Source organism: Bradyrhizobium japonicum USDA 6, assembly GCF_000284375.1.
Taxonomy (GTDB): domain Bacteria; phylum Pseudomonadota; class Alphaproteobacteria; order Rhizobiales; family Xanthobacteraceae; genus Bradyrhizobium; species Bradyrhizobium japonicum.
Genome location: NC_017249.1, coordinates 8,314,290 through 8,371,960 on the forward strand (window position 1 = coordinate 8,314,290; position 57,671 = coordinate 8,371,960).

Annotated in this window: 53 protein-coding genes and 5 pseudogenes; 9 read left to right on the forward strand and 49 right to left on the reverse strand. The window is 58.1% G+C overall.

Features of this window, described 5'->3' with window-relative positions:
- Positions 1-334: 334 nt before the first annotated feature.
- The 4 genes from modC to ahpD all read left to right on the forward strand — a co-directional run bounded on the left by modC (position 335) and on the right by ahpD (position 4,907).
- Positions 335-1,444 (forward strand): molybdenum ABC transporter ATP-binding protein, encoded by a 1,110-nt coding sequence (modC, locus tag BJ6T_RS38495; RefSeq protein ID WP_014497956.1) that lies wholly within the window; start codon positions 335-337, stop codon positions 1,442-1,444.
- 56 nt (positions 1,445-1,500) lie between these two features.
- Entirely contained in the window at positions 1,501-2,769 is a 1,269-nt protein-coding gene (locus tag BJ6T_RS38500) for an IS256 family transposase (protein ID WP_014497957.1), read from the forward strand.
- Between the two features lie 1,028 nt (positions 2,770-3,797).
- The gene (locus tag BJ6T_RS38505; RefSeq protein ID WP_011084586.1) at positions 3,798-4,352 is read left to right on the forward strand and encodes a peroxiredoxin; all 555 of its coding nucleotides are present in this window, start codon (positions 3,798-3,800) and stop codon (positions 4,350-4,352) included.
- Between the two features lie 6 nt (positions 4,353-4,358).
- Positions 4,359-4,907, forward strand: coding sequence for an alkylhydroperoxidase, AhpD family (gene ahpD, locus BJ6T_RS38510; protein WP_011084585.1), 549 nt, complete (start codon positions 4,359-4,361; stop codon positions 4,905-4,907).
- Between the two features lie 211 nt (positions 4,908-5,118).
- On the opposite strand, the gene BJ6T_RS38515 is transcribed toward ahpD, so the two are convergent.
- The 7 genes from BJ6T_RS38515 to BJ6T_RS46570 form a co-directional block, all read right to left on the reverse strand.
- Complete coding sequence (locus BJ6T_RS38515; protein ID WP_011084584.1) at positions 5,119-5,415, reverse strand: ferredoxin family protein; 297 nt, start codon at positions 5,413-5,415, stop codon at positions 5,119-5,121.
- Positions 5,416-5,453: 38 nt separating this feature from the next.
- A complete protein-coding gene (locus BJ6T_RS38520) occupies positions 5,454-6,761 on the reverse strand; it encodes an FAD-dependent monooxygenase (protein ID WP_011084583.1) in 1,308 nt (435 codons plus the stop codon).
- Between the two features lie 11 nt (positions 6,762-6,772).
- Positions 6,773-7,882, reverse strand: a complete 1,110-nt coding sequence (locus tag BJ6T_RS38525; RefSeq protein ID WP_014497958.1) for an electron transfer flavoprotein subunit alpha/FixB family protein — start codon at positions 7,880-7,882, stop codon at positions 6,773-6,775.
- Between the two features lie 950 nt (positions 7,883-8,832).
- Positions 8,833-9,174 (reverse strand): nitrogenase stabilizing/protective protein NifW, encoded by a 342-nt coding sequence (gene nifW, locus BJ6T_RS38530; RefSeq protein WP_011084580.1) that lies wholly within the window; start codon positions 9,172-9,174, stop codon positions 8,833-8,835.
- 654 nt (positions 9,175-9,828) lie between these two features.
- Positions 9,829-10,647 (reverse strand): nitrogen fixation protein NifQ, encoded by an 819-nt coding sequence (locus tag BJ6T_RS38535; RefSeq protein WP_011084579.1) that lies wholly within the window; start codon positions 10,645-10,647, stop codon positions 9,829-9,831.
- Between the two features lie 104 nt (positions 10,648-10,751).
- Positions 10,752-11,636 carry a nitrogenase iron protein gene (gene nifH / locus BJ6T_RS38540; protein ID WP_011084578.1) on the reverse strand — a complete coding sequence of 295 codons (885 nt, stop codon included), beginning with the start codon at positions 11,634-11,636 and terminating at the stop codon, positions 10,752-10,754.
- 181 nt (positions 11,637-11,817) lie between these two features.
- Positions 11,818-12,129, reverse strand: a complete 312-nt coding sequence (locus BJ6T_RS46570) for a hypothetical protein (protein ID WP_161170736.1) — start codon at positions 12,127-12,129, stop codon at positions 11,818-11,820.
- Between the two features lie 74 nt (positions 12,130-12,203).
- On the opposite strand from BJ6T_RS46570, the gene BJ6T_RS38545 reads away from it, so the two are divergent.
- Positions 12,204-12,629, forward strand: a complete 426-nt coding sequence (locus BJ6T_RS38545; protein ID WP_011084576.1) for an ArsC/Spx/MgsR family protein — start codon at positions 12,204-12,206, stop codon at positions 12,627-12,629.
- A 209-nt stretch (positions 12,630-12,838) separates the two neighbouring features.
- Positions 12,839-13,582 (forward strand): OmpW/AlkL family protein, encoded by a 744-nt coding sequence (locus BJ6T_RS38550; protein ID WP_018647470.1) that lies wholly within the window; start codon positions 12,839-12,841, stop codon positions 13,580-13,582.
- A 405-nt stretch (positions 13,583-13,987) separates the two neighbouring features.
- Here the strand turns inward: BJ6T_RS38550 and BJ6T_RS44670 are convergent, their stop codons facing one another.
- From BJ6T_RS44670 to BJ6T_RS38595, 11 genes are all read right to left on the reverse strand, one after another.
- Positions 13,988-14,335, reverse strand: a complete 348-nt coding sequence (locus BJ6T_RS44670; RefSeq protein ID WP_011084574.1) for a (2Fe-2S) ferredoxin domain-containing protein — start codon at positions 14,333-14,335, stop codon at positions 13,988-13,990.
- Positions 14,336-15,054: 719 nt separating this feature from the next.
- Positions 15,055-15,399 (reverse strand): hypothetical protein, encoded by a 345-nt coding sequence (locus BJ6T_RS38565; protein WP_011084572.1) that lies wholly within the window; start codon positions 15,397-15,399, stop codon positions 15,055-15,057.
- A gap of 33 nt (positions 15,400-15,432) precedes the next feature.
- On the reverse strand, positions 15,433-15,792 hold the full coding sequence (locus tag BJ6T_RS38570) for a DUF3024 domain-containing protein (RefSeq protein ID WP_014497964.1): 360 nt from the start codon (positions 15,790-15,792) through the stop codon (positions 15,433-15,435).
- A complete protein-coding gene (locus BJ6T_RS47785) occupies positions 15,731-16,048 on the reverse strand; it encodes a hypothetical protein (RefSeq protein WP_014497965.1) in 318 nt (105 codons plus the stop codon). The genes BJ6T_RS38570 and BJ6T_RS47785 overlap by 62 nt, the downstream gene beginning before the upstream one ends.
- Positions 16,045-16,359, reverse strand: a complete 315-nt coding sequence (locus BJ6T_RS47790) for a nitrogen fixation protein NifZ (RefSeq protein ID WP_014497966.1) — start codon at positions 16,357-16,359, stop codon at positions 16,045-16,047. Before BJ6T_RS47790 ends, BJ6T_RS47785 begins: the two co-directional genes overlap by 4 nt.
- Before the next feature lie 250 nt (positions 16,360-16,609).
- A complete protein-coding gene (locus BJ6T_RS44680; RefSeq protein ID WP_011084569.1) occupies positions 16,610-16,834 on the reverse strand; it encodes a 4Fe-4S binding protein in 225 nt (74 codons plus the stop codon).
- A gap of 10 nt (positions 16,835-16,844) precedes the next feature.
- Positions 16,845-18,344, reverse strand: coding sequence for a nitrogenase cofactor biosynthesis protein NifB (gene nifB, locus BJ6T_RS38580; protein ID WP_011084568.1), 1,500 nt, complete (start codon positions 18,342-18,344; stop codon positions 16,845-16,847).
- Between the two features lie 747 nt (positions 18,345-19,091).
- On the reverse strand, positions 19,092-19,316 hold the full coding sequence (gene nifT / locus BJ6T_RS38585) for a putative nitrogen fixation protein NifT (RefSeq protein WP_011084566.1): 225 nt from the start codon (positions 19,314-19,316) through the stop codon (positions 19,092-19,094).
- Complete coding sequence (gene nifS / locus BJ6T_RS38590; protein ID WP_011084565.1) at positions 19,313-20,494, reverse strand: cysteine desulfurase NifS; 1,182 nt, start codon at positions 20,492-20,494, stop codon at positions 19,313-19,315. The genes nifT and nifS overlap by 4 nt, the downstream gene beginning before the upstream one ends.
- The gene (locus BJ6T_RS46580; protein WP_131234256.1) at positions 20,491-20,784 is read right to left on the reverse strand and encodes a hypothetical protein; all 294 of its coding nucleotides are present in this window, start codon (positions 20,782-20,784) and stop codon (positions 20,491-20,493) included. Before BJ6T_RS46580 ends, nifS begins: the two co-directional genes overlap by 4 nt.
- A gap of 33 nt (positions 20,785-20,817) precedes the next feature.
- Positions 20,818-21,138 carry an iron-sulfur cluster assembly accessory protein gene (locus BJ6T_RS38595; protein ID WP_011084564.1) on the reverse strand — a complete coding sequence of 107 codons (321 nt, stop codon included), beginning with the start codon at positions 21,136-21,138 and terminating at the stop codon, positions 20,818-20,820.
- Positions 21,139-21,397: 259 nt separating this feature from the next.
- Between BJ6T_RS38595 and BJ6T_RS38600 the strand changes: the two genes are divergently transcribed.
- The gene (locus BJ6T_RS38600; protein ID WP_014497969.1) at positions 21,398-21,988 is read left to right on the forward strand and encodes a hypothetical protein; all 591 of its coding nucleotides are present in this window, start codon (positions 21,398-21,400) and stop codon (positions 21,986-21,988) included.
- A gap of 21 nt (positions 21,989-22,009) precedes the next feature.
- On the opposite strand, the gene BJ6T_RS38605 is transcribed toward BJ6T_RS38600, so the two are convergent.
- The 10 genes from BJ6T_RS38605 to nifD all read right to left on the reverse strand — a co-directional run bounded on the left by BJ6T_RS38605 (position 22,010) and on the right by nifD (position 32,378).
- Positions 22,010-22,393, reverse strand: coding sequence for a Rieske (2Fe-2S) protein (locus tag BJ6T_RS38605; RefSeq protein ID WP_011084562.1), 384 nt, complete (start codon positions 22,391-22,393; stop codon positions 22,010-22,012).
- 598 nt (positions 22,394-22,991) lie between these two features.
- Positions 22,992-23,825 (reverse strand): host specificity protein, encoded by an 834-nt coding sequence (locus tag BJ6T_RS38610; RefSeq protein WP_225895108.1) that lies wholly within the window; start codon positions 23,823-23,825, stop codon positions 22,992-22,994.
- Between the two features lie 892 nt (positions 23,826-24,717).
- On the reverse strand, positions 24,718-25,011 hold the full coding sequence (fdxB, locus tag BJ6T_RS38615; RefSeq protein ID WP_011084559.1) for a ferredoxin III, nif-specific: 294 nt from the start codon (positions 25,009-25,011) through the stop codon (positions 24,718-24,720).
- 10 nt (positions 25,012-25,021) lie between these two features.
- Complete coding sequence (locus BJ6T_RS38620) at positions 25,022-25,216, reverse strand: CCE_0567 family metalloprotein (RefSeq protein ID WP_026312876.1); 195 nt, start codon at positions 25,214-25,216, stop codon at positions 25,022-25,024.
- A gap of 19 nt (positions 25,217-25,235) precedes the next feature.
- The gene (locus tag BJ6T_RS38625) at positions 25,236-25,700 is read right to left on the reverse strand and encodes a NifX-associated nitrogen fixation protein (protein WP_011084557.1); all 465 of its coding nucleotides are present in this window, start codon (positions 25,698-25,700) and stop codon (positions 25,236-25,238) included.
- Positions 25,701-25,706: 6 nt separating this feature from the next.
- Positions 25,707-26,102, reverse strand: coding sequence for a nitrogen fixation protein NifX (gene nifX / locus BJ6T_RS38630; protein WP_011084556.1), 396 nt, complete (start codon positions 26,100-26,102; stop codon positions 25,707-25,709).
- Positions 26,099-27,508 carry a nitrogenase iron-molybdenum cofactor biosynthesis protein NifN gene (nifN, locus tag BJ6T_RS38635; RefSeq protein ID WP_011084555.1) on the reverse strand — a complete coding sequence of 470 codons (1,410 nt, stop codon included), beginning with the start codon at positions 27,506-27,508 and terminating at the stop codon, positions 26,099-26,101. The genes nifX and nifN overlap by 4 nt, the downstream gene beginning before the upstream one ends.
- Positions 27,509-27,517: 9 nt before the next feature.
- The gene (gene nifE / locus BJ6T_RS38640; protein ID WP_011084554.1) at positions 27,518-29,161 is read right to left on the reverse strand and encodes a nitrogenase iron-molybdenum cofactor biosynthesis protein NifE; all 1,644 of its coding nucleotides are present in this window, start codon (positions 29,159-29,161) and stop codon (positions 27,518-27,520) included.
- Between the two features lie 92 nt (positions 29,162-29,253).
- Positions 29,254-30,810, reverse strand: coding sequence for a nitrogenase molybdenum-iron protein subunit beta (gene nifK / locus BJ6T_RS38645; protein WP_011084553.1), 1,557 nt, complete (start codon positions 30,808-30,810; stop codon positions 29,254-29,256).
- Positions 30,811-30,875: 65 nt separating this feature from the next.
- Positions 30,876-32,378: a nitrogenase molybdenum-iron protein alpha chain gene (nifD, locus tag BJ6T_RS38650; protein WP_011084552.1), complete on the reverse strand. Its 1,503-nt coding sequence runs from the start codon at positions 32,376-32,378 to the stop codon at positions 30,876-30,878.
- A 598-nt stretch (positions 32,379-32,976) separates the two neighbouring features.
- Between nifD and BJ6T_RS44690 the strand changes: the two are divergent.
- A pseudogene (locus BJ6T_RS44690) lies at positions 32,977-34,003 on the forward strand (IS3 family transposase); the annotation flags it as partial.
- 186 nt (positions 34,004-34,189) lie between these two features.
- Here the strand turns inward: BJ6T_RS44690 and BJ6T_RS38670 are convergent.
- From BJ6T_RS38670 to BJ6T_RS38755, 19 genes and pseudogenes are all read right to left on the reverse strand, one after another.
- Entirely contained in the window at positions 34,190-35,254 is a 1,065-nt protein-coding gene (locus tag BJ6T_RS38670) for an IS630-like element ISRj1 family transposase (RefSeq protein WP_039228620.1), read from the reverse strand.
- A 143-nt stretch (positions 35,255-35,397) separates the two neighbouring features.
- A complete protein-coding gene (locus BJ6T_RS44695) occupies positions 35,398-35,592 on the reverse strand; it encodes a 4Fe-4S binding protein (protein ID WP_011084548.1) in 195 nt (64 codons plus the stop codon).
- Positions 35,593-36,129: 537 nt separating this feature from the next.
- Positions 36,130-37,242, reverse strand: a complete 1,113-nt coding sequence (ald, locus tag BJ6T_RS38675) for an alanine dehydrogenase (protein ID WP_011084547.1) — start codon at positions 37,240-37,242, stop codon at positions 36,130-36,132.
- A gap of 384 nt (positions 37,243-37,626) precedes the next feature.
- A pseudogene (gene hypE, locus BJ6T_RS38680) lies at positions 37,627-38,672 on the reverse strand (hydrogenase expression/formation protein HypE).
- Complete coding sequence (gene hypD, locus BJ6T_RS38685) at positions 38,669-39,811, reverse strand: hydrogenase formation protein HypD (protein WP_028154318.1); 1,143 nt, start codon at positions 39,809-39,811, stop codon at positions 38,669-38,671. The pseudogene hypE and the gene hypD overlap by 4 nt, the downstream one beginning before the upstream one ends.
- The gene (locus BJ6T_RS49865; protein WP_080588819.1) at positions 39,808-40,041 is read right to left on the reverse strand and encodes a HypC/HybG/HupF family hydrogenase formation chaperone; all 234 of its coding nucleotides are present in this window, start codon (positions 40,039-40,041) and stop codon (positions 39,808-39,810) included. Before BJ6T_RS49865 ends, hypD begins: the two co-directional genes overlap by 4 nt.
- 18 nt (positions 40,042-40,059) lie before the next feature.
- Positions 40,060-41,574 (reverse strand): annotated as a pseudogene (locus BJ6T_RS38690) (Kae1-like domain-containing protein); the annotation flags it as partial.
- Positions 41,575-41,836: 262 nt separating this feature from the next.
- A protein-coding gene (locus BJ6T_RS38695) for an IS3-like element ISRj2 family transposase (protein ID WP_085967575.1) occupies positions 41,837-42,966 on the reverse strand; the annotation gives its coding sequence in 2 pieces (ribosomal slippage) (positions 41,837-42,714 and positions 42,714-42,966; 1,131 coding nt in all).
- Positions 42,967-43,003: 37 nt separating this feature from the next.
- Entirely contained in the window at positions 43,004-43,357 is a 354-nt protein-coding gene (hypB, locus tag BJ6T_RS48875; RefSeq protein ID WP_011084543.1) for a hydrogenase nickel incorporation protein HypB, read from the reverse strand.
- Complete coding sequence (locus tag BJ6T_RS48880) at positions 43,303-43,605, reverse strand: P-loop NTPase family protein (protein ID WP_014497976.1); 303 nt, start codon at positions 43,603-43,605, stop codon at positions 43,303-43,305. The genes hypB and BJ6T_RS48880 overlap by 55 nt, the downstream gene beginning before the upstream one ends.
- 209 nt (positions 43,606-43,814) lie before the next feature.
- Complete coding sequence (hypA, locus tag BJ6T_RS38710) at positions 43,815-44,156, reverse strand: hydrogenase maturation nickel metallochaperone HypA (RefSeq protein ID WP_011084541.1); 342 nt, start codon at positions 44,154-44,156, stop codon at positions 43,815-43,817.
- A complete protein-coding gene (locus tag BJ6T_RS48885; RefSeq protein WP_014497978.1) occupies positions 44,149-44,502 on the reverse strand; it encodes a nickel-dependent hydrogenase large subunit in 354 nt (117 codons plus the stop codon). Before BJ6T_RS48885 ends, hypA begins: the two co-directional genes overlap by 8 nt.
- A gap of 835 nt (positions 44,503-45,337) precedes the next feature.
- Positions 45,338-46,194: pseudogene (locus tag BJ6T_RS49770) on the reverse strand (hydrogenase expression/formation protein).
- Positions 46,195-46,766: 572 nt separating this feature from the next.
- Positions 46,767-47,057: a HypC/HybG/HupF family hydrogenase formation chaperone gene (locus BJ6T_RS38725; protein WP_011084536.1), complete on the reverse strand. Its 291-nt coding sequence runs from the start codon at positions 47,055-47,057 to the stop codon at positions 46,767-46,769.
- Between the two features lie 2 nt (positions 47,058-47,059).
- A pseudogene (locus tag BJ6T_RS38730) lies at positions 47,060-47,658 on the reverse strand (HyaD/HybD family hydrogenase maturation endopeptidase).
- Positions 47,659-47,692: 34 nt separating this feature from the next.
- Entirely contained in the window at positions 47,693-48,385 is a 693-nt protein-coding gene (cybH, locus tag BJ6T_RS38740; RefSeq protein ID WP_014497983.1) for a Ni/Fe-hydrogenase, b-type cytochrome subunit, read from the reverse strand.
- A gap of 4 nt (positions 48,386-48,389) precedes the next feature.
- On the reverse strand, positions 48,390-50,180 hold the full coding sequence (locus BJ6T_RS38745; protein ID WP_011084532.1) for a nickel-dependent hydrogenase large subunit: 1,791 nt from the start codon (positions 50,178-50,180) through the stop codon (positions 48,390-48,392).
- A gap of 13 nt (positions 50,181-50,193) precedes the next feature.
- The gene (locus BJ6T_RS38750) at positions 50,194-51,285 is read right to left on the reverse strand and encodes a hydrogenase small subunit (RefSeq protein WP_014497984.1); all 1,092 of its coding nucleotides are present in this window, start codon (positions 51,283-51,285) and stop codon (positions 50,194-50,196) included.
- A gap of 635 nt (positions 51,286-51,920) precedes the next feature.
- The gene (locus BJ6T_RS38755) at positions 51,921-52,532 is read right to left on the reverse strand and encodes a molybdate ABC transporter permease subunit (RefSeq protein ID WP_011084530.1); all 612 of its coding nucleotides are present in this window, start codon (positions 52,530-52,532) and stop codon (positions 51,921-51,923) included.
- A 1,107-nt stretch (positions 52,533-53,639) separates the two neighbouring features.
- On the opposite strand from BJ6T_RS38755, the gene dctA reads away from it, so the two are divergent.
- The gene (dctA, locus tag BJ6T_RS38760; RefSeq protein WP_011084529.1) at positions 53,640-54,956 is read left to right on the forward strand and encodes a C4-dicarboxylate transporter DctA; all 1,317 of its coding nucleotides are present in this window, start codon (positions 53,640-53,642) and stop codon (positions 54,954-54,956) included.
- Between the two features lie 122 nt (positions 54,957-55,078).
- Here the strand turns inward: dctA and BJ6T_RS44715 are convergent.
- Together BJ6T_RS44715 and BJ6T_RS38770 are read right to left on the reverse strand one after the other, a co-directional pair.
- A protein-coding gene (locus BJ6T_RS44715) for an IS5 family transposase (RefSeq protein ID WP_110115998.1) occupies positions 55,079-55,839 on the reverse strand; the annotation gives its coding sequence in 2 pieces (ribosomal slippage) (positions 55,079-55,500 and positions 55,500-55,839; 762 coding nt in all).
- Positions 55,840-55,914: 75 nt separating this feature from the next.
- On the reverse strand, positions 55,915-56,979 hold the full coding sequence (locus BJ6T_RS38770) for an IS630-like element ISRj1 family transposase (protein ID WP_011084514.1): 1,065 nt from the start codon (positions 56,977-56,979) through the stop codon (positions 55,915-55,917).
- Positions 56,980-57,671: the final 692 nt, after the last annotated feature.

Genomic DNA, 57,671 nt, shown 5'->3' on the forward strand with positions numbered 1-57,671 from the left:
TCTTTGCCCCCCAACCTCTCAAGCCGCGCCATTCAACATTCACCAGAAGGCCTCGGCCCGGCCAAGCAGACCAAAGACCTCGCGTTGCTGGAAAGGCGGCGCTTAACTCTTAAGGTAAGCGCGCCGGCCACCGTACCGATTGCCACGATCCACCGGCGTGGAGCTGCTCAACAAGGCTCCGGACTTGAAACCGCTCTGCACGCCTCCCTCCCACTTTATACCCTCTTGCGAGCAGCAGCGCCGTGCTGGAGCGGAATAGACTGGATGGCCAGCAGCATAACGATCACCTCCAGTGCAGCCGCTAGGCTCCTCACTTAGATGGAAGATACAGCACATGGGCGGGTTCACCAAAGAAGCCAAGAAGGGCTATATTGAGGTTGCCTTCAACGGCTCGCTCGCGAGCATTCTGCTTGATACGCAGTTCAGCGTACCGGCCAAAGGCGTCACAGCGATTTTTGGTCCGCCTGGGTGCGGCAAAACTACACTCGCGCGCTGCATCGCTGGCGTGCAGCGTCTGCCGAATGGCTTCTGTGCGATTGATGGGGAGATTTGGCAAGATGAGACGACGTTTCGACCGCCTCATCTGCGTCGCGTCGCATATGTATTTCAGCTACCGATCCTCTCTTCTCATTTGTCGGTACGACGCACCCTTTTATACAACGCGTCAAACTCGGAACCGACACTGATCGATTTTGATGGTGTGGTCGAATTGCTCGGCTTGGCGCCACTGCTCGAGCGTACGCCATCACATCTTTCCAAGACCGAGCGGCAGCGACTTGCCCTTGGCAGTGCGCTGCTAGGCCAGCCTCGGCTACTCCTGCTGGACGATCCACTCATTGTGCGCGACCGCTCCGCCAAATGCGAGATCCTGCCATTTCTCGAACGCATCCTGCAATCGCTTGCGTTGCCGATGATCTACATCAGCCATGACATCACCGATATCGAACGTCTCGCCGATCATCTCGTCATGATGAAAGATGGCACCGTGACTGCGGCCGGTCCGCTCAATGTCACCCAGAGCGACCCGGCGCTCGCCAGCCGCAGTGAAGCGGCAATCTGTCTGGATACTATGGTCGGCGGTTATGACGGGCGCTACGGGCTGGTCAAGCTCCGCCTCAAATCCGCGCGCTTTCTGATACCAGCAGTACCGCTAAGGCCGGGCGCAAGGCTGCGGCTGCGCATCGCTGCCGGCGACGTCAGCATTGCGTGCGAACCTCCGCGCGCAAGCTCTATCCTCAATGTATTTCGAGCACGCATAACGGCCTCTCTGCCGCACGGCGATGCTGAGGTCACCTTGGTTCTGACCCTTGAAACTGGCCACTCTGGCGTGCCGCTTTTGGCGCGCATCACGCGCCGCTCCTTTGATGCCCTACGGCTCAGTATTGGAGCGGAAGTATTCGCGGAAGAGCTATGCGGGAAACTGGGTGATGACGGAATGAGATAGGCGGCGTATCGAGGCGGGTGTCGAGCCTGCCAGAACCTCAAGGAGAGCGATACGCCATGAACGAGCATAGCAACATTGTCCCACTGCGTCAGCCCGATGAGATCGACGATCCACTGACGAATATTTTGCGATCTGGTGCTCGGCAGCTGCTTGCGCAGGCTGTCGAGATGGAAGCCGAGGCGTTTCTCGCCGCGATGAAGGGCTTGAAGCTTCCCGATGGCCGCGACCGCCTCGTGCGGCACGGCCATGGTCCAGTGCGGACGATCCAGACGGGGATCGGCGCCGTCGAAGTCGCCCGGGTAAAGATTCGCGATCGCGCGGTGACCAGCGATGGCGAGCGGATCCGCTTCACCTCGGCGATCCTGCCGTTGTGGGCACGGCGCACGAAGAGCTTGGATGCACTTTTGCCGGTTCTGTACCTGCGAGGCATCTCGACGGGCGACTTCCAGGAGGCGCTGGCGGCGCTCCTGGGCAAGGATGCGCCGAATCTTTCTCCGGCGGTGGTTTCCAGACTGACGACGGAGTGGCAGCTCGAGTACGAGCGTTGGCAGAAGCGCGATCTGTCGGCGCGCCGGTACGTATACGTGTGGGCGGACGGCGTCTTCCTGCAGGCTCGCATGGAAGACCACAGCGAATGCATGCTGGTGCTGATCGGCGCGACGCCGGAAGGCAAGAAGGAACTCATCGGCTTCCAGGTCGGCGTGCGCGAGAGCACGCAGAGCTGGCACGAACTGCTCGTCGAGGCGAAAACCCGTGGGCTGAAGATCGCCCCGGAAATCGCCGTCGGTGACGGCGCGCTCGGCTTCTGGAAGGCGCTCGACGAGGTCTTTCCCGCCACGCGACATCAGCGGTGCTGGGTGCACAAAACCGCGAATATCTTGAACAAAGTCGCAGTGTCGGTACAGGCCAGCATGAAGAAGGATCTGCGCGAGGTCTATTTGGCGTCCAACCGAGCTTCGGCCGAAGTGGCGATCGATGTCTTTGCCGAGAAATACGGAGCGAAGTACGACAAGGCGGTCGAGTGCCTGACGAAAGATCGCGACGCAATGCTTGCGTTCTACGAATTCCCCGCCGAGCATTGGGACCACTTGCGGACGACGAATCCCATCGAAAGCGTGTTCGCGACGGTCCGGCACAGAACGGTGCGCACGAAAGGTTCGTTATCGTCAACGACTGCCAAGTTGATGGTGTTCAAGCTGCTCTGCGCCGCATCAAAGACCTGGCGGCGGCTGAAAGGCACAAATCAGTTGCCGAAGGTCAGCGCAGGTGTCAGATTCGAAAACGGCATCGAGGTCATCCAAGTGCCGGAAAACCACGCCGCCTGATCGCCTCGTCACCCAAAATCCCGCATAGCTCTTCGCGGAAGTCGCGCGCGCCGTTCCGCTCGGGCTGCCGAGCGGTGGCTTGCAAGGCCTGCCACATCCCCATGAGCACCTTGGACGGCTATGTCTGGACGCGAGAAACACACCAGCAAGATCGCGGCCATCATCGATAGTCTAGATGAGATAGATTCGAATAGCGCTCCGGGCAGTTCTTTACCTGCCAAAGACGATCTTGAGGCTACCTGCCGATTCCGCTTTGGATGTCGCGCAGCGAGGAAGGCATCACCTTACAGGTGCAGCGGCACTCGAGGGGGGCACACACATTATGCTCGCAAGCGAACGTTGCGAGGGGAGAACAGATCTCGATTTCCCAACCGTTCGGCAGCAGAACAATCCGGTCTTGACAAAAACGGTTGCCGAGGCTGCGCCCGCCGTCTCCCGGGCGCTTCGCAGCAGGACCCCATCTCCTTGCGATCAGCAAATTCGCCAAACAACGGGAATGAGCTGACCGGACCTGCGCGCCGAATCGTTACGATAGCCAGGCGTACCGGACTTAACAGACGTTCCGAAAAACATGCCTTGCGGCCGGCGCCGTTCAACCCCAGCTGCGGCTATTGGTCGGAACGATACCGGGCGGCGCACGCCCATCGAAACCCTTCGCCATTTGCGGAAGCCGCCTTAGCTCCCGCGTCCGCTGCTGCGCCGCCTCGATGCCTTGCGAACGCGCCGATTGTGGACCTTGAACGGCACGACGTCGCAGTTACCAGCGGCGAGCGCCAAACTGCCATAGCCCGGCCAGGCCGGCTGTGCAGTGCCTACCGGTCGGGGACGAGATTGCTTCGGTTTAGGTCTGGCTGCCGTCTTCCCGCCAACCGCGTAGCCAGCGCCCGTGTACTTTCGTGCTCAAAGGCGCCTGTATCCAAGCCGCTGGGCTGGTCTTGTTGCGCCAATTCTAGGTCTAAGAATGCGTGGCATATGGTTTGCTCCACCAGTGAGGTCACGATCTACAAAAGCAAGTTTGTGAGGACACCATGCTCGGAATTGGAAGTCAGTTGCCGCCATTCGACATCACAGGCGTGAAGCCCGGTTTTCAAGCGCAGGAAGAGGAAGGGCAGAGTGCGTTTGAGACGCTGACCGAAATGAGCTTTCCGGAGAAATGGAAGATCATCTTCTTTTACCCAAAGGACTTTACCTTCGTCTGCCCGACAGAGATCGCAGAATTTGCTCGGCTTTCCAAGGAATTCGCTGACCGAGATGCGGTTGTACTGGGTGGCTCGACTGACAACGAGTTCTGCAAGCTTGCTTGGCGGCGCTCACATGTCGACCTGCACAATCTACCAATCTGGCAATTTGCCGACACAAAGGGAACGCTCGTCGATGGCCTCGGGGTGCGTTCACCCGAAGGGGTTGCCTATCGTTATACCTTCATTGTTGACCCCCAAAACACGATTCAGCACGTCTATGCGACCAATCTGAGTGTGGGCCGCAGTCCTAAGGACACACTCCGCGTTCTAGACGCGCTGCAAACCGACGAGCTCTGTCCCTGCAACCGCGAAATCGGCGGGGAAACACTGAAGGTTGCGTGACGCAGCATGTCGCCGATCGAACAAATCTACGACAAGATTCCCGATTTCGCGAAGGATGTCAGGATTAACTTGACCTCCTTGATGGCCGATGAGACGCTTTCGCCGCGGCGAAAATACGGGGTGCTGGTAGCGAGTGCAGTTGCCACCCGCAATTCAGCCCTGATTGCCGCGGTGGAATCGGCAGCCTCGGGCGTGATGACATCTGTGGCGATCGCCGCAGCGAAAGCTGCGGCCTCCGTAGTGGTAATGAACAATGTCTACTACCGCTTCGTTCACCTCGCTTCCAACCCAGAATACAAGACGATGCCGCCGCGGCTGCGCATGGACGTGATTGGCAATCCCGGCGTGGACAAGTCCGATTTCGAGCTGTGGTCGCTTGCTGTCTCCTCCATAAACGGCTGCGGTATCTGCATTGATGCCCATGAGAGGACATTGAGAGCCGCGGGCGTCAATTCGGAGACGATCCAGACCGCCGTGCGCTTTGCTGCGATCACACAGTCAGTGGCGATCGCACTCGAGGCCGCTGGGCCTGCCTCCCCTCAGGCAGGAGACTGATCTTTTCTCTGCCATCAGATCGACGGCATCGTGGCGCTACTCAGTGGCGCCACAACGAGCCTTTTGCTGCTTATCTGCATGTCACGTCTTGCGTCGCGTTGCGATGACGGGTGTCTTCTCAAACAACCCGGCGCTATGCAGGTGACAGTGAGCGCGCCACAGATACAGTGAGATTGCGTCGGCTAACGCCGCACCACCCTTCGCTCTGTCATCACCCAAACTTGAACAGAACACCATATCCGCCGCGCGGGTGGCTCCATTCGATGTCGCCGGTCGGCTCGGCGATCACGCGGCAGGTACCGCATTCAATGCAGCCATCAACTGTAACTTCGACCTGGCCGTTGTCGTTGAGCTCGTAGCATCGCGCCGGGCAGGCCTTCAAAAGTGTGAGGAGCTGCGGCGATGGCGTCTTGTGCGCACGTACCCTGACGTGAGGGTGCCCGGCGTCGACAAGATAACGGTTGTAGTACAGCTTGTCTTCGACGCGCACGGAGGGTTCGACATTCATGCTTTTGCCTTCCACTGTTGGACTTCACACTGTCGCGATCACCGCCAGGCCCTGGCAAAACGGTAAGCATCGCCGACCAGACCTGACCATGACCGCGTCTTGACAAAGGATTTGAGGCTCGCCTTCTCCTTCTCAACCTTGGGCGTACCATCGACGCGCACAAAGTTCTGCATCGCCTTGGAGATAAGCTGCGGATAAGTGAGAAAGAAATTTTCGGAGTGGGTATGCATGAGGGGTGGCAAATCCTTGTACTTCTTGAGATCTTTGATGACGAAAGAATCGTCCAACATCTTTTTGTAGATTGAGAGATTTGTTGCACTCATCGGTTCGCCGCGCGATTTGACCAGACCTATCGCTTCGGCCGCGATACGGCCCGATGTCATCGCGAGATTGGAGCCCTCACGATGAACGGCATTGTTGAGTTGGGCGGCATCGCCCACGACGACCCAGCCCTCCCCATAAAGCTGTGGGATCGATTTGTAACCGCCTTCGGGAATGAGATGCGCCGAATATTCCTTTACTTCGGACCCTGCTATCAGTGGCGCCACAGAGGGATGCCTTTTGAATTCATCGAGCAGGCCATACGGCGTTTGGCCCGTGCGTTGGAAGTCGGCGACGAGACAACCGATGCCAAGCGAAATGCACTCTTTGTTGGCGTAGATGAAACCCATCCCGGTCATGCCGCGGGAAATGGTACCGGCAGCCTCTATCACGACGCCTTCATCCCCCTTAAGATTGAAGCGTGCTTCGATGGTTTCACGGGGCAAGAAGTGCATTTCCTTCACCGCGAGCGCAACGTTATCGGGTGCCGGACGGGCGCGCAGGCCCGCACGCGTGCCGAGCAAGCCATTGACCCCTTCGGCCAGAACGACGACGTCAGCATGTATCTCGCCGTCACGGCGATCTGTACGAACACCGACGACCCTGTTACGATCGTCCTGCGCGAGCTCTGTGACGGTGGTCTCGCAAAGCACGATCGCGCCAGCTTCCCGCACCTTTGAAGAAAACCATTTGTCAAACTGGGCGCGTATAATCGTATAGCGGTTCGGCCTCTGCTCGTTGAAGTCCTCCGAACGGTAGTGCATGCCGACATGCGAGCGATCGTCCATCATCCAGAACCGCTGTTCGATCAGGTGGCGTTCGAGTGGCGCCTCCTCTCGAAACTCGGGGATCAGCTTTTCCATCATGTCGGCATAGAGGATGGCCCCCTGCACATTTTTCGATCCGGGATATTCGCCCCGCTCGAGCTGCAGCACCTTCATGCCCTGTTTGGCCATCGTCAATGCCGCCGCGTTGCCGGCCATACCGGCTCCGACCACGATCGCATCGAATCTCTCTTCAATCATCAATATCTCCTCTAGACCGCGATCCTGGCGCGCGAATCTGGCAGAAGCCGCGCGCGAAATGCAGCCGTCAGGGCTGGCAACAATTGCATAGCATCACTGACGATCGCGAGATGGGCGAAGTCGAAGATCGGAGCGTTTTTGTCCGTGTTAACGGCGACGATCAGATCCGCGCCCTCGACGCCGACCCGGTGCTGGATCGCACCGGAAATGCCCGCGGCAATATAGAGCTTCGGCCGGATGGTTTTGCCTGTCTGACCGATTTGCCGGTCAGACGTAACCCAGCCCTTTTGCACGAGAGGACGCGAGCAGCCATATTCAGCCCCAAGCAGAGCTGCGAGCTCGCGTACCAACCGGAAGTTCTCAGGCGATCCCAGTCCAAGGCCGCCCGCAACCACAACATCGGCATAGGCCAGAGTGGAAGTTTCTGCATCGCGGTCGGGTAGGAAGGACAATACTTTCGTGACTATATCGTCTTCTACAAGGCCGAGCGGATGAACGACGATACGAGCGGCATCGCGCATAACGCGTGCAGGCATCGGCATCACTCGCGGGCGGACCGTGGCCATCTGCGGGCGGTAATTCAAGGTATAGATTGTGCAGAGCAACGAGCCGCCAAAAGTTGGCCGCGTCGCCGCAAGTGAACCGTCGGCGTCCACGTCCAGCGTGGTGCAGTCGGCAGTAAGCCCCGTCGATAGATTCGTCGCCACGGAACCTGCGAGATCGCGACCAAGCGTCGTGGCACCCAACAGTAATATCTCGGGCTTGTAGGTGTTGACGAGTTCGGTGAGCGCTTTCGTATAAGATTCGTTGCGGTAATCCGACAACACATTGTCGCTCACGAGATAGGCCAGATCGGCGCCGTAGCAAAAGGCTTCAAGTGCGGCGTTGCGTGTGTGCTGCCCCTCCGGACCGACAACGACAGCGGCAAGATTCACCTTTAGCCTGTCGGCAAGACCACGCCCCGCACCCATGAGCTCCCAGGAAACGGGATGCACTTGGCCCCGCTCCAGCTCGACGAAGACCCAGACGTGCTTGTACGACTTGAAGTGCTCCGGCAGTTCTTTTTTGGCTGCTCCGCGGCCGGCCCCTGCTGGCATCGCCGTTTTGCTGACCTTGCTCATAGTCTAAATTCCTCTGGAGATAGGCGCGCCCGCGCCACGGGTTGCTTTTTCGCTTTCGTTAACCGAAGTTCACTTTTGGCCGGCAAGTGGCTGGCTGCTCTGCCCGCCTGCGCGCTCGGACCAGTCGCACCACAATACGCGTCGTCGCAATTGGCGCACCCATTCGGCCGGCTTTGGAGGGATCTTGCAAACTGAATCCTTGGGTGCCGGGCTCGACGAGCGCCACCGTGGCCGGCCAGGACGAGGTGATCCTGACCGGCCACTTCCATGCCTTAGTTGACTAGTCCGTTCGCGGCGCCTCGCCGGTACCATCGATGGAGGTCCTGGCAAGGCTTCTGTCACGCGACCGTGCCGAGCCTCCAGCGCTGGCACTCCGTGTGGGAGGAGGGCACCACTTTTCGTAACGCAGTTTCTATCTGCGATGAGATGCAGACACATTTGAGCGGGATCGGGGGCCGATTTGATGCGGACGCTACTGTGCATAGCCGCCGCAAGAGCCGCGCGAAGGGGACACCTATTATTGACTACCATCTCACCGTCACTACGAAACTGCGACCGCGTCAAAGACCGTTGCGAACAGACCTGACGGCATCGTAGGCCTCGATATGATGCCGCAGGGGGGCTCGGCAGGCACTGTAAGCAGCATCATGGGTCCTCCTTCAAACTCACCGCGGGCGCCACCATCTGTCGGCATCGATGATCAGATCAGCAGGACAACAGCAAGTGTCGTACCAGTTGCAAAGACGATTGAAGTCAGTGGGACGTATTGGCTTGCGCCACACATCAAACAGCTGCTGATACCTGGTCACGAATAATCCGGACATGGGTCGGGAATACGACAGCCGTTGGCCGGGCCATGACTAAGAGACTTGCCGCGATAAATAGAAAGCCGCATTAACGGAGCGCCTCGGCGTCCGCCGGACAGACTTCGCTTACAGTGGAACGCTAGGTCACTTCAACTCGCTCAAAGGAACGAAGGCCGCAGCCTTCTTGGAGTCTGAGACGGCATCCTTCAAAACCTTGAACACTCGCTCGTCGATCGGTGACGATGCCACGAAATCTCCATATGCCCGTTCCAGCATCGCCTTGCATCGAGTTCTGATTTCCGGCTCTGCGGCACCAGCAAATTTCTCCTGTGCGAGGTATTGTCCCATGCGCTTCAAAATGTGAAGGCGCGCGACATTCACGATCTTAGGGTCGTACTCGACGCCAAGCAGCGAAAAAAACTCCTCTGCCGATGAGGCCTTGCCGAGTCGATCTAGAATACCGGTTGCTGGGGATGAGCTGATCATCGAATATTCTCCTTCGGTTTAGCTCTGGTGAGCGCCCACATTGAGCGGATCCGAAACAGTAACGACAACGCGCCCGCGGGTTTTGCGGTTGCGCTCAATCTGATGAGAACTCGGTGACGGCGCGGAAAGACTTCTCATGACTGACACCTGAAGTTCGCGGGCCCGGTATATCCTAACACTTGGTTGACCTTTTCCATCGTTAGCTCCTGATGACTACACAGCCCGAAGACGGCATGGATATTGTGGCAAGGGACCACATATTTCATCGACACCCTTGCGTCGACCCTCGCGTCGGCGCCTCTTTCCCGGGTCCGTGCGGCACTCCATCATGGTAAGCGGAAGATCTGCTTCGATAATTGCGCGGACGCGATGTTTTTGTTGACCGCGCCCGCCGTTACCGCCGCAGTCTTTGTGATCCTAACGGCCGACCTAGTGCAAGAAGTCACGCTTCTCTTTATGACCTTGTTCAGCAAATGCATCGTGGCAAATGCGACAGCGCTATGAGGCCGAACGCGTTGCCCTTTGGTGCGACAGGTCCGTTGCGGCGCACCAACACGGGTGAACTGTAGCCTAGCACTCGATCTTGCCGCCTTAACCACACGGCCGTCCGCTCGCATCCAAGTTGGTGATCCGCGCCCTCCTCCGACCTGCGGCCTACAAATGCGGTGAAGCCTTTTCGGATAACGATGCGACTGCGGTCTCTCCTGGCGTTTCAGATGCCCGGCCGCTGGACACAGCCGGCCATGCTGCGGCCTGCAACAGCAAATCGCGCCGACGCTCGGCCATCCGGCTCTCACCGCTTTCTTCACCGAAACAGATGTTGAATTCGTTACATTGATTGCACACGGGTGTCGTGCACATCGCAAGGCCTTCGTCCTCGCAAAGCATGCGGTAGAAGAAGCGCTTCCAACGCATATTGTTGACATTGCTCGCGGCGAGCGGCGCGAAATGCCGGCTCATCACGAGCGAGAGTTCGCCACGATCACGCAAGCCGAGAGCTTCCCAAAGATGGTCCGGCTCCATGGCGCGGCGCGCGATCATCGCAGCCAGCCACCGGCCGATATCCCCTTCCGTCGAGCGATGCTTGAGCAACAGATCGCGAAGCATTGCGATCTCCTCATCCTCTTCCCGCTTGAAGGGCGCGGCCTGCTCCGGGGCCCTGATCCCGGTTGGGAGAAAGTGCTGCTCCAGTAAGACCGCCAATTCAACGCCGGACAGGCCAACTTTCTCAGACAGACAGCCACCATCCATCGTGGCAGCCGCCAGGATAGACGCCAGGGCATGGCGATCGAGATTGCTGTCGATGGCGATATCGGCATTTGCAGGATGTTCACCGGTGAGCAGCCGGTAGGTTGAAATTCCCTTGTGCAACTGGCTATTGGCGTCAGCAGCACAGGCAGTCGTGAACGGAAGGACGTGCGGCTCGGACATAACTCTGCGGTTTTTCACAATGCGTGGTTCGTCACGGCGCACTCTGGTTTTCGCGGCCGATCGTCAGTATGCCGGCCCCCCCGGGAAGGGGGGTGAGGGAGACCGGCATCTGTCGCTCGCCTTCGCAAGGCGGCGACTCGCGGCCTTTACGAGGCTGCGAGTTCGGCGGCGGTTTTGCCGATGATTGATTCATCCACGGCCTTTATAATGCCATGCTCCATCAGCATGTCCTCGAGCTCATCCATTGAGATCGGGGTCGGGATGATGCCCTTGCCGCCATTATTGTGAACCTTGGCCGCTAGTTTCCGATAGTGATCAGCCTGCTTGGAATCGGGTGCATATTCAAGCACCGTCATGCGACGCAGCTCTGCATGCTGCACCACATTGTCACGCGGCACGAAGTAGATCAGTTGAGTGCCAAGCTTCTTGGCCAACGCTTCCGCCAGTTCCAATTCCTTGTCGGTCTGCCGCTCGTTGCAGATCAGGCCGCCCAACCGCACCCCACCTGAGTTCGCGTATTTCAGGATCCCCTTGGAAATATTGTTTGCGGCATACATTGCCATCATTTCACCAGACATCACGATGTAGATCTCCTGCGCCTTGTTTTCGCGGATTGGCATCGCAAAGCCACCGCAAACAACGTCGCCAAGCACATCGTAAGAAACATAGTCAATGTTCTCGTAGGCTCCGTTCTCTTCAAGAAAATTGATCGAGGTGATGACACCGCGGCCGGCGCAGCCGACACCTGGCTCAGGGCCACCGGACTCAACGCAGCGAATGTCCTGGTAGCCAACCTTCATTACGTCCTCGAGCTCTAGATCCTCCACGCTGCCGGCGCTCGCGGCAAGACTCAAAATCGTGTCTTGAGCCTTGGCGTGCAGAATAAGGCGAGTCGAGTCCGCTTTCGGATCGCACCCTACAATCAGGATCTTCTGACCCATCTCTGCCAGCGCCGCTAGCGTGTTCTGCGAAGTGGTGGACTTGCCGATTCCGCCCTTCCCGTAGAAGGCGATTTGTCTTAGTGAAGCCATGCTGCTCTCCATCAACCGATTTGCCAAACGTTGCGCGCTTCTTTTGCGAGCTTTGCTTCCCTCGCAGAAGCGGGGGCACACGGGTTCAAGGGAAGGAGCGCATCGCTCGCCTTACACGTCGGCGTGCACTCAGCCCTCACTCAGTGTTGCTGCCGCTTATCAGCAACAGCCGTGCCAAGGTCTAACCCGGCACCTTAAGCTTCTGATTACGTTTCCAAAAGCAACCAGCCGGCGCGCGATCGTAGGCTGTTTTGGATCTGACAAGATCTGCCCGGCTGTCAGACAACGAACAAACAATCGCAAACATGAACGCCAACAGCCAAATAGGCTGACTTAGCCGATGCCGCCATTGTGGAACAGAACTTGCTGCCGCTCGCGCAAGCTCAGCCATGTGAGGAGTAAAGATGCCGGACGGAGTCAAAATGAGACGGGCCAGCGGCTTTGCAAATTCGCTGAGGGCGCACCATGCGCTGATATTGACGTTGACTGTCAAGAACTTCGAATGGCTCCCGGGAAGCAGCAGCCCTGTGCTATTCGCCCAGCATAGCACGCCTACATAGGTACGCCGTGGCTACAATCATCTTTTATCAGAAGCCCGGCTGCGCCACGAACGCGCGTCAGATTCAAGCGCTAAAGTCCGCCGGTCATGACGTGGTCGTCCAGGACATCTTGAAGGAGCCATGGCATGCGGACGAATTGCGCAGCTTCTTTCGCAATATGCCCGTCGGCTCCTGGTTCAACCGAGCCGCGCCTCGTGTCAAGTCGGGCGAAGTCAATCTCGATTCTATCGACGCGGCGAGCGCACTCGCATTGATGGTGAGTGATCCACTCCTGATACGACGACCGTTGATCGACTTAGACGGAATACGATGTGCCGGGCTCGATCGCGAGCCCGCGCTGTCGCTGCTTGGCCACCAGACGCAGGAGCATCTCCAGGGATGCCTGCACCAAGCAACTCGCACGCGCTGCCCGAAGATGGGATCAAGCGAATGAGCCTGTTCCGGACGATCACACCAGAAGAATGACGTTCTCGACTTGCGGCTTGCTTGGCGCGAGTATTTCCTTTAGCAAAACGTGTTTCGCAGCTGTGATCCTGATGCAACTGAGCGGCACGATCGCTCCCATATTTGATTGGTATCAAATCTTTCGCCGTTCCTTATGTGTGACAGAGACCTTGCGCGGCTTCTCGCGCGACTTTTGGAATGGAGAATTCGATGAGAGCAAGAACAGTCCTGGCAACTGTATCGGTCTTCGCGCTAGCGACCTCGTTGGCCAGCAACTCGGTACGTGGTGCTGATCTGGGTCCGGCGCCGGTCTACTATAAAGCTCCCCCTATTGAACCCCGCAACCCGTGGATGATCCGCCTGCGCGTGCTTGGCGTTTTGCCGGATACCGCAGGCAGTTCCGTCAACGTTCCAGGGACGCCGTTGCTGTCATCACCCAACTCTGGGCTTTCGATCAGCGATCAAGCTATACCAGAGCTCGACATCACCTATTTCTTCACAGCTAACTTAGCCGCCGAACTCATTCTCGGCGTGACCAGCCATCACGTCAGCGGCAATGGCGCGCTCACAGGGCTCGATATCGGCAAAGCCTGGCTCTTGCCTCCTACACTGACCCTGCAATATCACTTCACCGATTTTGGGCCGCTTAAGCCCTATGTCGGCGCGGGCATCAACTACACTGTATTCTTCAACCAATCGGCAGCCAATACTTCGCTCGCCGGGCTTTCCGTCACGGATCTAAACATCAAAAACCAATTCGGCGCGGCAGTCCAATTCGGTTTCGATTACATGCTCGATCGCCACTGGGGCCTCAACTTTGACGTTAAAAAGCTGTGGCTGCGGCCGGAGTACTCGGCCACCTTAAACAATGCGATTGCCGTTACGGGCCGCGCCCATATTGATCCATGGCTCGTCAGCGGCGGCGTCGCTTACAAGTTCTGACGTTAGAGCAGAGCCAGAGTGGAGAGGCCGTTTGATAAACTCGGATCCCAGCAGGATCATCGAGCTCGTCTCCTACTCTCGCCGGACTGACACGGAAAGCCGGCTGACGCGCCATCGACGCGTCAGCTCGCAAGAGAGGGAACCGCTGGCGTTGCTCGCGCTGCAAGTTACGAATCGCGCAGCACGTGAGTAACATTACACAAACGTCGACTCAGAATATGATCATACGTCTGTTTCGCCACGCTTAAGACCGAAGCCATTTTCCCATTTGCCTGATAAGAAGGCGATACGCCGCTGACAGCCTAATCTTGGCCGCGAAGTGCCCGGTTAATCTCAGACGATCCGCCCCCCAACGTCGAGCCGACCATGCTAGCTAACCCGGCAAGCGGCCGCCAAGCGACGCCTCTAGCTTCGCTTGAGCACTATCACAAGCCGGTCGACACGTTGGCCGTGCTTGAGGTGGGATATGACGATCTCGTCGACATCCTCAGGCGTGGTCGCGCGATACCAGACTCCGTCGGGATAGACAACCAGCAAAGGACCAGAGTTACAAAAGCCAAGGCAGCCCGCAGTCGCGAAGCCAATATCGTCGAGGCCTTGCGCTTCGATCGCCTTGCCCATTCGATCCCACAGAGCTTGCGCGCCGGAGGCGCCACAACTGCCGTGGGGATGGTTTGGCGGACGCTGCGTGTTGCACGCAAAGACATGGTGCCTATAGAGTTGAGGGAGATGAAATTCTTTTTCTGAGTTCACGCGCCTATCCTCTGATAGTGAATTTCAGCTGTCGGGATGAGATGTGAGCGCATAGCCGCCCGCAATGTCCAACGATGACCGTCCATTGGCGCATGGACACCTGCTGACACCAACTCCCGCTTGCGAAGGCAGTCGGAATGGTCGGGCGCCTTACTCGCTGTCGTCGCTGAGATGAGCGATAGGCACCTTCACGTCCGAAGGTCGCCTGCTGATCAATGACAACCTCTTCTCCCGGCATCGAGACCTCTCATTCATGCAACAATCCCCCCGATCAACTTTCTCGAAGAGCAAGTTGCACACCAAATGCGTCATAGCGCGCCTCACAATTGAGGGAAGTTGCGGCAATGCCGACGTTCTCGCCGCTATCAGCGATTGAATGCCCATGGCCTCGCTCAGAACAATAATGTCGGCCGGAGAGACGGCGTCGCCCTCGATCTGTTCACTCATCAAATCGCGGTTACCGGTTCGCTCAACCCGGCCCCGTCGTTTCCTGCTTTAAGGTATCGACAGCAGTTCGGCTCAACCGGAATACCCCGCGGCCACGAGCGAGCGGCTGATAAGCCGAGCTGGCACGGGTGTTGAGGACATCGAACCACCCGTTCGGAGTGAGCTTCCCTGGACGCTGGCCGATTTGTATCACCCGCCCATTCGGGGCGAAGCGGACGTGGATGATGATTTGTTACAAGCTCATACCGATTCCTTATTTTGGCCGCTTACGATCACGAGCTGACACCCGACAAGCTCGACTGTAATGTGGTCGATTTCGAATATCTTAGCGGGACTCCTTCACGTGATTGCAGATGCGCGTCGTAGCACTGCTCGACCATGCGACACCACTCCAAGACATCATCGGTAGGCTTGCACAGCACTGCGCCGTATTCGGCCGGCTCATTGCTCACGGCCCAACATTCCTTTGGCCAATGCGATCCCGGTCGCCCGCGTTGAGTGTCGAACTCACGCATCACGCCCCGCCCGCGGCGCAGCTGGACAAAGGGACCCATGCCGTCGCTATCGGCAGCAAGCAGCCGTTCGATCTCGATCAATTCCTCGGTCGTGATCGCCATCGTCGTTCTTCTATCCTCGGGGACGGTGGTCCTTCATTGCCAGAACAGGCGCTCAGGATCCGCATTCAATTCGTCGATTGCAGGGATCAAGCGATGATAGAGGCTGTAAAATTCCCAGACTCCCCCCGCATGATTTTTGCGAAACAGCTTCCAGATCCCGGTCACGCCATCATAAAGGATCAGCGCGACATCGACGAGCGCGCCATCCTTGTCGATATTGCGCGAGCAGCAGGGACTCTCGATGCAGTAGCCGCCCCACACGGGCGTCACGTTTGGCGAGACGTAGAGATAGCGCTTCCGCGCGCTCAAGCCGCGTTCGATCCGTTTGCGATCAAGCTCGTTGAGATGACGCGCCAACCCCGGTTTTACTTTCCTCATCAGTGCGGAATTCATGATGAAAGCCTCCCTTCAATGCCTTTTGATGTTCTCTTGAACTCCAGCAGATGAGCAGCTCCTCACCAAAATCAACGATAAAGATAGGCTCATGCGCTTTGTTGTTGAGAGTATCGATGACGGTCTGGCGGCTCGGCCTGGCGGCGAGCGAAGCTCCGTCCGTCTCCGTATCGACCGATGAGCGGTGCTTGATCAGGTCGGCTGTCGGTTTACCCCGCTGGCCCCACCAATATTTTGGAAAACCTCGCTGAGTCATGACTCCTCCGGTAGTGGCAAATCATCGACCTCCTCGCCTGCATCCACTGGCTCAAGTTCCTTGCGTTTCATGCCAACGCGGTAGCCGCTTTCCAAAAACTCCACGCCGTAGATGTAGAATTGCTGCAAGAACGTGCCGATCGAGACGACGTAGCCCACCTCCCCCTTCTTGACCAAGACGTCTCCGATCTCCTTGCCGGGATAGGTGCCATCATTCCGGATGACGCGATTGGCGCGAAGCTTTTGGCCAAAGCTGAAGGCGGGTGGGTCGCTTAGCTCGACGGCGTCGCTATCCCGGAGAATTCCGTTCATATTTCGCTCCTCATGCACCGACGGCGCGGGGGCACGCCGAGGGGACACTCTGCTCCGCATCACGAGGCGCCCTCGAGCGCCGAAATGTCGCCAGGCTGTGCTGCCCGCCAGCAACAGCCCCATCGCAGGAATCCAGAGCGGCCACCGTCCGTAAGAGCAGACGCCGGCGCCTGCGGAGCCGCCAGTTCGCAGCGCGACGTTTGGGACGTGTTCAGCACCAGCGATTGCATTGCCGGTCAGGCTCCACACTTCAGACGGGCGCCTGGTAGCGAGGCAAGGCCCTGTCAACCACGCAGGTGTTGTCGACCGGACAGGCAGCGGCACATTGCGGTTCGTCAAAATGCCCCACGCATTCGCTGCATTTCGCCGCTTCAATGACAAAGTTTCCCCCCTTCTCCGAAATAGCAACGTTCGGGCATAAAGGCTCGCAAGCTGAGCAGCTCGTGCACTGCGAGGCGATGATTTTGAATGGCACATATTCCTCCTTACGCCGCAGAGATCCGATCTCCAGGCCAACGCGGGGGCACGCCGCGCTGCACATGCTGGATCTCCCCGCGCTTTACTTTGCCGACATAGGCCCTGAACCAAGCGATCGTCGACTTCTCAATGTACTCATAGGCGAATTGATCGACCGGCTCGATCCCAGCCTTGATCAGGCCGCTCTTGGGGCAGCCGCCGATCTTAGCCACGAAGACCGCGTGGCAGTCACGGATGTCGCGCATGATCACGGATAGCCTATCTTCCTCGCCATAGCCGGCCTGGCAGTAACCCTCCACACGACGTAGCCCGACGAACTTGGCGCCGGATGTGGAGAGCTCGTACAGTTGGAATTCCTTTGCATGTCCAAAGTGCTCGTTGATCAATCCCGAGCCCTTAGTTGCGACGGCTACTAGAACAGTGATCGCGCTCATCTCTCCGGAGACTCCCGCCAACTCCTTTTGACCGGCCGCGACTTTGGAGACGCGCTCATTCTCTACCCTTTTTTGATAAGCCTTGCGCATCTCTAGGTCATAATGGACGTCCATTTTCATCACCTGATCATTGGTGAACTCCGCGCTGCGATCCTCGCCGAGTAGACCGACCGCATCAGCGCGGCACTGCCGGCAATGCCGCATCATGTTTATCTTCCCTTCGCAAGCATCTTGCAGCGTCTTCAATTCTTGAGCCGTCGGACCGCGCTGACCGTTGAGGCCAAATGCTGTTCCGTGCTCGGGTACGGAGATCAGCGGCATGATATTGTGAAGGAAGGCACCGCGCGACGTGACCGCCTTGTTGACCTCGACCAGGTGGTCATCATTGATATTGGGGATCATCACCGAGTTGATCTTGCACAAAATGCCCCGTTCGCTAAGCATCTCGAGCCCTTGAAGCTGGCGATTGGTGAGTATCCTTGCCGCCTCGATGCCGGTGTATCGCTTGTGGTTGAAGAAGATCCATGGATAAATCTTGGCTCCGATTTCAGGATCGACCATGTTGATGGTGATGGTGACGTGGTCAACTTTGGCCCTCACGATGGTATCGACATAGTCTGGCAGCGCTAGTCCGTTGGTTGACAGACACAGCTTGATGTCAGGAGCAGCCTCGGTGACCAACGCGAGCGTTTTGAACGTCTTTGCTGGATTGGCCAGGGCATCGCCGGGACCAGCGATGCCAAGTACCGTCATCTGCGGAATGGTCGTCGCGACCGCGATCACTTTTCTCACTGCCTGCTCAGGGGTGAGCTTCTCGCTCACCACACCCGGACGCGATTCATTGGCGCAGTCGTATTTTCGGTTGCAGTAGTTGCACTGGATATTGCAGGCAGGTGCGACCGCGACATGCATGCGAGCGTAATGATGGTGCGCATCCTCGCTGTAACAGGGATGGTTTTTCACCCTTTCCCAGATTTCGACCGGCAGATCGCCTCGGCCGGCCTGCGAGCCGCAGCTCGCCCGCCCGGTCTTCGCCGAAGCGCGGCAGCCCTTATGCTCGGTTATGGACTGCATGATCTTCCCGCTATTGACCGCTGCTTTGATATATTTTCCGCGCTCCACGACCGAGATCACTCCCCTGCAAGCATCGACGCCCACAGATCATCCTAGAGCGCGCTTCAGGAAGATTAGCAACTTGCATGCCGTGGCGAGGATGATGCGAATGCAACCACAGTACACCGAGTAGGCGCAGCGATAGCGTTGGCACTTGCAAGACAGCAATGATGAGCTTGTTGGCAAAGCGACAGATGCGTCGCCATTCTCACTCGGGGCTCCATCTCGTGTGCTTTTCACTCTCGCGGGGCTCGCCCCGATCCAGCTCATCTGAACGGGCTTTCGCGCGCTGCCGCTCTCAATTGGCCCGATCCGAACTGGGGAAGCCGGACATCATAAGGCCAATACTAGGGCAACACGCGTCCGAATATGACAGGCAGCAATGAGGGCCAAAGATGATGGTGCAATCGCCTTGTCCCGACTGGCTGAGTAAACCCCGCCTCATCAATGCCGTCGCGGCGGGCCGACGTTTGCTGATCTTGATATGCTGCGCCGCAGCCAGTCGACCCCCAAAGCCCCGAGACAGCGCCGACTTACCGGCGAATAAGCCGACCGATGCATCTGGTGTGCTCAGCACATCGCATTTTCAATTCCCTGATGCCAGGACGAGAGAGACGACAATGATCTCGGTCCCCAGGGCGGGCGCCAAGGTCGGCGAGAGTAACCTTTGCATCCGCCGCATCGACAGCGCTCATCTCCGTGAGCGCTTCATGGATCGTCGCCGCTCTCATCCCGCTTCTTCGCGTCGATTGTGATCGGTAACCGTGTGTCGCTCGCCATCTCGGGCAAATCGAGCACCCAACCGTTAGCGACTTTGATCCAGCCGCCCCATAGGGTCTCGTACTCGGAGGCCACGATTGACTCTTCGATATCCTTTTTTGGCACGTAGATTGACAAGCCCGTGTCCGGAGAGCGGCGGATCATGATTTTCACGAGGTCTGCTCCCTGACCGTGGCGCGGGAGCTGGCGCGCATGCGAGTCACGATATCTGACACAGCGCACACGGCCTCATCGACTTCGGCGAGGGAGGTTTCGCGCGAAAGAGAAAAGCGCACGGCGCCGTGCATCCGCCACGCAGGCACCTGCATGGCACGCAGAACATGCGATGGCTGCATTGAGCCCGACCTGCAGGCTGACCCGAGCGATACGGCGATGCCCGCCCGGTTAAGACGGTGGGCAATCGCTTCACCTTCGAGATGGTCGAAGGCAATATTAGTCGTATTCGCCAAACGATTGCGAATGTCGCCAAGCACAACGCACTCGCCATTGCGCAAAATTCCCTGCTCAAGGCGGTCACGTAACGCGCCAATGCGGATGCGCTCGGGTTCAAGCCGCTCCGCCGCAAGTTCGGCAGCTTTTCCTAGTCCGACGATTCCGGGAATATTCTCGGTCCCAGCGCGCCGCCCTCGTTCCTGTGATCCGCCGCAGATCAGCGGCTGGAATTTTGTCCCTTTACGCAAATATAACGCACCTACCCCCTTCGGGCCGTGCAGTTTGTGCGCGGATAGTGAAAGCATGTCGATCGTGCTGTCCTTTAGGTTTAAGCGTACTTTACCAATGGCCTGCACCGCATCTGTGTGAAATAGCGCTCCCGCCTCACGGGTCCACCCGGCCAGACACTTCACGGGAAATATCGTTCCGGTCTCGTTATTGGCCCACATAACCGAGGCAATCGCTGTGCGTGGCCCAAGCGCGCAGCGAAACGCCTCGATGTCGAGCCGGCCGCAAGCATCTACGGCAATAATGCGCGTCTTGACTCCCCTTGCCGCCAATTGCTCCGTTAGCGCAAGTACGGCGGAGTGCTCAACCGAAGTGGTGACAACCTCGTCTCGACCTTCCTGGGTTGCAAGTGCCGAGAGGATTGCGGCATTATTGGCTTCGGTCCCTCCCGAGGTGAAGACGATTTCGTGATCGTATGCACTACCTAGCAGGCCGCTCAAGCTTCTCCGTGCCTGCCTCACCGCAATTGCGGCCTCGTTGCCAAAGGCATGCGCGGACGAGGCATTGCCGAATTGCTCAGTGAAGAAAGGCAACATGGTTTGCACGACGGATGGATCAGTTCGCGTCGTTGCATTGTTATCGAGGTAAATCGGCGCTCGATTCTCGCTCACTGCACCACCCCGCCTGCAGCAACAACGAGGACCAGGCGATCCAAACCTCCGATCTTACCTACCAGGTGCCCCTGAATCCCTTCTAGACTCACGCTCGGAAGCTTGTACGGCTTGCCAGCATTGTCGAGCCGCGCCAAGAGCATGCTGCTATCGTGCCGATCAGCTAACAGGCGCCAGCTTCGGCTTGGCGATTGGGTCCGATCTCTTCGTTCGCGCAGCGAACGGGACCCTCTCGCATCGTGGGGATCGACGAGTTCTTCAGTCGGTCTGGTTCGGCCGGTGTGGTTCATTGCCCTTTCCTTATCGCCTGATCAATGTTTCCATCAGCCGAATGATTTTCCACAGGAGCAGTTGGTGGCCGCGTTCGGGTTATGAAAGGTAAAGCCAGAGCTCTCCGGTGCCAGCACGAAATCGATGGTTGTGCCGGCCAGATGCTCTCGGCTCTTGCTATCGACAAACACCTTGAGCCCATCGCAGTCGATCACGGTGTCGTCAGGCTTTGGCTCATCGGCGATGCCCATCTTGTATTTGAATCCATTGCAGCCGCCTGCTTCGATCATGACGCGCAGACCACCCGCCCGCCGCTCCGAAGATGAAATCGCGCTCTTGATTGCATTGACTGCGCTATCGGTCAGGTTGATCACGTCTTTGCCTCGTCAGCTTAGGCCCAGCTAAGAGCAAGTCACGTGCCAGCGCGCAGACGCCTGATGATGCTCATTTCCGCGCCCCTTGGCTGGCAACGGATGTCGGGTTCCTGACAAGGCACGTAAGGCGGTGCCAGCCACCGGCGCGTTTTCTTTCCGAGCTTCACTGAACGCCGCCACGCAGGCGACGGCAGGCAATTTGCATCGCATCTGGCTCCGACAACGCGTCGGTGAAGAGCATAGATCAAGGACAGATTTAATGACCGCTATCGAGAACACTGCACTCGGCAGACTTGAGAAGGAGAGCCGCCTTCTCAACGCCGTATTCAAAGGCGCGACCACCAAGCCGGGCCGGTTCGGCTTTCGCGGCGACGTCGCACTAAAGTTCCAGACTCAGGTCGCGGACGAGAAACGACCGCCAGACTATTCCATTGAGCAGGTTCTGACGATCGCCCAAAACGGAGAACGCACTATCCCCGTGCTGGCCGGCTACCTACATTCCTTCGCGTATCTTGTTGACGTCGCGACCGTCCTCGACGGTGCCTTGAGCCCAATCGGCAGCTATTTCATTTTCTGCAACAACATCGATTTGCTGGCGAAGTATCGAGTTAAGCTCGGCGATATTAACTTCCACGTCTTACCCTGCGATGAATCCACGGTTTGGAAGGAGATGATGGACTTGGTCGGGCTGAACAAGGACGACATCAAGAAGCTCGATCCGGCCGGCAAGCTTGATTACCTCCTCGATGCCACAAGGGATCTCGATCTATCCTATGAGGAAATCTCGTATGACGACGGACTAAAGAGGATGGAGGCTGTGAAAAACCGCAACGAGAACCGCCCGGTCTGAGGGCGGTCTTCAGTTGTTGGCTCATGCATCGTCCTCCGCGAGATGCACACCGACGGCGCAGATGTCGCCATCCACAACTACCAACGCGATCGGCGTAAGCGCTCTACCTTGACATGGACCTTCGACGCACCGCCCGGTGCCGAGTTCGAAGGTCGAACCGTGCTTGCCGCACATCAGCCGGATACCGTTTGGATCGAGGAATTCGTTCTGCTCCCAGTCCAAATTGACGCTGTGGTGCGGGCATTTATTGACATAGCCAAGCACCTTCTTGCCCCATCGCACCACAATGATGGGCCACGGCCGGTGATTGCCGTCATCTTCGAGGACCATAAGATGAAATCCGATGGCCTGGCGGCTCGGAATGTCGTTAAAGCTGCAAATCGCATAGACGAGAGTTGGCTGCATAGGTTGCTCTTGCAAGACTTAATTGTCGCTGTGCAATTGCCCCTGCAATAACCGTACGAGCGCCGAAACGAATCGTGTCTGGTCATCCGACGCGCAAACTTGGCTATTTCAGCAGATCTCGTTGCACAGCGGCGTATATTTCAGACAAAGGAACATTGAGCCTTCTCGTTCCCTCCGTGCTAGCTGCAGAACTGCTGCTCCGCGCTCCGGGCTTGCCGGACGGCCAAACGCGGCGGATGTCGCTGCTGCTCGTTAATGGCCACGCCGCATAGCGGGGCCACGGTGCCCTCCGATGGCGTATGTCTCACGGCGTCGCGGCCTTCGCAGAAGAGCCATGTGCTCGCTTCCAGCCGGCGCAGGGCGCGCGCAGCGAGCGCGCGCCCCCTTTGAACTAAGACTGTTGCGCCCGCGCTTTGAACGGTCAAACGCCCATCACTTCAGGTTCGGTGTTGCTATTGCAGCCACCTTACTCCATGCGCGTTCGGCAACATGCACTTCAAGCAAGGTGACGGCTCATCGTGCAACAATTCGCTTTCGAAACTGAGTGTCGATATCACTGCTCTCAGCTTTCGAAAAATGGCTCAGGGTCGCCGTTGCGTTACTCCATGCTTAGCCCCGTGAGGACGCGCTCCAAATAGACTGACGGATCATCTTCGTCAGAATAGTCCGCCTGGACCGTCGATTCAGCGGCGGCATCATCATCCTCCACCTTACTAAGGTACTTCGTAGGCTTGCCTACTCGCTGCCACTGGTCGTTCTCATTCTTCGTCCACACCTCGGGATGCTGGTGAGGATCAAGCACCCAGTGATTTCGACCCACATGAACAAAACCCATTTCTGCTAGGCGGGGTTCCATGCCGGGCAAGCCTGGTTTTGACAAGATCAAGGGATCATCACCATCCTCTCTCAGCTGGTACTCAAGCAAAATATCGCCCGCGTTCTCAACCAGGGGATGAGTGACCCGAAGGTCCACCACGGACGTGAGATCGTTGCGCCCAAACTTTTCCCGGAAGGTCTCCCCCTTGATCCGAACCGGACCTCCTGCTCTCAACAGGCCAACTGTTTCGTCACCCAATTGATAGCTGAAGAAGCGCACGGGCCTGGCTGGATCATAGTGAGTGGCGCTATAGCTGCCAGCAACCGTTGCTGCCCGCTCAGCTTTCTTTGATACGAAGTCTGAGTACTCTTGCGGATTAATGGCGATGTTCATGATGTCGCGGCCCAAAAATCTCTGCAGCCCTCGATCGAAGGAACGCTGGTCGATCTCAACAATGGGCGGACCGGAATTCAGATAGTACGCCCTTGTTTCAGATGACGACCCGCCTGGCTCCATACCTGCAAGTGTTTCCGCAAAGCGGGGGCTATCTCCCGGTTCATCAACTTGATTAGCGCTTGTGGATTGGCTGGATGAGCCAACGACTCTGCCATACATCAGATCGCTCTCCTATCGGCAACATTGCACGCGATTGAGCTCATGCCGCGCAAGCTCGCGTTCATAATATACAACCTAACTGACCACAACCTGACCTAAGCATCTGCCGGCGCTCGGAGGCTGCGGCTGCGCAATCCGCAAGCGAGTCACGCACCCGCTGGCCAGCAATCGCAGGCTGATGGCGTGCGATATTGTCCGCGCTTGATCATCAAAAATGTGACGTTCAACGGCGCAGATCTGCAGCACCGCCCTTTACTTTCGGTCGTCGCTGCCATTGACCAATGCAGCCGTCTATCGAGGATCGGCGGCGTGCGCGCAGAATTGCTGCCCGGTGCTTTTGTCGCGGCGTCCGCGACTCGCACGTGCTATTGCACTGTCATCCAATTCGGAGCAGCACCATCCGGTCCCAGGATAGAATCGCGAAGACACAGGTGCCACCATCACATGCGCTTCAACGCGATCGGCGGCTATGATCGGCCGGACAATTGTAAAACCCGTGGACCGCGGCAGACTTTCGCTCCTGCCGATCCCGCAACCGAAGGCCACAGGATAGGATGAGCACGACTGGCTCCGAAGGAAGTGCCTATTCGGAAAACCGACTAGACGACCACGACGGTAATATGATCGCCCGCCCAAGGCCAAGTCGCTTTTCGACAAAACGCGGATCCTGCGATACGAGCGAGACTTGCAAGCAGGCGCCAGACAGCCGGTATGGCTTGCCTCGGGGCTGAGCAGCATTCGGCCATGCGCATCTCCGCTCGTTCCGTCTTGCCATTCAGGGAAAAAATCGGGCCATTCGGGCCGGCTGGCACGAGTCTCCGTTGCGGATTGACCTGATCCAGCGGGGCCTCCCTCCACGCGCTGCGGCGAACGGGAGATAGATCCCCTTCGCTCATGCAGCTGCGGCTGGGACGTGGGTCTGGCAGCTGGCCGGGCAAACCCTATCGCACGCACCGCAGCCGATGCAGGCGCCCTGATCGTTCAGAACCATAATCTTTTTTTCGACTTCATCGTCCGCGTCATTGTCAAGGTTGACGAGTTCGCCCTCCTCGTTGATGCCTTTCAAAGTCATGACATCTTGACCGCACACCTTGAAACAGCGGCCACAGCCGATGCACTTCTTGGCATCGATCGAGGCTAGGTATTGTGGCATCCAGTCGCGGCCGTCTCGCGTTGCAAATGACATGCATTGCCCTTCAAGTATTTTCCAGCTCTTTTAGCTCGCGACTCTTGCGCTCCAGTTCGACATAGACATCGTACGCCTTCTGCGCCACCGCCATAATCGACGTCCAGTTGATGGGCAATTCTTCCGAAAGGTCGTGCAGATCCATCTTGGCCTGTATCGCCTTGGCGGACACTTTCTTTAGTTCGGCCTTCAGTATTTCACTGATCGCCCATGAGTGAGTATCCTCAATAGTTAGCCACGTCTGGAAATTTCCGAATCAGGCCAATTCCCTCGCTGACATATCTATCCCCCTCTTGAGCCAGCTTGACGCAATTATCGAATCCCAAGCGATGCACGTCGCGCAGCTGCTTGTTTACGGCGACCAACCGCCCTGCGATGAGCACTATGCGCCCGAAGCCTTCATGATGCAGCTTCAGGATCGGCTGAACCATAATGCCGGTCTCCCTCTCTACTGACAGGCCGACCGCATTGAAGAACAACTCAAGCCGCCATAGTGTATTGGGATCGGGATCACCGATGATCGGCAATGCGCGTCGTCTCTCCCTGTTCAGGATATAGGGTTCGAGCAGATCAAGGTCGCTCTTCCCTTCCCAGGCTTCATTGGTATCCTGGGCGCGCCAAAGCTTGACTAACTCGATTAGAAATGGTGCGTCGACGACGCTGCCCTGCTGCGCTATTTTTGCGGTCATATCATCTCATTCGTCGAACTCAAACGATCGCGGTTGGTCCTTTGCAAGGACCTTGCGCAGCCAGGGAGGTGGCGTGCCCTTCAGCACCGACTCGAGCTTTTCCAGCAACACGTGAATGCTTTCCGGTTTGCTCACCTTGATAGGATGAATTTTGCTGGCCACCACTCGCGCAGCCGCGGCACCACCAATGGCCGCGACGTATAGGATGGCGCAATCCTTGATCGCCTGGATCTTTGGCGCCAACTTGTCACCACTGCCGTCCTCCTCAAGATCGCCCTCAAACTCGATAGCTTTAAGAAAGACATGCCCGCTGGGCGCGACATCGTAGATTGCAATATTCTTTGCCCAGCCAAAATGAGCATCGACGCGTCTCAGATCCTGAGTGGCAAAAGCGACCTTCATGCAATTGACCTTTCAGGCGCGCCAGTGGAGCGGCGATGCCCCACGTGTTGTGGCAGTCCGGGCGTGGTCCGCCACCTATCGGGTGTAGGTCGGTCGTTCTCGTCGCGATGCGCGATCACGAGATTGGCGATTTGGAAGATCACATTGCGGGTACCACGATAGCCGACGGATACTTGGTGGCCCGCGCCAAGCCGATCGAATATCGGAAAACCTACGCGATAGAACGGCACTTTCAGCCGCCCCGCCGCTTGCCTTCCATGCGAATGCGTGATCAGCAGATCGCAATGCTTTTCTTTTGCAAATCCTTCCAGATCTTCGAGGTCACCAATGAGAACCTCCTTGGTCCTGATTCGCTCGATCACCTCAGACTGAGTGGTCGTCACGGCGACGGTCACCTGCGCGCCCATATCGTGCAGCATGCCGGATAAATCGAACAGAAGGTCTGGCTCGGCACCGATCGCGACTTTGCGGCCGCCAATATGGAAGTGCGCGTCCAACATAGCATCGGCGAGCTGACTGCGCTGGCGTCGATATTTCGAGGGTATCGGGCGCCCGCTAATCTCGCTCAAAAACATCATGAAATCGTCGTTTGGATGAAGACCACACAGTCGCTCGAACACACGAAAAGGCACCCCGGTTTTAGTCTGCATGACCTCAGCCGCGCGCTGCATCTGCGCACCGATTGCAATGGTCCACCCTGCGCGCCCCATGCTCGCGATCTCGTCGACGTCAATGCCGCCGATGGTCGTTGACGTAAACTCATCGGGGATATGCCCGTCGAGCGATCCCGCCAAGTCAGGGAGAAAGGAGGGGTACAATCCGAAATCCTCCAGCAAGGCACGGAGTTCATCAAGGTCGCCGGGCGTCAGGTGACACCCCGGTAGAACATTTACCTTCGAGGGATCCCGCAGGCCATTGGCACTTGGCCGGTCCACCAGCACCTCCACCATGCGTGCAACTGCCTTCTCCCACCCATCCTGGAACGCGCCCTTGAAATCAGGCGTTGATACATATACGAGCGGCAACTTTGTGAGTTGCGGATACGCACTCCGGATTAGTTTGAGGTACGCTTCCACATCGTCGCCGTTGGTCTCGGTGACACCGGTCGAGCAGATTCCGATGATCTTCGGCTTAGCGCGCTTGGAGATGTTAAGTATCGCCTGCTCCAAATTTTCATATCCGCCGAGTACGGTCGCGACCTCGCTCATCGCGGTGGTCTGCAGCGGTATTGCTTCTTTGAAGTGCCGGACAAAGAGCGTGAGACCGAAGGATGTGCACCCCTGTGAGCCGTGCAGAAGCGGCATCGCACCGCGCAGCCCCATGAAGGCGTATGCGCCGCCGATCGGCTGGCTCATCTTCAGCGGGTTGACAACGCAGGCTTTTGTCGGCGCCGTGACCAGGGCCATGGCGACTCCCTACTCTGCGGCCTGTCGCATATCAGATGGCTCGGACATCAACATATCTTCGATGCGTCCTTGACAGCAGCCACCGGCCGCATTGGTATGCTCTCGGACCGCTGCGACGCTCCTCAAGCCGTGCACGGAGATTGCGTCCTCAATCGTGCCCAGATCAACCCTGTTACACACGCAGATATTCCTCGCGCGGCGCGCTGTTTCGGCGAGGACCGGATCGCCGGCGATCGCGGCCATGGACTGCATCTGCTCCCGCGCTTTGGCCAAAGCCTCCCATGGCGCTGGCCGACGTAGCTGCTCCCACATCGGGCTTGAGAGCGAATTATCGATCTCCTCCACCAGCTTGACTATTCCGGCATAGCCCATATAGGCGTGGCAACGCTCCTGGTTGATATCGACCCATGGCACCGCCGCCTTCAGCGCGACAAATTGCGACTTGCCGCCCGATAGCATGATGTCCGCTTCTGCGTCCTTCAACATCTTGTACATTTCGCGCGCAGTCATGTCGTCGATCATGTGGGCATCCTGCCCCATGAGCTCCTTGATGCGCTCCTTGTCTTCCATGGTCGATTTCTTCACACTGGTTCCGACTAATTCCAGCCCGGCTTCCTGGAGCGCCGAGACGACCGACCATGACTTGACACCGCCGGTCATTAACAAGGCCCTTTTGCCTTCGAGTCGCGGCTTGTACGGCTGGATGGCAGCCCACGCCCGCGCTTCCTCGCGCGCGATCACCGCTTCGGTGCGCCCGAGCAGATCTGCCGGGGCGCCGCGCTCAACCAATAAGCGGGCGATCTGGCGTAGCGATTCGCTTGAATCCTGAATACCGTAGAACGACCCCTCGAAGAATGGGATCCCGTAACGTTGCTCCATCTTGCGTGCCACGTTGATCATGGATTTTGAGCACACCAACATTGCCGCCCGCGCGCGATGAGATGAAGCGACTTCGCGGTATTTGCCATCGCCCGAAATGCAGCAGAGAATTCGCACTCCAAGCTCGTCTAACACTGGCTTCACCTGCCAGAGCTCTCCTGAAAGGTTGTATTCTCCGATCAGATTGATGTCGTACGGCGTGGTGTAGTCCGGTTCTCGCGTGCCGATCACGTAGTCGAGCAAGGCTTCGCCCGCGAGCTTGTTACCGAGGTTTTTCGAACCGGCGAAGCCCGGAGAATTGATCGGGATCACCGGTTTTGAGAATCTTCGCGACGCTGCCTTGCAGACTGCATTGATGTCATCGCCGATCATCGCCGGGATGCAGGTTTGATAGACGAAGATTGCGGGCGGATCGCACTTGTCGATGATCTCCTTGATCGCTTTGCACAGCCGCTTCTCGCCTCCGAATACAATATCGGTTTCGCTCAAATCGGTTGTGAAAGCGGTGCGCCACAAATCCGAGCCGGACGACGCCGCGCCGCGATTGTCCCAGGAATTACCTTCGCACGCGATCGGGCCATGTACCAAGTGAGCGACATCGGTGAACGGCTGCAGCGCAACCTTCGCGCCGTCGAAAGCACAGCCACCCGCAGCGCTACCCGGCTGCAACTGTCTGGTACAGCCGTTCCTGCGTTCCGCCTCAGACTTACTGCCATTCTTGGCGCAGCCCGGCTCGTCGAAGATATCCTGGACCGTGGCCGCCAGTGAACTCATCCTGCTTCCTCTCAGGGCAACAAATTGTAAACTCAACCGTTATGTGCTCGTGCCATCGTCCAGTCCTGGACGATGGCACGTGTAGTTGCTCATCAACGAATGATGTCGAAGCTGTAGTCGGTTTTGCCAAGAATGTTGGTCTTGTTGTCGATCTCGTCGAAGATCTTGTCCAGGATCTTGACCAGCACATTCAGACCGCCCTGATAGCCCCATATGGGGGAGCGGTGATGGTGATGCCGGTCGAAAATCGGAAAGCCGATGCGGATCAGTGGCGTTGCGGTATCACGCTCCAGATACTTCCCATAGGTGTTGCCAATCAGAAAATCGACCGGCTCGGTGAACAAGAGTGAACGCATGTGCCAGAGATCCCGCCCCGGATAGACTTGGCAGCCCTGTCCAAATGGCGAGCTTGCAAGCAGCGCCTGCATTTTCTCCTGCCACGCTTTGTTGCCATTGGTGGACAGCACATGGGTCGGCTCGGCGCCGAGTTCGAGCAGAAACGCAGCCAATCCATAGCAAAGATCCGGATCGCCATAGATCGCGAACTTTTTGCCATGAACATGAGCGCTTGAGTCGGCAATGGCATCAACCAAGCGGCCACGTTCTCGCGCGAGTTGCTCCGGAATCTCCTTGCCGCTGATGCGTGACAGCGCGACGATAAAGTCATCCGTTGCTGATAAGCCTACCGGGTAGTTGAAGGATAGAACGTCCTGGCCATGCTCTGCCGCAAATGACAGCGTTTTTTCCGTGCACCATTGCTGCATGGAGATGGTCGCCTTGGCGTGAATCGCGTTCGCCGCATCCTTCAGCGTCGTACCACCGTCATACATCCGGAATTCGCCGTCTGTCGGAGTGTCGAACACTTCAGAATTGTCGGCGAGAACTGTGTGCTGGATGCCCATCAATTCCAAGATGCGCTTAATCTCGCGAAGGTTCCCGACGGTATATCCATCGAACCCGCCAATGATGTTGATCGCTCCATTCGGTTTGCGCTCCAGCTTCGGCGCTGTTCCGGCCTTGCCGTCCCAAAAATGCTCCAGAATGCCTTTGAGGGCATTGTCGTAGCCGGTGACGTGACTGCCAACGAATGCGGGCGTGTGGGCGAACGGCACGTCGAAGTCTGCCGGAACCGAGCCCTTTTCTTTCGACGTCTTGATGAAGGCGTTCAGGTCATCGCCGATCACTTCGGCCATGCAGGTTGTGGAAACCGCAATCATCTTGGGCTTGTACATCTTGTAGCTGTTCGCGAGCCCGTCGGTCATGTTGTTCAGACCGCCGAATACGGCAGCATCTTCCGTCATTGATGAAGAGACACAGGAGCTAGGCTCCTTGAAGTGCCGCGACAAATGACTGCGGTAATAGGCCACACAGCCTTGGCTGCCGTGGACGAAGGGCAGCGTGCGCTCAAAGCCGACAGAGGCGAATACGGCGCCAAGCGGCTGACACGCCTTCGCCGGATTTACCGCCAGCGCCTCCCGCGCGAAGTTTTTTTCGCGATATTCGGCCGTTTTGGTCCATTCCTTGATACGTTCGACCTCGGCAGGATCGCGCGGATTCTCGAATATCTTCTTCTTCGCCAGCATTTGCTGGTATTCTGGACCGCGGAACAGTTCGACATGATCGAGCACGTGTTCGGCACTCTGCGGCATCGGTGAAATCCTTCACTATCAGATTGGAATCGCCCGGGCTTTCCCGGAGAGCGAGACGAGTTGCGTTATTCTGCAGCCTGGAGCTTGGCGCTCGGCGCTTCCTTCCAGGGAGCTTTCGTTCTTTTCCAAATTGGCGAGTTGACGGCCATGTCCATGTCGCGCGCGAAGATCGCAAAGCCGTCATAACCGTGATATGGACCCGAATAGTCCCACGAATGCATCTGCCGGAACGGCACACTCATCTTTTGGAAAACGTACTTTTCCTTGATGCCTGAGCCGACAAGATCAGGCTGGAGTTTTTCGACGAAGCGCTCGAACTCATAGCCATTGACGTCATCATAGATGAGGGTGCTGTCTTTCACGTAGTGCTGAGCTGTGCGCTGATAGTCGTCGTTGTGACCGAACTCGTAGCCAGTGCCAATGACGTCCATCCCGAGGTCCTCGTACGCGCCAATCACATGACGCGGACGAAGGCCGCCGACGTACAGCATCACCGTCTTGCCCTCGAGGCGCGGGCGATATTTTGCAATCACGGCGTCCACCAGCGGCTGATACTTCTCGATCACTCGCTCGGCGCCTTCCTTGATCTTGTCGTCAAAATAACCCGCAATCCTGCGCAGTGAGTCCGCGATCTTTGAAGGTCCGAAGAAGTTGTACTCGCACCAAGGGATGCCGAACTTCTCTTCCATGTGGCGTGAGATATAGTTCATGGAACGGTAGCAATGCAGAATGTTGAGCTTTGCCTTCGGCGTTGCTTCGAGCTCGGCCAGTGAACCGTCGCCGGACCACTGCGCGATTACCCGTAGTCCCATCTCTTCAAGCAGAATTCGCGATGACCAAGCATCGCCGCCGATATTGTAGTCTCCGATGATCGCAACATCGTATGGTGTCGGCTCGAACTTTGGTTTGCCCTCGGCCTCGATATGCCCGAAAATCCAATCGCGTACCGCATCGTTTGCAATGTGATGGCCTAGTGACTGCGACACACCCCGAAAGCCCTCACAACGGACCGGCACGATGGTCTTGCCTCCATATTCTTTGGATTTCGCCCTTGACACCGCCTCGATATCGTCACCGATCAACCCTACCGGGCACTCTGATTGTATCGTAATGCCGTTGTTGAGTGGAAACAGCTCTTGGATTTCATCAAGGATTTTGTCCAGTTTCTTGTCGCCGCCAAATACGATATCCTTTTCCTGGAAGTCGGAGGTGAACTGCAGAGTCACGAAGCTATCGATGCCCGTGGTGCCAACGTAATAGTTGCGCCGCGAGCCCCATGAATATTGGCCGCAGCCAACCGGGCCATGGCTGATATGAACCATGTCCTTGATTGGTCCCCAGACCACCCCCTTCGACCCTGCATAGGCGCACCCTCTTATCGTCATCACGCCGGGTATGGATTTGATGTTGGACTTCACCCCGCAGTCCGACTTACCTGCTTGGTGCACGTTGAGGTGCTTGGCACGCCTTTTCGCGGTTTTCTCCGGATAGACCTTCAGCACCTCCTCGATCAGCTCTTTGTTGCGAGCCCTGATTTCTGCGACGCTGTTGGTCGTGGCGAGACTCATCTGGTGTCCTTTAAAAGGTTAGCTGTTGGGAGGGCGGCTTCTTGATCCAAGACTTTGCAACCGGCATGCCAGGGTCTCATGAGCACTAAAACTAGAACAACAACAGTTTCTTAGCGCGACTTGTACGGTGACGGGCTGTTGTTGCGAATCCGACATCTCGCCTTTGCGAGGGACTCTTGGTTTGGCGGTGTTCGAAATGGAACAAGGCGGCCGCGCGTGAAATTCACGGCGGAGTTTTTGAGTTTATGCGCGACAGCAACGCTCTGCGGTGTAAGGCGGAAGCAGGCCGCAAGTCTGGCTTCCAATCCTTCATACTTATTGAAACCTACAGGTGCTCACCTGCGATGTAATGACGTGCGCGATCTCGCGCTCTAGATCTCAAGGCGAGCTACCTCGACGCCACGTGAACTTCTTAGGCTCGTTAGATCACACGAGCATCGTCGCGCCTTGATAAGGGGCACGCACGATCACATCGATGTCTTCGCGTGCGTTGTACATGCCGAGGGACACAGAGCTGGCCCCGCAAATTCGGACAGTAGCTTGAGTGGATTTTCTGCCTGACAGCGGCGAGGATTCTTGCTGCGAATCAGGAGCGAAGATGACGAAGAAGAGCCGCCGGACGCATTCTCCGGCATTCAAGGCGAAGGTTGCTTTGGCTGCGGTCAAAGGCGGCAAGACACTGGCTGAGCTGGCCCAACTGTTTGATGTTCATCCGAACCAGATCACGATCTGGAAAAACCAGCTCCTGGAAGGCGCCGCCGGCGTGTTTGGGCATGACAAGACATCGGCCGAGACGCCGGTCGATTTGAAGGCGTTACATGCCAAGATCGGCGAGCTGGCGTTGGAAAGCGATTTTTTGTCCGGCGCGCTCACCAAGGCGGGCCTGCTGAGCGCAAAGCGATGATCGACCGCGGTCATGATCTTTCTATCGTGCGCCAGGCGAAGGTCCTGAAGCTGGCTCGCAGCACGGTCTACTATGAACCTCGGCCAGTTTCGGCCGAGGACCTTGCCTTGATGCGTCGGCTCGATGAGCTGCATCTCGATTATCCCTTCGCGGGAGCGCGTATGCTGCGATCGTTGCTGCGGCGGGAGGGCGTATACGCCGGTCGCCGCCACATCGCGACGCTGATGAAGCGCATGGGGATCGAGGCGGTCTATCGTCGCCCGAACACGAGCAAGCCGGCTCCGGGTCACAAGATCTACCCGTACCTGTTGCGCGGATTGAAGATCGAGCGGCCCGACCATGCGTGGGCAATGGACATCACCTACATTCCGATGCGGCGTGGCTTCGTCTATCTCGCGGCGGTCGTCGATGTGTTCAGCCGACGGGTCCTGGCCCATCGCGTCTCGATCACAATGGAGGCGGCCTTCTGCGTCGAAGCGGTCCAGGAGGCGTTGGCGAAGCACGGCAGGCCCGCGATTTTCAACACGGACCAGGGCAGCCAGTTCACCAGCCTCGAGTTCACCGATGTGCTGCTGGACGCGAAGATCGCCATCAGCATTGCGTTGTGGCTAGGGGACGCGCCCGACGACTAGGCGCGTTGGACGGCAAGGGCGCCTGGCGCGACAACGTGTTTGTCGAGCGGCTCTGGCGCACGGTCAAATACGAAGAAGTTTATCTCCGCAATGGCCGCATGACCGTCGCCGACGATTTTGTCGTCGCTCTGGTCGGGCTACGCCCTCCCGACGCAACGACAAAATCGTAAAGCCCCGCGTTCAGCATAACCCGGCAGGAATCCACTTAAATCCAGCGGGGCGCTGTCCAAACAACCGGGGCCAGCTCTCTTCGAACACGGGGCTAGTACCCGGAATCAGAGCTGAGTGATACGGCGGCCTTTGAAACGGCGTTGACGGACCTTTTTCTTGGTCCAGACGAAGGGCTCGGCTCTGTCGTTGTATGCGTTGACGTAGGCATCGATGTGTTCCTGAAGCTGCTTGAGGCTCGTGAAGGAGGTGCCGCTGAGCGACTGCCCCTGCAAGATGGAAAACCATACTTCGACCTGATTGAGCCATGGCGCACTTGTCGGCGTGAAATGAAATTGCACGTTGGGGTGGGCCTTGAGCCAGTCCTCGTTCTTTTTATGGGTGTTGAGGTTGTCGAGGATGACGTGAAGCTTGCGGTTCGGAAAAGCCGCGGTGACGCTGTTCATGAAATCGAGAAACTCGACGCGGCGCCGGCGTTTTGAATGGGTCGCGATGATCTTTCCGGTGGCGACTTCGAGCGCCGCAAACAATGTTGTGGTGCCATGCCGCTTGTAATCGTGGCTTTGGCCGGTTAAGGCGCGGCCATTGGGCAACTTCAGATAACCCTGCGCTCGCTCCAAAGCCTGGATCGAGGGCTTCTCGTCCACGCACAGCACAATGGCCTTCGCCGGCGGCGCGACATAGAGGCCGACAACATCGGCGGCTTTGGCCGTAAAGTTCGGGTCGTTGCTCTCGCACCAGGACTTGCGAGCCACCAGGTCAATCTTGTGGCTGCGCAGGAACCGCCAGACATATTGGACATCGACATCGCCCAGCGCCTCGGCCAGCAGGGGGCCGGTCCAGCGCGCAAACCCTTGCGGTGGCGGCTTATCCAGCAGCTTCAGAATCCGCTTGTCGGTCGTCTTCGTATAGATCGGCTGCTTGCCAGGCCGCGGCTTGTCTTGCAGCCCTTCAAGGCCATGGTCGGCATAGCGATGCCGCCAAAGGCTGACAATCCGCGGCTGGACCCCAACTTCCTTGGCGATCGACCGGGTGCTGCGCCCATCCGCCGCCAACAGAACTATCCGCGCCCGCTTCAAATCGCGCTGCAACGTCACCGGTGAGCGACAGCACGCCTCAAGCACCTTGCGATCTTTCCTCGAAAGGTGGACTTCTCTTGCTTCGGGTATCATCCCGACCTTGAATCACGACTCACGTTCCAAGAAAAGTGGGTACTAGCGAGCGAGGAAAACGGGAGACGGGTCGCAAAGGCGGCTGTTTTGGATATTATCTTCATCATGCTTCGTGCAGGAGCCCCTCTCATCGGCTGCCGCTCCTATGCGGGCACGCAAGTATCTGGCACGGGGCAAACCACGGCGCACTTTGGCGCGTCAGAATGCCCCTCACATTGGGTACACTGGGACGGATTGATCACATAGATGTCGTTCTTCAGGCTAATCGCGGCATTGGGACACTCGAACTCGCACGCACCGCAGACCGTGCATTGGGATGCGATTATCTTGTAGGCCATCAGTGCTATTCCATAAGCAAAAGGTGCGGAACAGTTTCTTGCTATCAAGTCTTGTGCCAGACATCTTGAGCTTGATTCATCTGAAGAAATTTCGATAACGCAGGTCGCCGACCCGATACGGTGTCGCAAATCCTACAACGAACATGACAATCTGATCTCGATCCTGTGGTTTGCGCATGATCGGTGTCACGGCCGTCAGCGATCAGGTAAACCACCTTCTCCAGCATTAGGGAACGATCCGAGATCCTTAAGGCCGCCTGCCGCGGCTATGATCGATGTGTCGCGACATCATGGAGCTGTCCGGGCAAGTATCAGGTCGCCCGCGGCGCATCTTGTCGGCTTCACTCAATGGGACCGGAAGGTACATCGTCTCCCTATCCTGGCGGCGGTTGAGGCAGGCGTTCGTCCGGTGATCCTCTGCTTCGTTCCGCACTCCTAATCAATACTGGCGGAGGTCAGTTGATTAATAGCCGAAAAAAGAGCCACCCCGAAGGGTGGCCTTAGTCAGGGAGGAAACGCCCATGAGGGCCTCTGGGATCAGGCCGCAGCCTGTTCGATCGGGGAGAAGGGCAGCCCGAGGCTCTCGGCCACCGCCTTGTATGTTAGCCGGCCCCGATGGACGTTGAGGCCTGCGCGCAGATGTGGATTCTCGAGTACGGCGGAAAAACCCTTGTTGGCCAGAGCCAAACCAAACGGCAGGGTCGCGTTATTCAGTGCCTGGCTCGAGGTTAGCGGCACGGCACCCGGCATATTGGCCACACAATAATGAATGATGCCATCTACTTCGTATGTTGGATCAGCGTGAGTGGTTGGGCGCGATGTCTCAAAGCAGCCGCCCTGATCGATAGCGACGTCCACGAGTACGGCTCTCTTGCGCATTGAGCTCAGCATGCTCCGGCGGACCAGCTTCGGAGCGCTTGCCCCTGGGACGAGCACCGCACCAATCACCACGTCCGCCGCAAATACCTCTTCCTCCACGGATTCGATGGTCGAAAACCTAGTGCGAACCCGTCCTTCGAATAGCTCGTCCAGCTCACGGAGCCGGATGATCGAACGATCGATGATGGTCACCTCTGCGCCCAGACCAGCCGCCATGCGCGCGGCGTGCGTACCGACGACCCCACCTCCAATCACCACGATTCGGGCAGGCTGAACCCCGGGCACCCCACCGATCAGCAGCCCTCGCCCCCCTGTACTCCGCTTTAGAGCGCTACCCGCCGCTTCGATCGAAAGCCTGCCCGCGACCTCGCTCATCGGCGCCAGCAGTGGAAGACCACCATGAGCATCAGTTACGGTCTCATAGGCGATTGCAATGCATCCAGATTTCAAGAGGCCGGCAGCCTGTTCCGGGTCCGGGGCCAAGTGCAAATAGGTGAACAGGATTTGATCCTCACGCAGCTGGGACCATTCGGCCGGCTGAGGCTCCTTGACCTTTACGATCATCTCGCTCGATGCGAATACCTCAGCTGCCGAAGTTAAGATCGTTGCGCCGGCATTGCGATAATCGCCATCGGTTGCACCAATGCCAGCGCCGGCATTGGTCTCGATCATCACGCGGTGGCCCGCTGCCACGTATTCACGGGCAGCTCCTGGGGTAAGGCCCACGCGATATTCGTGCGCCTTGATTTCCTTTGGAACTCCGACCTTCATTTGAATACTCCCTGCCTGACGCGCCTTCTTATCGGAAGCGCGCAGCGATATCGCGACGCAGCCGGGCAAAATGGCGCAGGAATTCAGCGATATTTGCGAGGCTTCGCAGGATTTCAAACCCAGGGGTGCTGGGTAGATCGTGTGATCCTGTTCGCTGAACTTAGCCGTCGAAAACTGCGCGATGCCGGTGAATCGTTCCGAATTGCAGTCGCGGCCCGCAGAAAAGCCAACAACCGAAATCCAGCCTCGCCGAACTCCTCAAGCAGCAAAGACAGCAATTTGCCAATTAGGTAGGATTGCCTATCAAGCGAAACGCTTGTTGAGCTGAGGGCTAATGGCGTTGTCAGTAAATGGCGGCCAAGAAATGGACGTTGCGCAGCCTGTTCAACAGATCCGAGGCAATTGTTCCCCCACAGCCAGTCGACGATTCGCCGGCCGCCGAAATCGGTCGTCATCTGCACAAATTTGTGATCGTCAGCCACCGCCTCACCGATATCGGCCGCATTGGACCCGAGGGGGTGCGCCTTCATGGCTGCGAGAACGGCATCGGCAGAATCCGGCGCCACGATCGCGACGAGCTTGCCTTCGTTGGCAACATGGATCGGTTCGAGTCCAAGCAGTTCGCAGGTAGCCGCAACCGCAGGCTTCACCGGAATCATCGATTCCTGCAGATGGAAGCCGAGCTCTGATTGAAGCGCGATCTCATTGAGAGCCGCAGCGAGCCCGCCGCGCGTAGGGTCGCGCATTACCCGGATGCCGCCACCGCCAGCGGCAACCATGGCCGCAGCGAGACTATGCAACGCTGCTGAGTCGGAGACGATTTCGGTTTGAAATGCAACGTTCTGACGCTTTGACATGATCGCCACCCCATGATCACCGAGGCTACCGGACAGCAGCACACGGTCCCCGACCTTTGCCTTGTCAGCGGAAAGATCGAGCCCATCGGCCACCAGCCCGATCCCGGTCATAGAGATGAACAGACCGTCCGCCTTGCCACGCTCGACCACCTTGGTATCCCCGGCAATGATATAGACGCCGGCGGCACATGCCGCCGCGCCCATCGACTCCGCGATCGTCTTGAGATCCGAAAACCGGAAACCCTCCTCGATGATAAAGCTGGCCGACAAATAGAGAGGACGCGCACCGGACATCGCGATGTCATTAATCGTGCCGTGCACAGCCAATGACCCGATGTTGCCGCCAGGAAAGAACAGTGGCGAAATCACATAGCCATCAGTCGTCATCACCATCCTGCCTGCGGTAACATCGAACGCCGACTGATCATTGGAGCCGGCGAGCCATTCATTACCGAAGGCCTGATGAAAGAGGCCGGAGATTAGCTGTGCCATGGCACGGCCTCCGGCCCCGTGGGAAAGTTCAACGCGTCCGTTCTCCACATCGAGCTTGCGTTGATAGGCTTTCACGCTCATGACGTCTGCCTCGCCTGCTCATCGCGAACTCGGCGATAGGTCCAATACGCCGCACAAGCTCCTTCTGATGACACCATGCAGGCTCCTATGGGCGTTTCCGGCGTGCAGATATTGCCAAACAACTTGCAATCGATCGGCCGTTTGGCGCCACGCAGGATCGCGCAGCATTCGCAGGCCGGATTGTCTGCGACACGCAGGTCATGGATCGCAAAGCGCGTCTCGGCGTCGAATTTTGCATATGATTGCTTCAGCTTCAGTCCGCTGTTGGGTACCAGTCCAAGCCCGCGCCATTCAAACTGCTCACGCAGCTCGAAGACCTGCGAGACCTCCTCCTTGGCGCGCCGGTTGCCTTCGCGTGTCACTGCACGGCTGTATTGGTTTTCCACCTCGTGGCGGTTTTGGTTCACTTGCCGCACCAGCATCAGGACAGCCTGCAGCACGTCGAGGGGTTCAAATCCGGCGACCACGATCGGCTTCTCGAATTGTTCCGCCATGGGCTCGTAAGGCTGCGTACCGACAATGGTGCTGACATGTGCAGGCCCGATGAAGCCGTCAATGGGGACCCCGCCCGTGTTGCGGATCTTCGGGTTCTCGAGAATGCGGTGCATCGCAGAGGGCGTAAGAACGTGATTGCAGAACACGCTAAGGCCCTCGAGCCGCTTGTGCTCGGCAATCCTGATCATGACCGCCGTCGGGGGCGTCGTGGTCTCAAATCCGATGGCAAAGAAGACCACTTCGCGGCCCGGCGTCTGTTCGGCGAGCCGGATAGCGTCGAGGGTCGAGTAGACCATCCGAATGTGGGCACCCAGCGCTTTGGCAAGCAACAGGGACTGCCCTTGCGACCCAGGCGCGCGCATCAGGTCGCCGTAGACGCACAGAATGACCTCTGGCCGCTCGGCGAGCCGGATCGCCATGTCGATACGGCTCGCCGGCAGAACGCAGACGGGACAACCGGGCCCGTGGATCATCCGAACGTTCGCGGGCAGCAGATCCTCAAGACCGTAGCGGGAGATTGCATGAGTGTGTCCACCGCAAAATTCCACGAACCGGTAGGCTCGTTGTGAACTGACCTCAGCGTCAATTGCTCGCGCAAGTCCCTGCGCGATAGTCTTGTCGCGAAATTCGCTGGAATATTTCACGATCGGCATTCCTTCGCAGCGCCTAGCTCCTGCAGGAGCTCTAGCGTGCGCTTGGCTTCCGCCGGATCGATCTTAGCGAGCGCATAGCCGACATGGACCAGGACGAAATCGCCGACGTCGAGCTCGTCGAGGAGGGCAATCGATATCTCCAGGTTGACGCCATCGATGAACACGAGGGCCATTTCGTTGGGAAGAATTTTCGCGATCTTTGCCGGAACCGAAAGACACATATCAGGCAGCTCCTGCCCGGCGGGCGGCTGTTGAGCAATCTTTAGAGCCGCAATCCAGGCCTGGCCGAGGCTCAAACCGCCGTCATTGGGCGGCAGCCGTCGCGGTACCAGGGGGGTAAGACCGGCATCGCTGCACCCCCGCGGGATTTTGTCCGCCAGCACCGCGTTCAGGAAGCAGCCGCCGCTCAGAACCACGGTATTGATGCCGGTTGTCCGCGCAGAGCGTGTGACCCAGTCAACGCAGGCAGCGGCTAACGTGCCATGAAACAGCCCGGCTCCTCCGGCAGCGTCAATGTCATCAGCAATCAAACGTGAAAATAGCGGACCAAGGGACAGCACGCCGCCCTCGATCGTCCAGCCGGCTTCCAGAATCGTAGTACCCCGCACCAGCGCTTCGAGCTTCAACGCTGCTTCGCCGTCATAGCTCTGCAGATTCGCAATACCTAGCAGCGCCGCTGCCGCGTCGAACAACCGTCCCGCACTGGTCGTGGTGGTCCCGCCCGGCTGATCGAGCAAGTCCGACAGACAGCCGGCTTGCCGCTGCGCGGCAAAGCGCTGCCCGATTTCGTTACCCCGGCCGAGCCCGTGTAATACTGCGCTGGCCATGCGCCACGGCTCGCGGGCTGCACGATCTCCACCCGGTATCTGCAGGGGCGCTAAGTGCCCGATGCGCTGGGACGACGTCTCTTCGCACAACAATAATTCGCCACCCCAGTTACCGCCGTCGGAGCCAAAGCCATGGCCATCGAGCACCAGGGCAAGCGCAGGTCCCGCATGGCCGTGCTCAGCGATTACTGCGGCAGCGTGTGCATGGTGATGCTGAACCGCGACTAGCGCGCGAGCATTTGCTTCCGCAAACCGGGTAGAAGCCATATCGGGATGCAAATCATGGGCGACGGCGACAGGCTCCACGCCGAGGCTCGATGTGAGGTGCCGGATCGTCTTCTCGAACGCACGGATGCTTTCGGCCGTATTTAGATCGCCAATATGCTGAGAGACGAACGCTTGGTCGTCCCGCGTGATGGTGACGGTCGACTTCAGTATCCCGCCGACGGCGAGCACGGGCGGGACAGACCTTGCAAGCCGAATTGGCTCGGGAACATAGCCGCGAGCACGACGGATGAATTGGTCCCGGCCAGCGGCCACCGAAACCACGGAATCATCAGCGCACGCCAAGATATCGCGATCATGGGTCACGACCAGGTCGGCGACCCCCTTGAGCTGTCTCAACGCCTCCACGTTATCGATCAGCAGGGGTTCGCCGTAGAGATTTGCACTGGTGACAACGATGACCGGGCCAGCCTCTCCACGCTGCGGCAACGCGGCAATAAACTCAGACGTACGGTGCCCCTCGACCTCGATGAGAACGCCCTCGGGACCATTGATGACAAATCCCGCCAATCCGTACCGCATGGCTAGTCCATAGACGTAGGGACGAAAGCCAACCCCTTGCACTGCTCCACTCACGCGCACGCGCAGTCGCTTTCGATCGCAGGTGGCTGCGGCGCTCATCGCCTTGCGTCCTCTAAGGCGCGCCTCTGACGGCGCGCCTGCCTGTTGATCCAGGCGTAGAGCGCGCCAAAGCCCTCGCCAGTACGAGCCGAAACGACAAGCACGTCAATCTTTGGGTTGACCCGTCTGGCATACTCAGAGCTGGCCCCGGTTGTTTGGACAGCGCCGCGCTGGATTTAAGTGGATTCCTGCCGGGTTATGCTGAACGCGGGGCTTTACGATTTTGTCGTTGCGTCGGGAGGGCGTAGCCCGACCAGAGCGACGACAAAATCGTCGGCGACGGTCATGCGGCCATCACCATAGCTTGCGTGCCGAAGTAAGCCTCGTCGGGCGTGCGCCCGTCGAGGCTCGAGTGAGGGCGTCCCTGATTGTAGAAGGCCAGATACTTGGCAATTGACGCTCGCGCCTCGGACACGCTGTCGTAGGCGCGGAGATAAACTTCTTCGTATTTGACCGTGCGCCAGAGCCGCTCGACAAACACGTTGTCGCGCCAGGCGCCCTTGCCGTCCATGCTGATGGCGATCTTCGCGTCCAGCAGCACATCGGTGAACTCGAGGCTGGTGAACTGGCTGCCCTGATCCGTGTTGAAAATCTCGGGCCTGCCGTGCTTCGCCAACGCCTCCTGGACCGCTTGGACGCAGAAGGCCGCCTCCATTGTGATCGAGACGCGATGGGCCAGGACCCGTCGGCTGAACACATCGACGACCGCCGCGAGATAGACGAAGCCACGCCGCATCGGAATGTAGGTGATGTCCATTGCCCACGCATGGTCGGGCCGCTCGATCTTCAATCCGCGCAACAGGTACGGGTAGATCTTGTGACCCGGAGCCGGCTTGCTCGTGTTCGGGCGACGATAGACCGCCTCGATCCCCATGCGCTTCATCAGCGTCGCGATGTGGCGGCGACCGGCGTATACGCCCTCCCGCCGCAGCAACGATCGCAGCATACGCGCTCCCGCGAAGGGATAATCGAGATGCAGCTCATCGAGCCGACGCATCAAGGCAAGGTCCTCGGCCGAAACTGGCCGAGGTTCATAGTAGACCGTGCTGCGAGCCAGCTTCAGGACCTTCGCCTGGCGCACGATAGAAAGATCATGACCGCGGTCGATCATCGCTTTGCGCTCAGCAGGCCCGCCTTGGTGAGCGCGCCGGACAAAAAATCGTTTTCCAACGCCAGCTCGCCGATCTTGGCATGTAACGCCTTCAAATCGACCGGCGTCTCGGCCGATGTCTTGTCATGCCCAAACACGCCGGCGGCGCCTTCCAGGAGCTGGTTTTTCCAGATCGTGATCTGGTTCGGATGAACATCAAACAGTTGCGCCAGCTCCGCCAGTGTCTTGTCTCCTTTGACCGCAGCCAAAGCAACCTTCGCCTTGAATGCCGGAGAATGCGTCCGGCGGCTCTTCTTCGTCATCTTCGCTCCTGATTCGCAGCAAGAATCCTCGCCGCTGTCAGGCAGAAAATCCACTCAAGCTACTGTCCGAATTTGCGAGGCCAGCTCTCTCGATGGTCTTTTCCAAATCGAATTCAAGCAGCGGCGCCAGATCGATCTTGTTGATCACCACGAGGGATGAAGCAGCAAACATATCAGGACATTTGAGGGGCTTGTCTTCACCTTCCGTAATCGAGAACACCACGATCTTGCAGGCCTCGCCAAGATCGAAGGCAGCGGGACAGATCAGATTACCGACGTTCTCGATGAAGAGAATGCCGCCTGAAAGCAGGGGCAAGCGGCGATAAGCTCCGCCGATCATTGCAGCATCGAGATGACAATTCTTGCCGGTATTGATTTGAACGGCTGGCACGCCGACAGCCTGAATACGTTCAGCGTCGTTCGAGGTCTGCTGGTCGCTTCGATGACACCGACCGGGCGGCTGCGCTTGAGCTCGGACGCGGCACGGACCAGCAGCGTCGTTTTACCTGCACCGGGACTGGATAAAAGATTAAACACGAGAACGTCATCGGCAAGGAAGAGGGCCCGGTTGACCGCCGCAATCCCATTATTCTTGCCCAGGATATCGCGCTCGATCTCGATGACCTGCTTTCCGCTCATGCCCCCGACCCTTGAATCAGCCGAGCCGGCGCCGCCGCTCGGAAGCGGCTGTATGCCATGTGCCTGATGGTGGGCCGGCCGGCGAAGAGGAGAATGGCCATCGCAAGAGTCCCGCACATGGTCATTGTATCGCTCGTGGCTCTTCGCATCATTTGTCCTCGAGTGTTTGGTCGTCGGTGTACCTTCCGTGCAGCCGCAAACGGTACACATCAATCGATCTCCAGCGCTTTCACGCGCATCTGTTCGCCCGCGGTTACCTGCAACTGATAACTGCCGCAGCAAGGACAGCAATCGCCCCGGCGTGCAATTTCAACGCTCTTCGAACAGCTCATGCACCAGGCAACGCCCGGTAGTTCAACGATATTAAGCGCGGCGCCTTCGGCAACGGTCCGCATTGCAGCGACAGCAAAGCAGAACCTGATCGCTTCAGGCGCGGCATGACTCAGCGTTCCCAATTCCAAACAGACGCTCCGCACCCGCGAAGAGGATCGCTCCCGTACCTTCTCCTCGACGATCTGAATGATCCCCATGCAAATGGCCATTTCATGCATCGTGAAATTCACGAAAATTGAGAGTGAACCCGACGCACGGATCCAGCGACGCAATCACCGCGTGGACTGCATCACAGCGCCGCGGAGCTGTCAGCACGGCGCCCTGCAGGTTCCGTACAAGCGGTCCGCGCTTATGGAAATTCCACTCCGTCGGCGCCAGGAATTCGAAGCGAGATATCCGGCCGTGAGCGTCAAGCTCAACAGCGTGGTAGAGACGTCCCCTGGCGCATTCGACCGCGGCCGCTGCACGACCGGGCCCAAGCTTATATCTTTCGATAATCCCATGCTCTGCGGTATCCGGCTGAGCGCCGGCCTCAAGCCAGGCACATAGCCCGGACGATTTCAACTATTCTGGCCATCAGCCGCTCGGCCGCACCGAAGGGTCTCAGCAAGAACCGATCCCGGGTCATTTGGCGCGCCCAAGGACCCGTCTCGGGCACATGTCCTTCCAGATCCGGACAATCGCAAAACGTCGAATCATCCCCGAGCAATCGCTTCGCGATGTTGAAGTCGTCAGCAGCGGACAGGAACGAGTATGCTGCCGGAGCCGACTTCAAGCCGGCCTCATGAAGCGCCGCGACGCGAAGCGACAGTGGGCTGCCGGACCTGAGCGCGCGTCCCTCATTCGGTACGCCCAGCGCGGCCAGCGCCGCCGCGATCCGCGCTGTTGCTTCCCGTTGAGGGGGGGCACGAGGCTCGCTGGGCGGAGCGAACAAGCGCTGACAATTCCGACATCAGGGAGCGGATTGCTGCCGCACTGGCGACCTCTAGCGTGAGATGTCCGGCAAATAGGCCCCGTGCCAAATCCATGATGCGCTCGGTAACGATCAGCGCAATACGATGCTGTTTTTTTTGCGAGGGTGATCACTTCGTCGCGCGCCGTTTCGATCGCGGTCAACAGTGCGGTTTGCTGCGCAGCGGCACATAACGCGAAGAGCCGCGGCACTGCGTTGAGCAGTGACGAGGCCTGCTTTCCGGCGAATATCCGACCCAGCGGCGGCCGGACTCGCGGCTGGATCTCGACCGAGGCGACTACGTCGGCAGCTAGCAATACGCGGACATGGATTTTGTTGCTTGCAGTGAGGTTCATGCGCAATGCTGCCCCCTCCCCCCGCGCAAGCTATGATCCATCCGAAGGCGCCGTCTGTGGGATCGCAACTGATGTCGAGTGCCCGAGCGCATCATGTGAAGTACGCCTCGAGAATTTCCTGCACGCGTCCGGCAGAGTCCTGGAAATCCTCGTCGGCAGCCAACGCAACAATCGGCACGCCCCCGACCTCCACCGTATCAAGGATGATGTTGTCCGTAGAATTGAAGAACTGCACGGACCAAACATTCCTAGTCCCGGTCGCCTGCACTCTGCAGGCACCGTAGCCCCGCAACATGAGTTGGACGGGTCCGTTGCCCAAGCTTTGCTGCAGGAATGTCAAGTCGACAACGCTCATTGGCAGTAACGTCAGATTGATGACATGCGCATTCATGCAAAATTGCCAGACGCTGGCCCGCTCGCGTATTTCGGCCAGCACCGGTTGAACGTTCATCGCGCCATCCGGCGGCGTGTCAATCAGAAGTTCGGTTGATGTCAGGTCAGTTGCGGCACGCCGGACAATCTGCGGAATCGCTCCAACCTCGACATATTCGTGCGCCGGTTCGGTTCCGATGCGCACGCGCCAGATTCCGGCATGCACGGACTCCCGGATTTGTGCCAAACTGCCGTCCGGCAACGCAACCACCCGGTCACCTCGCCTTCCCCGAGCAATTCGTCAATCAGCTTGCGCTCGGCATCGCTGAAATTTGCGAGTCCGTACAATTGTGTCGGATCACCGCTTCTCTGACCCCCAACAGCAGCAGCGACATTTGACATTAGCAGGGCAGCGTTCGGATACTTCCTTGCACGTTCGTCGCAAACCCGCCAAACGCGATTGACAAGCGCACTTGTCGCGCCGCGATAGAATACATCGAGAGTTCCAGAACCTGTGGTAAAGCCGCTCGCCGCGCGGCCGGCGCCGCCAGATACAACGGGGATCGCTGCTTTCACGATGCGATGTTCCATTGTCTGTGTCGAGGGGTATTGCACTTGCCGGCGCCGGTGCTGCCGGCGAGTGCCCAAAGGATCGGTGAGGAGATGCGGTTGATCGTGAGCAAACGATCCGGTCTCTTGCCGATCAGGCAGAGTATATTGTTCCTCGGGGATAGGCGCGGCGTCGACAGTCTACGCTGGCCGGGCCGGCCGGTCAGTGTGCCACCAGGGCCGCGCGAGGGTGCTTCACTGATCCGCAGAATATGTAGGGGATCAGCCGCCGGCAGCGGCATCAAGGTCGCCTTCCTGGGAACGTGCGCGACCAGGCGCGCATCGGCGCTAACGCCCTCCACGTCGTCGGACGGAGCGGGCCGTGTCAGAGCATGCTGAGCCGGCTGCAACTTCATCACACTCCTCTCTGATCATGATCGGTTCTGCCAGCATGGCGGTTAGCAAGGCGCATGCCAATCATCTCTAGGTGCGCGAGTCGCGTTCGACCCAACGGCGTAGCGCCTGACGTTGTCCAAGCCGATGGTCCTGCGACTGGAATCCGGTCTATGAACCCCAGCCGGTGCAAGGGAGCGGAAGCGCTAGCGTAGGTGCTCCGGCAATTGCGGCTCGTGACCGATCAAGTCCGCAAAGAAGCGATCGCAGCTCTGACCGTTGAGGCTGGCCTCAAGCCCGTCAAGTGCTTTGCAGATCAGCCTTGCTTCGTTTTCGTCCAGGAGCCGCACTGCGCTGTCGATATGAACGAGCACCTTGGCGCCGGCCCGTACATCAGCGAGCAGCACGACGGAGATGCGCCGCTGCTCATTGCCATACTCGCATAACGCGGTGACACCGTCGGTCTCGACAATCGTCATTGGCAAGCCAAGGCACATAATCAGCCGCAGGCCGCTAGATCGGCTCTGCCTTTCATTTCATAATTCGCATGGTCAATATTGTTCGCCAACAGCCGTTCTGATGCAGGCAGCGGCGCACTCCGCGGTTTTGCCGGCGAGTCCCACTGCTCTAGGAGCTTACAGGCCAGTCTAATCGCGGGGGGAATCTGAAAGCGCACCGGCGCGGTCAGCGGACCGCCCCAATTCTCCAGATCCATCGGCTGGCAGCCGATAAGAGCGAGCTCTCGCGGGCGGCGGCCAAGCAAATCGGCCGCGCTCAAGACCTCCTGGAAGCCCATCTGATGCAGGCTCACCTTCTTGGCCCCCGTGAATTTTGGCACTTCGTCATCTCGTACAAGCTCCAACTGCCCGGGCAGCAATCCATAGTCGATGGCGTCGAACACGATCAGGCAGTCGGCCCCCTCAAGAAAACTAACGAGGTAGAGCCCCTGGGTGCCGCCATCGAGAACGGTGACGTATCATCGACCGCGTAGCTACGATGAAACTCCTCGACCGCACGCACACCGAATCCCTCATCGGCCCACAGAATATTGCCAATGCCGAGCACCAAAATCCGCTTTTTCTCTGTTGAATTGAGCATCCGCTTCCCAGTCAATCGCCAAACCAATGCTCACCTACTTGATAGAAGGGAAGCTGCGGCGCGACACGACGTCGTCCCAGAGCACCGCGTAGATGTGGACCAGCGCGAACATCACGATCACCCACAGGCCGAGATGATGCCAGGTGTGAAAGTCCTGGCTGTTCGGCCAGAGTGAAAACACCCAGCCGAACACCTTGTACTGCCAGCTGTCAGTACCGGCACCTTGCCCGTAAAGTGCAAAGCCGGTGACGACCATGAACGTGATCGTCTGCGTAAACATGAAGAACATTGCTAGCTGAGCAAGGCGGTTGTGCCCGAGGCCCCTTTCAGGCTCAACCGCAAGGAACGAATACCGGCGAATCTCGTGGTGCAACTCCCGCCAAAAGCACCGGCGCCAAAGCGGCACGCAAAAGATCTGCATGGCGTGCGCGTTTCCCATCAAGGCCCAGTAGATACGCAGAAGAAAGCCGGCGCTGAGTACATATCCCGCCGAGAAATGAGCAAAGCGGATATAGCCGAATAGAAAACCGCCGCTTGCCATTCCCCATATCGCCGGTGTCCCGGTTCCAATAAGATAGCCTGTTAAACTCAGTACCAGAATCGCGGCTGCATTAGCCCAATGCCAGAGTCGCACCAGCGCATAAATGTGGGCGGTGCCCCCACGGATGCTGCGACCAGCCAGTGCCGCATCGGCGGCGGCAAGAAACTTCTGAGCCCTGTTCCGCATGGGCCTAACGAACTCTAATTGAGGCCATTTCTTGACCCTCATGACTCATCACGTGCGTCGAGCAAGCCAAGCACGGATCAAAGGAGTGGATGGTGCGCAAAATCTCCAACGGGCGCTGCGGATCGGCCATCGGAGTGCCGATCAGCGAAGCTTCAAAAGCGCCAATATTGCCGCTTGAATCGCGAGGAGATCCGTTCCATGTCGTCGGCACGACACATTGATAGTTGTCAATCTTAGCGTCCTTGATCGTAATCCAGTGCCCGAGCGCACCGCGAGGCGCCTCAGTGAACCCGTAGCCTTTGGCTTCCTTGCGCCAGGTTTCCGGCCTCCACCTGCTGATATCGGCAGTTGCCGTGTTGCCCGCCTTGATGTTGATTACCAGCTTATCCTGGAAATGGCGCATCTGATGCGCCGCCCATTGGCATTCGAGCGCCCGCGCCGCAGTACGGCCAAGGGTCGAGAACAGCGCAGTCACGGGAAGATTGAGCCCCTTGAGCAGTCTCTCGGCGGGCTCCTTGAACTCGGCTTTGCCTTGCGCATAACCGATAATGTATCGGGCCAACGGCCCAACCTCCACGGCGCGGCCGCGCCATCGCGGCGCTTTGATCCAGGAATATTTGCCGCCTTCGTCGAGTTCTTTAATATCTGTCTTGCTGCCTTTGAGTTTTGGCCCAAGTTCAAAACTCGGCTCGGTGATACCATCCCAGGGAAGCAGTCCGCAGCAATGGCCGGGGTATTTATACCATGAATGCGCGACGAATTCCTGGATCTGTTCGGGATCACCATGGTCGATCGGCAATATCTCCTTGAGATTGCCATCAAGAATGACCCCGCGCGGCAGCTTGAAACTCTCGCCGGAACAGTCATTGGCCTTTTCGGGGATATCGCCATAGGACATCACGCTTTTGCTCGAAAGACCGCCGCCGTGGAGCCAGTCCTTATAGTACGAAAAGATCGCGGCAATGTCGGGCAGATAGACCTGCTCGACAAACTCGATCGAACGGTCGATGATGGAGGATATAATGTTCAGTCGCTCCATGCCGATTGCGCCCACCGCTCCGATTCCGTCGATGTTGATCGCGCACGGCACGCCGCCCACCAGCCAATTTGGATGCGGGTTCTTGCCGCCATAAATCGCTTGGGTTTTGACGATCTCCTTCTGGAAGTCGAGTGCTTCAAGATAATGAGCTACCGCTATCAGGTTCGCTTCCGGTGGCAGTTTGTAGGCCGGATGCCCCCAATAGCCATTCTTGAACGGACCGAGTTGCCCTGATCCGAAGAATTTGCCGAGCCGGATCTGTAGATCCTTGAAATAGCCAGGGGATGACAGCGGCCAGGGCGAGATAGATTGCGCCAGTGTAGAGGTCGACTTGGGATCGTCCTTGAGGGCGGAGACCACGTCGACCCAATCCAACGAATGGAGGTGATAGAAATGTACGAGGTGATCATGCACGAGCAGGCACAGCTGCATGATGTTGCGGATCGAATTTGCATTCTCCGGAATCGTAATTCCTAGTGCATTTTCAACCGCGCGCACGGAGGTGAGCGCATGGGTACCGGTGCAGACCCCGCAAATCCGCTCGGTGAACGCCCATGCGTCGCGCGGATCGCGCCCACGCAGGATGACTTCGATGCCACGCCAAATCGTCCCGCTTGAGACTGCATTGCGGATCACATTGTCGGAATCGAGATTAGCTTCGATGCGCAGGTGGCCTTCGATGCGAGTCAGCGGATCGATAACGATTCGCTTGCCGGAACGATCGAGATTGAACCCATTCGGCGTCTGGACGGCCACCGTCGTTACCTCCTCAACTCGGCTTGCCTTTGTGGGCAGGGCGATCCGGCCGGTGCCTCAACCGCTTCGCGGCGGTGACCGCCGCGTGGGCAGCGACCGCTAGCCCCACCACGCCGGCAGCGGCCATGCCGATCTCGTCGGCGTTCTGCTCGATGCCGAACTGCTTGATGGTCGTGAGTCGGTCGTAAAATGACCCTTTATCCCAGAAGCCATCTTCGGAGCAGCCGAGACAGCCGTGGCCGGATTGAATGGGAAATGAAACGCCGCCGTTCCACCGAAGGGCCGAACAGGCATTGTAGGTGGTTGGTCCCTTGCAGCCCAACTTGTACAAGCAATAGCCCTTGCGTGCGTTGGTGTCGTCCCACTCTTCGACGAATTGACCAGCGTCGAAATGGGACCGCCGGTAGCACTTATCGTGAATGTGCTCGGAATAAAACATACTTGGACGCCCTTGGTGATCAAGCTTTGGAAGCTTTCCGAACGTGGTAATGAAAGTCACGAGGCCGCTCATGACCTCTGCGATCGGCGGGCCCCCGGGCACCTTGATGAAGGGCCTGTTGGTGATTAACTTATCGATCGGCACCGCGCGAGTCGGATTTGGCTTGGCCGCCTGCACGCATCCCCAGGACGCACACGTGCCCCAAGCGACGATCGCCATGGACTCTTCCGCCATCGACGTGAGCTTTTCAACGAACGGCTTGCCGCCGTCAATGCAGAACATGCCACCCTCGTTCAAGGGCGGGTTACCTTCAACGGCAAGCACATATCCGCCTTTGTACCTGGCACGGGTTTCCTCCAGGATGGCCTCAGCCTGGTGTCCTGCCGCCGCCATGATCATATGGTCATAGTCGAGCGAAATCATCGACAGCAGCGCGTCCTTGATCAAGGGATGAGCCGAGCGGATAAAGCTTTCCGAGCAGCAGGTACACTCAAGCCCGTGCAGCCAGATGACGGGCACTCGCGGTTTGGTTTCCAGGGCGTGCGCAATACTGCTTGCACCAAGCCCCAAGCTCGCGGCCGTGAAACTGCAGAATTTAAGGAAACTGCGACGCGTGATACCCTGTCGTCTGATCACGCCGTAGAAGGTTTCCGTTGCATCACCCATGAAACCTTCCAAGCGAGTTGTCGCCAGCGTTACGATTGGTGATGTTCGGCAAGAAACAAGCCAGCAGAGCGAAACACCTGAAAGATAACAAGCCACCGCTTTAAGATTTTCGGCTTGTCGAATCCGGCCAGCGTCCCAGAAGCTAGGCCATTGATCTGCTACGCTATTGGTGTCCAGTTTTCGACGTCGATGTGAGCACTTTAACAAATCAAGCCGATCGTTCACCGCTGAAGGGAACTACGCTCCTGCAGGCGGCACTCATGATGCCGATTGTTGAATAGAATTGGTTCAGTCGACGGGCACCACATTGCCCGGCCTCAATCAAACTTGCCGATCGCTGACCAACGGTGCGTTAAAGCGCTCATAATCGAACCTAATGCAGGCAGCACGTACCAACGCGGTTGCCGAGCAAGGAACAGAGCCCGCAAGGGACTGAGAATGTGGTGCGCACGTTGGCTTGACTTTAGGTCTGATTTGATCCGATCTCCAAGGGGCTCGTCGCCTACGGGGCTGTGCGCGGCGACAGGCTGGACGTTTAGAGCGATCGCCCTGGCAAACCTAAGATGATTCGTTGCCTCGCCCGGTACAATGTCTGTCGATGATGGCTAAGGTGAAGATTGTCGCAAATGCGAACATCACCATACCAGCGGCAACCACACTTCCTCGTGCCAGCGCGGCTCTTGGACGTAGTCCACGACATAGGCCGACAACACCTTGGTGCGTCCAGGAATATTTCCGCCGATCATCATCACGACGCCGAATGTGCCTATCGTGTGAGAAAATCCAAGCACGGCCGCTTTAACGAGCTCCAGTCGCGCCAGCGGTGCGATGATAGCAACGAAGCCATACAATGGCGAAACACGCCCTGTCATTTCCAACGGGTGATCGCCAACCGCAAGAAAGGCGTTACGTATCGGCTGCACGACCAATGGCAGCGCCGAGAGCACCGATCCGACCACGATCCCGACGAAGGTAAGAGCGAGCGTGCGCTCGCCCCAGAAAGAGGCGAGAACGCCGCCGGGTCCGTCGGGGCCGAGCAGAACGAGTACGCAAAAGCCGAGAGCCGCTGGGGGTAGTACCAGCGGAAGGGCAATTAGCGCAGCGACAGCCTCGCTCAGAAAAGTCTTTGAACGCGCCAGCCACCAGGCGAGGGGCACACCAATCACGAGGAGGATCACGGTCGTCACGCTAGCGAGCTCTATCGTGAGCGCAATGGATTGCGAGATCTCTGACGAATCAAAATCCATGTGCGTCAGCCCGCCAACGAGCGCAGGTCGCCGTATCGCGATAGTGATTGCCTGCACGTCGGGCTGCCCAGCGATGTGGTGCGAATAGCCATTTGTTCGTGCGGCAGCTCGCTCTGTCCCCCAAATTTACGCGCACCGTTTCTGCGAGCAAGAGCAGCATCGCAAGGCTCATCGGCAACTCCTGTGACAAGTCCGCTTCGTCCCACCCGACGGCGGCAGCTTCTCATTTGTCATCAGCAATTCGAGTGCCACGTGCGAACAGCGGCGGCGCTATGCTTATGTGAAAGCACTTTGCGTAGACGCCGACGTCACCGTGGAGTGGACCTAACGCTTTGTCAGGTTTCTGGCATCTTTGTTTCCAAGCGGACAGCAACAGCCGCCCAACGAAAACGGCAGACTCGACTCGAGAAATGCCTGTTTGGTTTGTCGGCGGCTCAAATCCCGTGCTCGCAGGGCCGGTAGCTGAACCGATCGCAAGAAGCCTGCCGGTCGGCAGCTACGCAAACGAAGTAGCTGAAAACTCGTCGTAAGGCTGGTTCGGCGACGCGGCAAAGGCGCGAGGGGCCGCGAGCGACGGCCGCTCCCCTGACCGGCTTAGCTTGCACATCGTCAGCACAGGCGTGGAGACAAACGCCGCGTCATCGACGAGATTGGCCGCTTGCGGAAAAACGCAGTCATCCATCAGAGGTCCTACCCGGGCAACGCAGCTCCTAGCCAGACTTCCATTCGGTAAATGCGTTCAATCCAAAATAGCAATTTTACCAACTGCACGTACTGCTGCACGATCTCAACACTCCAGCATTCCGCTAATGCGCGCTACGCTGCAGCCTAATGTTCGACCTTGCGAACACGGCTAAGAGCACTCAAGCCGATGCCACCGAAGGGAGGCCATTGTCCGCGACTTTTTAGTCCGCCGCAGTTTGGGATTTGGTGCATATCTTGCTTAGCGAGAAAGGACAACGCAACTAAACGCCTGCCTTTGGAAAGACGCGCCGGCTCTCGGACGCGTCTTCAATCGCGCAAGGCTATAATGATTAGTCTCGTATGACACTGTCGCCTCTCACCGAGCCGCGGCACACATTCGAGTATATTCGGGAAGGAAGCGTCATGACCACCATGGCAACCGCGGCGCCTGTGCGCGCGTCGCAAGCTTGGTATAAGATACTCTACGTCCAGGTGCTGATCGCAATCCTAATTGGCGCCATGGTTGGCTGCCTATGGCCGTCTGTCGCCACAAACGACTGGGTCAAGGCGCTCGGTGATGGGTTCATCAAGCTCATCAAGATGGTGATCGCGCCCATTATTTTCTGCACCGTCACGTCTGGCATTGCGCATATTCAAGATGCCAAGAAAGTCGGGTGCGTCGGCGTCAAGGCGCTGTTCTATTTCGAGATCGTCTCCAGCTTTGCCTTGCTGTTGGGCCTTGCCATGGGCAATCTGGTCCGGATTGGCCATGGCCTTGCGGTCAAACCGGATGCTGCGGCGGTCGCCAATTACGTCAAGCAGGCGGAAGCCTCGAAAACCGTCGACTTTATTCTCAACATCATTCCCGATAGCGTGGTCGGCGCCTTCGCTCGCGGCGATGTTCTGCAGGTTCTCCTGTTCGCGATCCTTTTTGGCTTCTCGCTGATGGCGTTGGGAAAGCGTGGCGAGCGTCTGCGCGGCATGATTGACGACGTCGCGCACGCGGTGTTCGGGGTAATAGCTATTGTAATGAAAGCGGCCCCGATCGGCGCCTTCGGCGCCATGGCTTTCACAGTCGGCAAGTTCGGGCCCGCAGCACTCGGCAATCTGATCGGTCTGATCGCGCTGTTTTACGTGACTGCTGCCCTATTCGTAGTAGTCGTGCTTGGTCTGATCGCCCGCCTCGTCGGCTTTTCAATCTTCAAGTTCCTTATCTATATTAAAGACGAGCTTCTGATCGTGCTCGGTACTTCATCCTCCGAAAGCGCGCTCCCTCAATTGATGGAGAAGCTCGAGCGGCTGGGCTGCTCCAAGCCGGTGGTCGGGCTGGTGGTGCCGACTGGCTACTCCTTCAACCTTGACGGCACCAATATCTATATGACACTTGCAACATTGTTCATTGCCCAGGCACTCGGTGTCGATCTCAGCTTTGGCCAGCAGCTCACGATCCTGCTAGTAGCAATGCTAACTTCGAAGGGAGCAAGCGGCGTCACCGGCGCAGGCTTTATCACGCTCGCTGCGACATTATCGGTAGTAAACCCAGCTCTGGTGCCGGGCATGGCAATCGTGTTTTCTATCGACAAGTTCATGAGCGAGGTGCGCGCCCTCACCAACATCATCGGCAATGGCATCGCGGCTGTGTTCGTATCCTGGTGGGAAAGCGAGCTCGATCACGTGACGCTGCAGACTCGGCTCAACAAGTCCACCGCTTCCACTACTATCGACACTACAAGCACATGAGGTAGGTCCCGGATCTGAACCGCCGCCATTCGGACACGAATACTCCCCCTGCGCTCTCCGGCGCACAGCATTATTCCGCGCCGCAGCCAGGGCAGCTGCCCCTGAGAGGCTAGGGTCCAGACTCAATTGAGCCAATATGCGACGAGAGCGGCGAGATGAACAGCGGCCAAAAAATTACGGGCGAGCTTGTCATATCGCGTGGCGATGCGCCGGAAGTCCTTGAGCCTGCAAAAGCAGCGTTCGATGACATTTCGTCCTTTGTAGGCGCGTTTGTTGAAGCGATGGATGACGACACGGTTAGATTTATTGGGGATTACGGGCTTGGCGCCACGACGAATGATTTCGCCGCGAAGCTTGTCGCCATCATACCCTTTGTCGGCGAGGAGCACGCTCATGGGTGGCGCGAGCGCCAGGACATCGGGAGCCGCAGCGATATCGGCATCCTGGCCTGGAGTCAGATGCAGGACGACCGGCCGGCAGAGCGGATCGCTCAGCGCATGGATTTTTGTCGTGCGGCCTCCGCGCGAGCGGCCGATTGCTTGATTGTGCTCCCCCCTTTTCCGCCGGAGGCACACCGGTGAGCTTTAATCGAGGTCGAGTCGAGCGACAGTACGACGCCGTCTTCGCCAGGCTTGGCCAGCGCTTCGAAGATTGCGCACCATCGTCCTCGCTTGGCCCAGCGATTGAAGCGATTGTAGATCGTCGTGTAAGGGCCGTATTCACGTGGACAATCACGCCATCGTGCACCCGATTGCAGCATGTGAATGATGCCGCTGACGATGCGTCGGTCGTCGTCCCGATCCGGCCCCGTCAGTCCCCTCGGCAGATGCGGTTCGATACGCGCCCATTGCCTGTCGTTCAGCCAAAACAAACCAGCGCGCATTCTCTCGCCCCCGAATCAACACGTAGGCAAGAGAATCACGTGGCGCTATTTAGGTACAGACCCTAGTACCCGGAATCAGAGCTGAGTGATACGGCGGCCTTTGAAACGGCGTTGACGGACCTTTTTCTTGGTCCAGACGAAGGGCTCGGCTCTGTCGTTGTATGCGTTGACGTAGGCATCGATGTGTTCCTGAAGCTGCTTGAGGCTCGTGAAGGAGGTGCCGCTGAGCGACTGCCCCTGCAAGATGGAAAACCATACTTCGACCTGATTGAGCCATGACGCACTTGTCGGCGTGAAATGAAATTGCACGTTGGGGTGGGCCTTGAGCCAGTCCTCGTTCTTTTTATGGGTGTTGAGGTTGTCGAGGATGACGTGAAGCTTGCGGTTCGGAAAAGTCGCGGTGACGCTGTTCATGAAATCGAGAAACTCGACGCGGCGCCGGCGTTTTGAATGGGTCGCGATGATCTTTCCGGTGGCGACTTCGAGCGCCGCAAACAATGTTGTGGTGCCATGCCGCTTGTAATCGTGGCTTTGGCCGGTTAAGGCGCGGCCATTGGGCAACTTCAGATAACCCTGCGCTCGCTCCAAAGCCTGGATCGAGGGCTTCTCGTCCACGCACAGCACAATGGCCTTCGCCGGCGGCGCGACATAGAGGCCGACAACATCGGCGGCTTTGGCCGTAAAGTTCGGGTCGTTGCTCTCGCACCAGGACTTGCGAGCCACCAGGTCAATCTTGTGGCTGCGCAGGAACCGCCAGACATATTGGACATCGACATCGCCCAGCGCCTCGGCCAGCAGGGGGCCGGTCCAGCGCGCAAACCCTTGCGGTGGCGGCTTATCCAGCAGCTTCAGAATCCGCTTGTCGGTCGTCTTCGTATAGATCGGCTGCTTGCCAGGCCGCGGCTTGTCTTGCAGCCCTTCAAGGCCATGGTCGGCATAGCGATGCCGCCAAAGGCTGACAATCCGCGGCTGGACCCCAACTTCCTTGGCGATCGACCGGGTGCTGCGCCCATCCGCCGCCAACAGAACTATCCGCGCCCGCTTCAAATCGCGCTGCAACGTCACCGGTGAGCGACAGCACGCCTCAAGCACCTTGCGATCTTTCCTCGAAAGGTGGACTTCTCTTGCTTCGGGTATCATCCCGACCTTGAATCACGACTCACGTTCCAAGAAAAGTGGGTACTAGCGAGAAAAGAGGCAGGAGCTTTTTCAGGGTTTCGCTTTCGCACTCAAGGGCTACCGGCCATCTGAACGCTTGTGCAACATTTTTGCCAAGCCGATGACGGGACTGACGGACTAGGTATTGGTCCGCCTACGAAGATCCATATGCACGTCGCTCCACTTGCCTCACGCGATTAAGGACGACGTAGGGATCCTGCGGACGCAGCTTGTCGTTCTCGTTACGATGCGCGCTGCGTTAGCAGAGCATGGTGGGTGTGATCAGCGTGAATGGCACTCGACAAAGCCGTGGCGAGTCATACGAGGCTGCCCTGCGTTCTGCGACGCCGCTCGCTTCCAGCGGAACCAGTTTTTCGCAGCTAAAGCGCGATAAGATTGGAACGAATCATCATCGCGCGTAGGACTCGCGCGACTCCGGCTTCTGTGTCGGCAGGCGAACTTGCGCTTTCTTCGCGGGAGCGGCTGTGTCGGGGAGACGAGTCATTGGGCAGCTTTTTTCTGATCCTTGCCGGTCCGGAGGCGCGCCTTCGAACCTATCGGCTGAACTGAAACCACTGTCCTCATTCCGCGGCCTAATGGGGCGCATTGGCCGTAGGCTCGAGCGATGCGCAAAAGCGGACGTTTCAGCTTCGACTAAAGTCGCGTCAGCGACA

Bases quoted from the DNA above. Each gene is read 5' to 3' on its own strand.
- modC (WP_014497956.1), top strand. From the start codon at position 335: ATGGGCGGGTTCACCAAAGAAGCCAAGAAGGGCTATATTGAGGTTGCC.
- BJ6T_RS38500 (WP_014497957.1), top strand. From the start codon at position 1,501: ATGAACGAGCATAGCAACATTGTCCCACTGCGTCAGCCCGATGAGATC.
- BJ6T_RS38505 (WP_011084586.1), top strand. From the start codon at position 3,798: ATGCTCGGAATTGGAAGTCAGTTGCCGCCATTCGACATCACAGGCGTG.
- ahpD (WP_011084585.1), top strand. From the start codon at position 4,359: ATGTCGCCGATCGAACAAATCTACGACAAGATTCCCGATTTCGCGAAG.
- BJ6T_RS38515 (WP_011084584.1), bottom strand. From the start codon at position 5,415: ATGAATGTCGAACCCTCCGTGCGCGTCGAAGACAAGCTGTACTACAAC.
- BJ6T_RS38520 (WP_011084583.1), bottom strand. From the start codon at position 6,761: ATGATTGAAGAGAGATTCGATGCGATCGTGGTCGGAGCCGGTATGGCC.
- BJ6T_RS38525 (WP_014497958.1), bottom strand. From the start codon at position 7,882: ATGAGCAAGGTCAGCAAAACGGCGATGCCAGCAGGGGCCGGCCGCGGA.
- nifW (WP_011084580.1), bottom strand. From the start codon at position 9,174: ATGATCAGCTCATCCCCAGCAACCGGTATTCTAGATCGACTCGGCAAG.
- nifH (WP_011084578.1), bottom strand. From the start codon at position 11,636: ATGGCTTCACTAAGACAAATCGCCTTCTACGGGAAGGGCGGAATCGGC.
- BJ6T_RS38550 (WP_018647470.1), top strand. From the start codon at position 12,839: ATGGAGAATTCGATGAGAGCAAGAACAGTCCTGGCAACTGTATCGGTC.
- BJ6T_RS38565 (WP_011084572.1), bottom strand. From the start codon at position 15,399: ATGGCGATCACGACCGAGGAATTGATCGAGATCGAACGGCTGCTTGCT.
- BJ6T_RS38570 (WP_014497964.1), bottom strand. From the start codon at position 15,792: ATGAATTCCGCACTGATGAGGAAAGTAAAACCGGGGTTGGCGCGTCAT.
- BJ6T_RS47785 (WP_014497965.1), bottom strand. From the start codon at position 16,048: ATGACTCAGCGAGGTTTTCCAAAATATTGGTGGGGCCAGCGGGGTAAA.
- BJ6T_RS47790 (WP_014497966.1), bottom strand. From the start codon at position 16,359: ATGAACGGAATTCTCCGGGATAGCGACGCCGTCGAGCTAAGCGACCCA.
- nifB (WP_011084568.1), bottom strand. From the start codon at position 18,344: ATGCAGTCCATAACCGAGCATAAGGGCTGCCGCGCTTCGGCGAAGACC.
- BJ6T_RS46580 (WP_131234256.1), bottom strand. From the start codon at position 20,784: ATGAACCACACCGGCCGAACCAGACCGACTGAAGAACTCGTCGATCCC.
- BJ6T_RS38600 (WP_014497969.1), top strand. From the start codon at position 21,398: ATGACCGCTATCGAGAACACTGCACTCGGCAGACTTGAGAAGGAGAGC.
- BJ6T_RS38605 (WP_011084562.1), bottom strand. From the start codon at position 22,393: ATGCAGCCAACTCTCGTCTATGCGATTTGCAGCTTTAACGACATTCCG.
- BJ6T_RS38610 (WP_225895108.1), bottom strand. From the start codon at position 23,825: ATGTATGGCAGAGTCGTTGGCTCATCCAGCCAATCCACAAGCGCTAAT.
- fdxB (WP_011084559.1), bottom strand. From the start codon at position 25,011: ATGTCATTTGCAACGCGAGACGGCCGCGACTGGATGCCACAATACCTA.
- BJ6T_RS38625 (WP_011084557.1), bottom strand. From the start codon at position 25,700: ATGACCGCAAAAATAGCGCAGCAGGGCAGCGTCGTCGACGCACCATTT.
- nifX (WP_011084556.1), bottom strand. From the start codon at position 26,102: ATGAAGGTCGCTTTTGCCACTCAGGATCTGAGACGCGTCGATGCTCAT.
- nifN (WP_011084555.1), bottom strand. From the start codon at position 27,508: ATGGCCCTGGTCACGGCGCCGACAAAAGCCTGCGTTGTCAACCCGCTG.
- nifE (WP_011084554.1), bottom strand. From the start codon at position 29,161: ATGAGTTCACTGGCGGCCACGGTCCAGGATATCTTCGACGAGCCGGGC.
- nifK (WP_011084553.1), bottom strand. From the start codon at position 30,810: ATGCCGCAGAGTGCCGAACACGTGCTCGATCATGTCGAACTGTTCCGC.
- nifD (WP_011084552.1), bottom strand. From the start codon at position 32,378: ATGAGTCTCGCCACGACCAACAGCGTCGCAGAAATCAGGGCTCGCAAC.
- BJ6T_RS38670 (WP_039228620.1), bottom strand. From the start codon at position 35,254: ATGATACCCGAAGCAAGAGAAGTCCACCTTTCGAGGAAAGATCGCAAG.
- BJ6T_RS44695 (WP_011084548.1), bottom strand. From the start codon at position 35,592: ATGGCCTACAAGATAATCGCATCCCAATGCACGGTCTGCGGTGCGTGC.
- ald (WP_011084547.1), bottom strand. From the start codon at position 37,242: ATGAAGGTCGGAGTTCCAAAGGAAATCAAGGCGCACGAATATCGCGTG.
- BJ6T_RS49865 (WP_080588819.1), bottom strand. From the start codon at position 40,041: ATGTGTCTTTCGGTTCCGGCAAAGATCGCGAAAATTCTTCCCAACGAA.
- BJ6T_RS48880 (WP_014497976.1), bottom strand. From the start codon at position 43,605: ATGAGCGGAAAGCAGGTCATCGAGATCGAGCGCGATATCCTGGGCAAG.
- hypA (WP_011084541.1), bottom strand. From the start codon at position 44,156: ATGCATGAAATGGCCATTTGCATGGGGATCATTCAGATCGTCGAGGAG.
- BJ6T_RS38725 (WP_011084536.1), bottom strand. From the start codon at position 47,057: ATGTGCCTTGGCTTGCCAATGACGATTGTCGAGACCGACGGTGTCACC.
- cybH (WP_014497983.1), bottom strand. From the start codon at position 48,385: ATGCGGAACAGGGCTCAGAAGTTTCTTGCCGCCGCCGATGCGGCACTG.
- BJ6T_RS38750 (WP_014497984.1), bottom strand. From the start codon at position 51,285: ATGGGTGATGCAACGGAAACCTTCTACGGCGTGATCAGACGACAGGGT.
- BJ6T_RS38755 (WP_011084530.1), bottom strand. From the start codon at position 52,532: ATGGATTTTGATTCGTCAGAGATCTCGCAATCCATTGCGCTCACGATA.
- dctA (WP_011084529.1), top strand. From the start codon at position 53,640: ATGACCACCATGGCAACCGCGGCGCCTGTGCGCGCGTCGCAAGCTTGG.
- BJ6T_RS38770 (WP_011084514.1), bottom strand. From the start codon at position 56,979: ATGATACCCGAAGCAAGAGAAGTCCACCTTTCGAGGAAAGATCGCAAG.